The 57,671-nt window shown below is 52.8% G+C and carries 49 protein-coding genes, 1 pseudogene and 1 CRISPR repeat array (2 of these 51 only partly in view); of the genes and pseudogenes, 22 read left to right on the forward strand and 28 right to left on the reverse strand.

All coding sequences use genetic code 11. The features are described 5' to 3' along the window. Together X474_RS11210 and X474_RS11215 are read right to left on the reverse strand one after the other, a co-directional pair. On the reverse strand, window positions 1–948 hold the 5' portion of the coding sequence (locus tag X474_RS11210) for an ABC transporter substrate-binding protein (protein ID WP_044349101.1). 213 nt of this gene lie to the left of the window's left edge; the window shows 948 of its 1,161 coding nt (coding positions 1–948); the start codon lies at window positions 946–948; the stop codon falls past the left edge of the window. Window positions 949–1,912: 964 nt separating this feature from the next. Further along, entirely contained in the window at window positions 1,913–2,449 is a 537-nt protein-coding gene (locus tag X474_RS11215; RefSeq protein WP_044348867.1) for a carboxymuconolactone decarboxylase family protein, read from the reverse strand. 766 nt (window positions 2,450–3,215) lie between these two features. On the opposite strand from X474_RS11215, the gene X474_RS11220 reads away from it, so the two are divergent. After that, window positions 3,216–5,261 (forward strand): hypothetical protein, encoded by a 2,046-nt coding sequence (locus tag X474_RS11220; protein ID WP_156360728.1) that lies wholly within the window; start codon window positions 3,216–3,218, stop codon window positions 5,259–5,261. A gap of 115 nt (window positions 5,262–5,376) precedes the next feature. Here the strand turns inward: X474_RS11220 and X474_RS11225 are convergent, their stop codons facing one another. The 4 genes and pseudogenes from X474_RS11225 to X474_RS11240 form a co-directional block, all read right to left on the reverse strand. Beyond that, a complete protein-coding gene (locus X474_RS11225; RefSeq protein WP_044348870.1) occupies window positions 5,377–5,562 on the reverse strand; it encodes a hypothetical protein in 186 nt (61 codons plus the stop codon). Window positions 5,563–5,580: 18 nt separating this feature from the next. Then, window positions 5,581–5,898: pseudogene (locus X474_RS26795) on the reverse strand (methyl-accepting chemotaxis protein); the annotation flags it as partial. A gap of 5 nt (window positions 5,899–5,903) precedes the next feature. Beyond that, the gene (locus X474_RS26800) at window positions 5,904–6,212 is read right to left on the reverse strand and encodes a hypothetical protein (RefSeq protein ID WP_044348873.1); all 309 of its coding nucleotides are present in this window, start codon (window positions 6,210–6,212) and stop codon (window positions 5,904–5,906) included. Between the two features lie 171 nt (window positions 6,213–6,383). Continuing rightward, window positions 6,384–6,635, reverse strand: coding sequence for a hypothetical protein (locus X474_RS11240; protein ID WP_044348875.1), 252 nt, complete (start codon window positions 6,633–6,635; stop codon window positions 6,384–6,386). 335 nt (window positions 6,636–6,970) lie between these two features. Here X474_RS11240 and X474_RS11245 point away from each other — a divergent pair, with 335 nt between their 5' ends. After that, window positions 6,971–8,719 carry a GNAT family N-acetyltransferase gene (locus tag X474_RS11245; protein WP_044348876.1) on the forward strand — a complete coding sequence of 583 codons (1,749 nt, stop codon included), beginning with the start codon at window positions 6,971–6,973 and terminating at the stop codon, window positions 8,717–8,719. Window positions 8,720–8,786: 67 nt separating this feature from the next. Next, window positions 8,787–9,677, forward strand: coding sequence for an ATP-grasp domain-containing protein (locus X474_RS11250; RefSeq protein ID WP_044348877.1), 891 nt, complete (start codon window positions 8,787–8,789; stop codon window positions 9,675–9,677). Window positions 9,678–9,744: 67 nt separating this feature from the next. Here the strand turns inward: X474_RS11250 and X474_RS11255 are convergent, their stop codons facing one another. The 7 genes from X474_RS11255 to X474_RS11285 form a co-directional block, all read right to left on the reverse strand. After that, the gene (locus X474_RS11255) at window positions 9,745–10,515 is read right to left on the reverse strand and encodes an N-formylglutamate amidohydrolase (protein ID WP_044348878.1); all 771 of its coding nucleotides are present in this window, start codon (window positions 10,513–10,515) and stop codon (window positions 9,745–9,747) included. 2 nt (window positions 10,516–10,517) lie between these two features. Next, on the reverse strand, window positions 10,518–11,522 hold the full coding sequence (locus tag X474_RS11260; protein ID WP_044348879.1) for an ATP-grasp domain-containing protein: 1,005 nt from the start codon (window positions 11,520–11,522) through the stop codon (window positions 10,518–10,520). Between the two features lie 122 nt (window positions 11,523–11,644). After that, window positions 11,645–13,219 carry an adenylate/guanylate cyclase domain-containing protein gene (locus X474_RS11265; protein WP_052515107.1) on the reverse strand — a complete coding sequence of 525 codons (1,575 nt, stop codon included), beginning with the start codon at window positions 13,217–13,219 and terminating at the stop codon, window positions 11,645–11,647. Window positions 13,220–13,314: 95 nt separating this feature from the next. After that, window positions 13,315–14,865 (reverse strand): adenylate/guanylate cyclase domain-containing protein, encoded by a 1,551-nt coding sequence (locus X474_RS11270; RefSeq protein ID WP_052515108.1) that lies wholly within the window; start codon window positions 14,863–14,865, stop codon window positions 13,315–13,317. Window positions 14,866–14,939: 74 nt separating this feature from the next. Continuing rightward, complete coding sequence (locus X474_RS11275) at window positions 14,940–15,722, reverse strand: enoyl-CoA hydratase/isomerase family protein (protein ID WP_044349107.1); 783 nt, start codon at window positions 15,720–15,722, stop codon at window positions 14,940–14,942. Window positions 15,723–15,954: 232 nt separating this feature from the next. Then, window positions 15,955–16,773 (reverse strand): sirohydrochlorin cobaltochelatase, encoded by an 819-nt coding sequence (locus tag X474_RS11280; protein ID WP_052515109.1) that lies wholly within the window; start codon window positions 16,771–16,773, stop codon window positions 15,955–15,957. 282 nt (window positions 16,774–17,055) lie between these two features. Beyond that, window positions 17,056–18,870 carry an asparagine synthase-related protein gene (locus tag X474_RS11285; protein WP_044348881.1) on the reverse strand — a complete coding sequence of 605 codons (1,815 nt, stop codon included), beginning with the start codon at window positions 18,868–18,870 and terminating at the stop codon, window positions 17,056–17,058. A 611-nt stretch (window positions 18,871–19,481) separates the two neighbouring features. Here X474_RS11285 and X474_RS11295 point away from each other — a divergent pair. The 5 genes from X474_RS11295 to X474_RS11315 all read left to right on the forward strand — a co-directional run bounded on the left by X474_RS11295 (window position 19,482) and on the right by X474_RS11315 (window position 23,749). Next, window positions 19,482–20,240 (forward strand): ABC transporter substrate-binding protein, encoded by a 759-nt coding sequence (locus X474_RS11295; protein WP_044348883.1) that lies wholly within the window; start codon window positions 19,482–19,484, stop codon window positions 20,238–20,240. Window positions 20,241–20,354: 114 nt separating this feature from the next. Continuing rightward, complete coding sequence (locus tag X474_RS11300; RefSeq protein WP_044348884.1) at window positions 20,355–21,023, forward strand: amino acid ABC transporter permease; 669 nt, start codon at window positions 20,355–20,357, stop codon at window positions 21,021–21,023. 10 nt (window positions 21,024–21,033) lie between these two features. Continuing rightward, window positions 21,034–21,798, forward strand: a complete 765-nt coding sequence (locus X474_RS11305; protein ID WP_044348885.1) for an amino acid ABC transporter ATP-binding protein — start codon at window positions 21,034–21,036, stop codon at window positions 21,796–21,798. Between the two features lie 2 nt (window positions 21,799–21,800). Further along, window positions 21,801–22,469, forward strand: coding sequence for an amino acid ABC transporter permease (locus X474_RS11310; RefSeq protein ID WP_044348886.1), 669 nt, complete (start codon window positions 21,801–21,803; stop codon window positions 22,467–22,469). A gap of 95 nt (window positions 22,470–22,564) precedes the next feature. Continuing rightward, entirely contained in the window at window positions 22,565–23,749 is a 1,185-nt protein-coding gene (locus X474_RS11315) for a pyridoxal phosphate-dependent aminotransferase (RefSeq protein ID WP_044348887.1), read from the forward strand. 71 nt (window positions 23,750–23,820) lie between these two features. Here X474_RS11315 and X474_RS11320 read toward each other — a convergent pair whose 3' ends face one another. Further along, complete coding sequence (locus X474_RS11320; protein WP_044348889.1) at window positions 23,821–25,020, reverse strand: metal-dependent hydrolase family protein; 1,200 nt, start codon at window positions 25,018–25,020, stop codon at window positions 23,821–23,823. A gap of 275 nt (window positions 25,021–25,295) precedes the next feature. Between X474_RS11320 and X474_RS11325 the strand changes: the two genes are divergently transcribed. The 5 genes from X474_RS11325 (at window position 25,296) to X474_RS11345 (ending at window position 30,477) form a co-directional block, all read left to right on the forward strand. Beyond that, window positions 25,296–26,024 (forward strand): Crp/Fnr family transcriptional regulator, encoded by a 729-nt coding sequence (locus X474_RS11325; protein ID WP_056009616.1) that lies wholly within the window; start codon window positions 25,296–25,298, stop codon window positions 26,022–26,024. A gap of 297 nt (window positions 26,025–26,321) precedes the next feature. After that, window positions 26,322–27,356 carry a TRAP transporter substrate-binding protein DctP gene (gene dctP, locus X474_RS11330; RefSeq protein ID WP_044348893.1) on the forward strand — a complete coding sequence of 345 codons (1,035 nt, stop codon included), beginning with the start codon at window positions 26,322–26,324 and terminating at the stop codon, window positions 27,354–27,356. Between the two features lie 61 nt (window positions 27,357–27,417). Further along, window positions 27,418–27,942 carry a TRAP transporter small permease gene (locus tag X474_RS11335; RefSeq protein ID WP_052515110.1) on the forward strand — a complete coding sequence of 175 codons (525 nt, stop codon included), beginning with the start codon at window positions 27,418–27,420 and terminating at the stop codon, window positions 27,940–27,942. A 49-nt stretch (window positions 27,943–27,991) separates the two neighbouring features. Next, a complete protein-coding gene (locus tag X474_RS11340; protein WP_044348894.1) occupies window positions 27,992–29,281 on the forward strand; it encodes a TRAP transporter large permease in 1,290 nt (429 codons plus the stop codon). A gap of 89 nt (window positions 29,282–29,370) precedes the next feature. After that, window positions 29,371–30,477: a mandelate racemase/muconate lactonizing enzyme family protein gene (locus X474_RS11345; RefSeq protein ID WP_044348895.1), complete on the forward strand. Its 1,107-nt coding sequence runs from the start codon at window positions 29,371–29,373 to the stop codon at window positions 30,475–30,477. A gap of 38 nt (window positions 30,478–30,515) precedes the next feature. Here the strand turns inward: X474_RS11345 and X474_RS11350 are convergent, their stop codons facing one another. Continuing rightward, on the reverse strand, window positions 30,516–30,800 hold the full coding sequence (locus tag X474_RS11350) for a hypothetical protein (protein WP_044348896.1): 285 nt from the start codon (window positions 30,798–30,800) through the stop codon (window positions 30,516–30,518). Window positions 30,801–31,064: 264 nt separating this feature from the next. On the opposite strand from X474_RS11350, the gene X474_RS11355 reads away from it, so the two are divergent. Together X474_RS11355 and X474_RS11360 are read left to right on the forward strand one after the other, a co-directional pair. Next, window positions 31,065–32,336: a glycosyltransferase family protein gene (locus tag X474_RS11355; protein WP_156360730.1), complete on the forward strand. Its 1,272-nt coding sequence runs from the start codon at window positions 31,065–31,067 to the stop codon at window positions 32,334–32,336. A 168-nt stretch (window positions 32,337–32,504) separates the two neighbouring features. Further along, complete coding sequence (locus X474_RS11360; RefSeq protein ID WP_044348899.1) at window positions 32,505–32,984, forward strand: L-2-amino-thiazoline-4-carboxylic acid hydrolase; 480 nt, start codon at window positions 32,505–32,507, stop codon at window positions 32,982–32,984. A 122-nt stretch (window positions 32,985–33,106) separates the two neighbouring features. After that, a CRISPR array of direct repeats spans window positions 33,107–35,324; the repeat unit is 32 nt; unit sequence GTTTCAATCCACGCGCCCGCGTGGGGCGCGAC. A 314-nt stretch (window positions 35,325–35,638) separates the two neighbouring features. Here the strand turns inward: X474_RS11360 and X474_RS11365 are convergent. The 4 genes from X474_RS11365 to X474_RS11385 all read right to left on the reverse strand — a co-directional run bounded on the left by X474_RS11365 (window position 35,639) and on the right by X474_RS11385 (window position 41,624). Then, complete coding sequence (locus X474_RS11365; RefSeq protein ID WP_044348900.1) at window positions 35,639–36,841, reverse strand: YcjF family protein; 1,203 nt, start codon at window positions 36,839–36,841, stop codon at window positions 35,639–35,641. Between the two features lie 27 nt (window positions 36,842–36,868). Then, complete coding sequence (locus X474_RS11370) at window positions 36,869–38,260, reverse strand: YcjX family protein (RefSeq protein WP_044348901.1); 1,392 nt, start codon at window positions 38,258–38,260, stop codon at window positions 36,869–36,871. A 336-nt stretch (window positions 38,261–38,596) separates the two neighbouring features. Then, window positions 38,597–39,475, reverse strand: coding sequence for an aminoglycoside adenylyltransferase family protein (locus X474_RS11375; RefSeq protein WP_197282058.1), 879 nt, complete (start codon window positions 39,473–39,475; stop codon window positions 38,597–38,599). A 391-nt stretch (window positions 39,476–39,866) separates the two neighbouring features. Then, window positions 39,867–41,624, reverse strand: coding sequence for a sigma-54 interaction domain-containing protein (locus X474_RS11385; protein WP_044348903.1), 1,758 nt, complete (start codon window positions 41,622–41,624; stop codon window positions 39,867–39,869). A gap of 679 nt (window positions 41,625–42,303) precedes the next feature. On the opposite strand from X474_RS11385, the gene glyA reads away from it, so the two are divergent. The 6 genes from glyA to ald all read left to right on the forward strand — a co-directional run bounded on the left by glyA (window position 42,304) and on the right by ald (window position 48,747). Next, window positions 42,304–43,539, forward strand: a complete 1,236-nt coding sequence (glyA, locus tag X474_RS11390) for a serine hydroxymethyltransferase (RefSeq protein WP_044348904.1) — start codon at window positions 42,304–42,306, stop codon at window positions 43,537–43,539. A gap of 169 nt (window positions 43,540–43,708) precedes the next feature. After that, window positions 43,709–44,734, forward strand: coding sequence for a TRAP transporter substrate-binding protein DctP (dctP, locus tag X474_RS11395; protein WP_044348906.1), 1,026 nt, complete (start codon window positions 43,709–43,711; stop codon window positions 44,732–44,734). A gap of 111 nt (window positions 44,735–44,845) precedes the next feature. After that, the gene (locus X474_RS11400; protein WP_044348908.1) at window positions 44,846–45,373 is read left to right on the forward strand and encodes a TRAP transporter small permease; all 528 of its coding nucleotides are present in this window, start codon (window positions 44,846–44,848) and stop codon (window positions 45,371–45,373) included. A gap of 1 nt (window position 45,374) precedes the next feature. Further along, complete coding sequence (locus X474_RS11405) at window positions 45,375–46,676, forward strand: TRAP transporter large permease (RefSeq protein WP_044348909.1); 1,302 nt, start codon at window positions 45,375–45,377, stop codon at window positions 46,674–46,676. Window positions 46,677–46,706: 30 nt separating this feature from the next. Next, window positions 46,707–47,624 (forward strand): alpha/beta fold hydrolase, encoded by a 918-nt coding sequence (locus X474_RS11410; RefSeq protein WP_044348911.1) that lies wholly within the window; start codon window positions 46,707–46,709, stop codon window positions 47,622–47,624. A gap of 10 nt (window positions 47,625–47,634) precedes the next feature. Continuing rightward, complete coding sequence (gene ald, locus X474_RS11415) at window positions 47,635–48,747, forward strand: alanine dehydrogenase (RefSeq protein ID WP_044348912.1); 1,113 nt, start codon at window positions 47,635–47,637, stop codon at window positions 48,745–48,747. A gap of 173 nt (window positions 48,748–48,920) precedes the next feature. On the opposite strand, the gene X474_RS11420 is transcribed toward ald, so the two are convergent. The 8 genes from X474_RS11420 to X474_RS11450 all read right to left on the reverse strand — a co-directional run bounded on the left by X474_RS11420 (window position 48,921) and on the right by X474_RS11450 (window position 54,410). Beyond that, complete coding sequence (locus tag X474_RS11420) at window positions 48,921–50,006, reverse strand: NADH:flavin oxidoreductase (RefSeq protein ID WP_044348913.1); 1,086 nt, start codon at window positions 50,004–50,006, stop codon at window positions 48,921–48,923. A gap of 134 nt (window positions 50,007–50,140) precedes the next feature. Continuing rightward, the gene (locus X474_RS11425) at window positions 50,141–50,824 is read right to left on the reverse strand and encodes a DVU0298 family protein (RefSeq protein WP_052515111.1); all 684 of its coding nucleotides are present in this window, start codon (window positions 50,822–50,824) and stop codon (window positions 50,141–50,143) included. 14 nt (window positions 50,825–50,838) lie between these two features. Then, the gene (locus tag X474_RS11430) at window positions 50,839–52,068 is read right to left on the reverse strand and encodes an FprA family A-type flavoprotein (protein WP_044348915.1); all 1,230 of its coding nucleotides are present in this window, start codon (window positions 52,066–52,068) and stop codon (window positions 50,839–50,841) included. Window positions 52,069–52,375: 307 nt separating this feature from the next. Beyond that, on the reverse strand, window positions 52,376–52,537 hold the full coding sequence (rd, locus tag X474_RS25620; protein WP_082464309.1) for a rubredoxin: 162 nt from the start codon (window positions 52,535–52,537) through the stop codon (window positions 52,376–52,378). A 114-nt stretch (window positions 52,538–52,651) separates the two neighbouring features. Then, window positions 52,652–53,032 (reverse strand): desulfoferrodoxin, encoded by a 381-nt coding sequence (locus X474_RS11435; protein WP_044348916.1) that lies wholly within the window; start codon window positions 53,030–53,032, stop codon window positions 52,652–52,654. 62 nt (window positions 53,033–53,094) lie between these two features. Further along, window positions 53,095–53,670 (reverse strand): rubrerythrin, encoded by a 576-nt coding sequence (rbr, locus tag X474_RS11440; RefSeq protein WP_044348917.1) that lies wholly within the window; start codon window positions 53,668–53,670, stop codon window positions 53,095–53,097. 72 nt (window positions 53,671–53,742) lie between these two features. Continuing rightward, entirely contained in the window at window positions 53,743–53,973 is a 231-nt protein-coding gene (locus tag X474_RS11445) for a MarR family transcriptional regulator (protein WP_044348919.1), read from the reverse strand. Window positions 53,974–53,984: 11 nt separating this feature from the next. Beyond that, entirely contained in the window at window positions 53,985–54,410 is a 426-nt protein-coding gene (locus X474_RS11450) for a Fur family transcriptional regulator (protein WP_044348921.1), read from the reverse strand. Window positions 54,411–54,894: 484 nt separating this feature from the next. On the opposite strand from X474_RS11450, the gene queC reads away from it, so the two are divergent. Further along, entirely contained in the window at window positions 54,895–55,599 is a 705-nt protein-coding gene (gene queC, locus X474_RS11455) for a 7-cyano-7-deazaguanine synthase QueC (RefSeq protein WP_044348922.1), read from the forward strand. 107 nt (window positions 55,600–55,706) lie between these two features. Here queC and X474_RS11460 read toward each other — a convergent pair whose 3' ends face one another. Next, window positions 55,707–57,671 carry the 3' portion of an ABC transporter substrate-binding protein gene (locus X474_RS11460; protein ID WP_044348923.1) on the reverse strand. The gene runs 102 nt beyond the window's last position, so the window shows 1,965 of its 2,067 coding nt (coding positions 103–2,067); the start codon falls outside the window, past its right edge — the gene reads right to left on this strand; the stop codon is at window positions 55,707–55,709.

Consider the following 57,671-nt stretch of genomic DNA (forward strand, 5'->3'; position numbering starts at 1 on the left):
TATGCGCAGTGCGTCCCAGGTAAGGGCGGCCACATCGTCGGGTACATAGCCGTGTTTTTTGTCGTAGCGTTCAATAAAGGCCTTGGTCGCGCCCTTGGCCCCGGCCGCGGCGTAGTGGGTGCTGAAGAACAGGCCATAGCACTCCTTGCCGCAGAGTTCCACTGTCTCGGCCGAGCCCCAGGAGTCGCTGCCCACAATGGGCTTGTTCCAGCCCAGTTCATGGGCCTGCTGCACGATCAGGGCGACTTCGTTGTAATATTGGGGAGTAAAGAGGACTTCTGCGCCGGAGTTCAGTATCTTGGCCAGCTGAGAGCTGAAGTCTGCGTCCTTGGTGGTGAAGCTCTCAAAAGCCACCACCGAACCAGGCCCGTGCAGCTTTTCCCAGGCCTGCTTGAAATATTCGGCCAATCCCTTGGGATAGTCGCTGGCCACGTCATAGAGCACCGCCGCTTTTTTAAAGCCAAATTCCTTAGTTATGAAGTTGGCCAGCACCGGTCCCTGGAAGGGGTCCAAAAAGCAGCCCCGGAAAACAAAGGGACGGTCCTTGGTGGTGTCCGGGTTGGTGGACCAGGGGCTGATCATCGGGGTTTGATAGTTGTTGGCCACCTCGCCGGCGGGCACGGCCTGCTTGGATGATTGCGGCCCCACGATCACCAGCACCTCATCTTCGGTGATCATCTTGGTGTTTGCCTTGACCGCGCTCTCGGCCTTGGCCTCGTTATCTTCTATGACAAGCTCCACCGGAAAGACCTTGTCTCCCACCTTGATGCCTCCGGCCGCCTTAATGTCGGCAAGCCACATCTGGGCTGCATACTTGGTTCCCTCGCCCACCTTGGGAATATCGCCGGTTATGGGGGCGTTGATCCCGATTTTGATGGCGTCCGCAGCCAAGGCAGCGGCAGGCAGCATGATAACGAGCGCCAAAAGGCACACCAGTAGCTTTTTCATGGCACAACCTCCTGCAAAGTTAAGGGCAGCAATTAATGGTTTTTTGGGGAAAGGAACCGCCGCCTTGGCGGTGCTCAGACGGTTATCGGGGTATATACGGTCAAGACCCACCAAAATATCCGGCTCCCTTATGCCTGCGCGTAGTAAGCGGTAAAAAAGGAACTTGAACCTAATTCAGATTAAGCCTTGTAATATACAATGACTTAGTGGAGAAAATGGTATTCTGCCAAATTTTCACTTCTGCGTCAAATGCATTTAGATGAGTTGCGCCTGGTCGCGCGAAGTTAATGGCCTGCAACAGTTCCGGGCTGCTGAAGATGCCAACTGTTCGATCTTGCATGACCTGTAGCTCGGAAAGGCGGCTCAGGCTGTAAGCTGCGGCCACACCCGGTTGATCGGATGTAAAGGCTGCTCATGGTATTTTAAATTGTAAAATCATCCGGATAATATGCATGTTCCAGGCAGCGGACCTTATGTAAAAGATAAATAAATAATTGGGGAATCGAGCACTTTCCACTGGGAACTTGGCTTAAGCGAGATCTCACTTCGAGTGGACCGCACCTAATATTTCCTTGGTAGTGCTTGTTAGGTTTTCCATGTGACGGGTATTTTTCAGCCGGTGTCAAGGCTATGATCCTATGGGTGCTGAGCGACCTTGACGCGGGCTGAAAAACAGCTAAAAACGTTTTTTGAAAAATAAAATATTATTAATCTGTTAACCTGTGACAAGGCCTCCGGTGATAGGCAAAAGGCGGGCCTCCGCCCATTTGGTATTTTCCCCGGCAAAGACTAAAAGCAAGCCCGCACAATAAAACCTCACACTCTCTCTTGTTCGGGCAAAAGGCTTAGTTAACGCACCTCCGCCGATTTTTTGTCCGCACTGTTAAGTGGGTTATTTCTTAAACCATTAAGTCCGAAATAGTCGCTGATCCGCTGCCGGGGCTTTTCCCCCCGCTTAAAACGATCAGCAGGCCATTCCTTCCTTCATTTTAAAAGCCTTGAACAAAATACCGTCGCTCACCATGCCTGCCCCATGGGCCGTGGCCTCGAAGATATCCTGGTCGCTCCAGCCCAGCCGGCGTAGATGGTCAACATCTTCTTGTTGTACTTCGTCCGGGGTTCTTACGGCTTTTAAGACAAACAAGAGCATTGCCTTATCCTTTTCATTCAAGGGAGCGCTGGCCGGATCCGCCACTGCCTTGGCCGCCTCGTCTTCGTCGGCGAATCCGAACATGGACAGAATCTGTTTGTTCGCGGAAATGCAGTAGTAATAGTCCTGGTCATCGGCGATCAACAACCTGATCAATGCAGTCAGGCCTGCGCTGAGTGTGGGATGATCCATGCCGTAGATAATGCCTTGTTTGCGCAGATCCAGTAGAAATGGGCTGGCGCTGAACAGCTGAAACGGAGCAGGCACGAAGCCCAATGGCTCGAAGATAGAGTATTGTTCTTTGATTTCGTCACTGGCGTTTTCAGGCGTTGCGGTTTTAATGAGGGCCATGGTCGTTCTCCTTTATTAAATCGCTTGTAATGTCGCGAAAAGACGCCACACACTTGTTTGTCCGTTTTTGAAGAAACACGGGAACCCACCGGTTGTGTCCAGTCCCTTTGACTTGAGGCGCTCAAACAAAGATGCTTTAAACAAGATTATGCGGTGATTGCCGGGTTTTCTAATTGCCTCGGCTAGGTGCGGCCTTTGGAAGCACAGAAGTGAAGAATCTTGATGCCCCAAGGCCGCGATCTCATCTTATCGGCTCTTGATTGCCCAGAAGATTGGAAATGGTGTTTTGAACCCCCCGATTTAAAACATAGTATCTCAATATAAATACTTAAGTCAAGCTCGGGGCGGTGTTGGTTAATTCAGGGGGCATTCTCATTCAAGGCGATGATTAGACTGGCCATGTCTGCTTGGGTAATGGGATGGGCCTTTAATCCGATTGAAAAAGGTGCCGGCTGGTATTGCTGGAAACCCGGATTTGGAAAAAATCTAGGTTTCGTGCATTCTAAGTAATAAGTACTGCATTTCTTTGCGCCTTGATGTTGTATTTATATGTAATTAATTGTTTTTAGAGTATTTTGCTGGTGAAAATAGTGACTTTTTATGTATTTCTTTTAATGTTCCCGCGCATCCTTTAATGCTTTTGTAAGCGCGTTTGAGGATTAACTTTGTTTTTTGTTAATTGTTTGTTTTGTTTATTCTTGTGCTTGGTTTTATGCTATCTTGGCTTTGGGAGTTCGGCTTAAAAGAAATAGTCAGGGGAGAAAAGATGTTTTTTAGAGGTTTCACCAGTTGCATTTCCATAGCTTTGCTTTTGCTGTTTACAGGATTGTCCCCCATTCCGGCTCAGGCTGATTTGTTTGATAAAGTGGGCAATGCCCTGGGCAGTGCGGCGGACAAGTTTGGCAAGGATGTCAAAGAAGCCGGTCAGGAATTGGGCATAGTGGATAAGGATAAAAAGTCCACTGCCAAACCAAAGTCCCAAAAAGCTTCCCAGCCCGGGGCCAAGGCCAAGACCGAAAAAGTTGATAAACTGCCAAGCGGAGTTGTTTATCGTTTAAAGAAAATAAACAAGGAGCTAGACAGAGCTGACAAGGCCATGGTCAAGGGCGTCGGCTCAGACGTGGACAAGGCGGCCAGGGCTGAGCGTTATCTCAAGTCGGCCAACCGCTATCGCTCGGAGATAGATAAAAATTATAAGGGGAAGTTTTCTGTTGATCATCCGGATATGAAGGCCTGCGACAACAGGATTCTCAAGCTGGAACAAAAGATAGCCCAGGTAAAGGGGAGCGAATCCGCTCCTGCGGTTGCTGAGAAACCGGCTCGGGAAAAATCCGCGGCAAAAGCTTCGGCTGAGCCCGCCGCAAAAAAAGAAGAATCAAAAGCTTCGGCCAAACTTCCATCAGCAGTCAGCCATCGGCTTAAAAAGGCAGAGAAAGAGCTGGACCGGGCGGAGGCGGCCATTAACTCCGAGGGAGGGGGCCCGGCCAGTGCGGCTCAGCGTTACTTTGAAAAGGCCCAATACTTGCGCAAAGAGATCGACGACCGCTATGCAGGGCAGTTCTCACTTGAAAATCCTCAGGTTAAAAGCGTTGATCAGAGACTGGCGGCCCTTAAGGCCCAACTGGACCAGGCAGACCAGGCCAAAGCCGCTGAAAAGGCGGCCCAGGATGAGGCCCAGGCTAAAGAAAAGGCCGGTATTGCCTTGTGCAATGAATGGAACGATAAGCTGAAACCCTTTATCTCTTCGGCCAGCGGGAAAGAATTGCTGGCCTATCACACGGAAGACGCTGCTTTGATCAAGGAATGGAAAGGGATCTACGATCAGGTTGAGCCTTTGTGGAATGAATATAAAGGAGCTTCCCTTCCCCAGGACAAGACCCCGGATCTCAAATACACGGAAAAGGAACTGGGGCGCAGGATAGGCGAATTCAAGTCGGTTTATGCCAAATGGGAGGAAAAAGCAAAACAGACCAAGGCGGATATGGGCGGATTTCTTTTTTCCGCTTCACCCATAGATCCTGCCGCGCCGGGCGGGTTTACAGACAACTTTAAGGCGGGCGACAATATTTATGCCCTGGTGAAGGTTAAAAAGCCCTGGGCCAAGATTTACAAAAACCAGAACAAAGCCAGCCTGCGCATTAATGTAAAGCTGGATAATAAAAAGATCCACGCCCAGTTTGTAACCCTTAAAACCCCGGCCGAGTTGAACAAGGATCATATTTTGTTTGAAATCGCTCCCGCGCCGGACAAGACCAAGGCCTATGCCAACCCCAACATTGAGTATGGCAAATCCACCCCCACCCTGCGCCAGGGACCCATGGAATTGACGCACCACCTCGGTAAGTTGGGACCCGGAAGCCACACCATGTCCTTTAATCTCTATTACTATGGCAAGACCTGGGCCAAGGGCAGCTTTAAAATATCCGGCGATGATTTCGGTTATTACGCCAAACTTAACCAGGATGTGGAAGGCGCTGTGGCCAAGGCCCGCACCTTGCCCAAGGCCAAGATGAAAAACGCCAAGTTTGAATCGCAGATGAAAAAAATCCTTGTAGACGCAGGCTGGCCCGAGGTGCACCGCCTGAACATAATTGATAAGGATTGGTGGCTGGACAGGGTCTCGGGTGGAGACAGCCCGATTAAATCCCGGCATATGGCCGCTGCCGCCCTGGCCAAGGGATCGGACGGCAAGTACTTCTATCGCGTATGCACTTTTCACCAGCACAAATTAATCACCGGTGGTTTCGGCAGCTTTGAGCTGAGCCACCAGGGGCCCAAAGTGCCGATCGCGGAAAACAACATAGATAAATAATCCCAAAGGTATAAAGCCCGGGAGGGCTTTGTCGGCAAACTAAGGCGGGCGTCCGAAGATTCGGGCGCCCGCCTTGATTTAAAGTGAGATCTCAAAAGGTATAATTCAGCTTACTTTAGCCTTGAGCTGTTGCTGAAGGAGCGGGTAAGCGGGGAGTTGTGATCCCTTGTTCCAAGGTGCGTTTCTTTTTGGAACCCCTTTGAGCCAGGGCCTTGAGTTGCTGTACAGCTTCCCGCATGTGTTCTGCCTGGGCGGCGAGTTCTTCTGAAGAGGCTGCGGTCTCCTCTGCTCCGGTGGCCACCTACTTCATGCCTTTTCCCATCTGCTTGGCCGCTTCGGCGGCGTTAAGGGCCAGGCTGCGCACTTCAGCGGCCACCACTGCAAAACCCGCCCCGGCCTCACCCGCTCTGGCTGCTTCCACTGCGGCGTTCAAGGCCGGGAGATTGGTGCGAAAGGCGATTTCATTGATGCATTTTACAATTACTGCTGTTTTTTTGCTTGTTTTTGATATGTCTTCTATTGATTGAGGCAGGTGCTTCATGGCTGAGGCGGCATTGGCGGCAACATTTTGGGTGTCTGCGATCTTGGCCGAGATATTTTCCGTGTCAGCCAGGCTTTTTGGGCTCATGCCGTTCATGTGCTCTAAGGAAGCTGACGTCTCTTCCACCTTGGCGGCCCCTGGGCAAGTTGCTGAGAGGCCACTGAAGCATGGTTGGAAGCCTTGGCCACCATTTCCGCACCCTGGCCCAGATGGCCTGCCAGGCGGCGTAGATCCCGATCGGTCCAGAGTGGGGTCCAGACGCCTAAAAACAGGGACAAAACCAGACATACACCGGCCAATCCGAGCACTATTTGAATCATGGTCCGGCTTTGGGCCAGAGTTTGGCCCGAGGAGTCGGCCAGTTGTTTGTCACCCTCCTCAAAAACCAGGTTTATGTTTTTTAAAATCATGAATAACTTTTTTGTAGGTATTCATTAGGTTGTTTGTTTTTTGGGGGGTGATGGCCGGATCAGCCTGGATTTCTTTGGCCGCTTGAAAAAATCCTTTACGGTATTCATTGAACAGACCCCCCCCAGGCTGGAAATGGCTGCTTTTGTCTTTTAATCAAGGGCCGGGTCTTTTTAACTGAATTTTTTGAGATTATTAAGATCCGCGCCAAGTTCTTTGTTTTTGTTTTCATAACGCCTGTGTTGCAACATCTTTATCTCTATATCATCGGCCGGAATAAGGAAGCTGACTTTTTGATCAATGAGTTTGCTGAAGTCTTGAGTGGTATTTCTTTGCGCCATAAAGGCGATGAAACCTAAGGCTGCGGTAATGGTCATGCAAACCCCAAAAGCCAGCCTCAGCCTGTGGGCAAGGGTAAGCTTCATTTTATAAGCTCCCGTTGGTTTTTTAAAAGGCCATATTCAATGTGGCCTTTAGAATAAGTGCCTTAGGGATTGCCGGTGCCGGACCGGTTGGGCAGGCTTGTCAATGGTCCGGGGAGATATGAAAAAGTATATATTTCCAATATGTCGATCATAATAGGTATGTTGAGGCAAGGATAAAATAAAAACTATTAATTTGGTGTGAATTTTTGTGCTGCATGGACCGCCGGAGGCCCTGAACTTGATTTGCTTGTGGGAACCGGTCGGCCTGATAGGATAAATTATATTTTGTACAGAGCCGGACCGTGCTTTTGTAATTAATTCAAGAGAAAGAAGCTATGCCTGACATTTGCTCATCAAAAATGCTGTTGGTTAACCCTCCCATATCTCCTGTATTGGCTATGCCCGGCGAGACAACCGGACTGTTGAGGATGACCTGTGATTACGGTTTTAATGTGCTTTTAGCAGACGCCAATCTGGAGTTTCATAAGTGGATAAGTGCCGATCCGGCGACCAAAGAGCTTTTTGATTCCCTTAGTACTCAAGATTTTTTTGATCCTGTCTGGTATCTGCGCATAAAAGAAGAGCTGAAGAAAACAGGTGTCAGGTTCGATTCGGACATGTCAACTCCAGGATCAGGGCAAAGTCCTGAACCGGTTTTATTTAAGGCCGGGCAAACGGAAAAACAAATAGAAAGTTTTTGGCTTAACTGGTCTGACATGCATCTGGCCACAGACGTTTATGAAATATTGACGGTTTTATTGCATGATCCCGATCAAGTCAGACCTTGCCTTTTCCTGGCTGATATTTGCAGGCAAAAACACCCGCAGCTCAAGCTTTGCCTGGCCTTGGCTAAAGACTTTGACAAAAACGCGGCCCTGCCTTTGAAAGAGGTGTCTGATTTTTGCCTCAGCCTGGATTCCAAGAGTGCTGACTGGCCCTTTGACCGGGACCGGGAGCACGGTGGGGCAAATGAGCCGAAAGCAAAGCCAGGTGTACAGCCCGGGCCTTCACCGCAAAGGGTGTGGCGTTTAAAGACCCAAGACCTTTCCTTTATAAAAGACCTTCCCGGGCACTTTTGGATTTCAGCCTTGGAGATGACCCCCAAGCAGATAGCAGACCTTTTGCCGGTTTGGGAAAAAGGCATGGAAAGACCCGCTGTTGCCTTGGAGCTGCAATTGGATTTGGCCCTTGAGCAGCCGGATTTCAGCTCCTGGCGGGAAAAAGGCATTTGCCTGGTTCATTGGCTGGTTAAGGAAAAAATTCCGGGTGAGCTAAAGGATTGGGTAAAGGTGTTGCGTCAGGTGAGCAAGATGGGCATATGGAATCATCTGGTGCTTCCTTCCGGGGACGCCCTTTCCGGGCTGGCTGATTTCTGCACCGCAAACCCCAACATGGGGCACAGTTGGGAACGCGTCGGAAAGCCCTTGGAACCGGAGGATTATGCCTCCTATGGAAGGGCCAAGAGCCTGCCGGGCAGCCCTTTTTGGCTTAGCCTTTCCCGGCCCGGCCACACCTTGCTTTATCTGGCCGGACACGGCTTGACCAAACTCACGCGGCTAAGGGTAATTGGGGCTGAACAGGTTTACGAGGTGGGGCAGGGACTGGTCTATAATTATGCCAAACCAGAGGCCCTGCCCCCCGGATATCTGGACCAGATCTGCCATATGGTGGAAGACGGCGGGGCGGTTGGCAACACCTGGGTCAGGTATAACCTTGAGCGGGCCCATTTGATTGGTTTTGTGGAAGAAAAGGGCGTGATTGTGGCGTCGGGGTGCCTTAAGCACCCCAGGCCGGAATATATAGAAATGGTCAAAGAGCAAACCGGTCTTGATTTGACTGGACATGTGGAGAGGGGCTATACCACGGTAAGGCCCGAATACCGGGGCCTGGGCATAGGCACTGAACTCTTGGCCGGGGAAACCGCCCGGGCCGGGGATAAAAAGGTTTATTCCATTATCTCCAGCGACAACCTTGGGGCTCAGAAAATGGCCTTGCGTAACAAGACCAGGAAAATCGCCACCTATTTCAGCCCGCGCCTGCAAAAAGAGATCAGCGTTTGGATGCCTGAATCAATGCTGCCGTGACTGAAAACGCTTTTGGGGATTAGGTTGAATTTAAGATCTGTCTGTCTCCCTTAAAAGGACCAAGGCCATGAAAATAGGCGTTATCACCATAAATGACTTTGACTTTCACCCCAACGCCCGTCTGCGCGAGGCAGCCTTGGCCAAGGGGCATGAACTTTCTTTGATGAATCCCTATCGCACCACCTGCACCCTGGGCGTGAAAGGCCCCGGGGTCAAGGACTGGCCCGGCCTTTTTGATCTTGATCTGGTTCTCTCCAGGCAAGGGGCCTTGATCGGGGATTACTGCCTGGCCCTGGTGGACCAGATAACCGGCCAGGGCATACCGGTGGTGAACAGCCGTGAATCCATGCGGTTGACCAGGAACCAGTTTTTAACCCTGCAGGCTTTGTGTGCTCAAAAAATACCAGTGCCGGAGAGCTTTTTTATCACCACTGAAACAGGCTTCATGGATGCGGTCAACCTTTTGGGCGGCTTTCCGGTGGTGGCCAAAAAGGCCAACAGCTGGGGAGGCCGGGGCGTGGCCCTGGTGGAGAACAGCCCCATGGCCCAGGTGGTGGTGGATTCCTTTTTAGAGGAGCGTAAAGGGCTTTTGGTGCAGCGTTTTATTCCGCCAAAGGGCAGGGATGATCTTAGGGTTTTTGTCCTGAACCAAAAGGTTATAGGCGTCATGCGGCTCACCCCTCCACCCGGTGATTTCCGGGCCAATTTCCATGTGGGCGGCCATGCGGCTGGTTTTGACCTGCCAAAACACCTGGAGGTGCTAGCCCTTGAGGCCTCGGCCTGCATGGGACTTGAGATCTGCGGGGTGGATATAATTATGAATCAGGATAAAGAGCCCTACGTAATCGAGGTGAACCACTCCCCCGGCTTCCGCGGCCTGGAACAGGCCACAGGCCTTGATATCGCGAGTATGATCATAGATTATCTGGCGGATAGGTATGGGGAGAGGCCGCGGTGATCAAAACCGCCTGCGCGCTAAAAGTTTTTTTGATTCCGGCCCGGTTATATCCGGGCCGGGGTTTTTCTTATACGCCTTCTGAAATGGCAAAGAGCGCCTTTTTAACCTTGGCGGCAAAGCTGTTCAGCATATCCTGATCCAGGATGGTTTCGTTTTCCCGCGTATAGTTTATTTTGTTCACCTCGATCTGCACTGCCATGCGTCCCTGTTCCGCCAGGATCGCGCCATAGTGCCTGGTGATATAGCCGCCGGCGTAGGGCTGGTTTAACGAGACGCTAAGGCCCTGGTCTTCAAAACATTTGGCCATGAATTGGAAGGTCTCTGTGGGGCAGGTCAGAACGCCTCTTTCCGGATCAACGGCTCCTCCCGGGGCGCCGTTGTTGCCGAGCGTGATATCCGCCCTGGGCATGCCCCTGTCAGGGGCTTCCTTGGGGCCCTTGCCGCGCAGGGAGTGACAGTCAAAAAGCACTTTGATCGATTTATCCAAAAGGGCCTGGCTGAGCTTTTGGTGATAGGGCTCGTGATATTTCACCAACCGCTTTGCAAACTGGTTTGGGTCTGGATAATGACCCGGTAAAAAAATTTCTCTGCCCGCGTAATCCCTTTGAGCCACCACGCCTTTATCGGCGGTGTCTTCAGGGCTTCTGTTCAGGTCCACCACCAGGCGGTTCCACTCGGCCTGGATCATGGCTGCGGCGGGCAGGTCGGAGAATATTTCACTGGTGCCGTGGTCCATTGATTCCCAAATCAGGTCCGGGCCAAGGGCCATGCCGGAGCGGCATTCACCCGGTATTTCCAAGGATGAATGGGGCAGGGAGATTGCGAAAGGTAGGGTCATGGTTAATTGTTTCCCCTTTTTGCTTTGATTTCCAGGACTTTTTCTTCCACAAAGTCAATGACCTTGCTTTCCAACTTGTCGTTGTTGAGCTGGTTTATGCGGGGTATGCCGCCGGGGCTTACACAGTTGATCTCCACAAGCTTGTCTGCGATTATGTCAATGCCCACAAAAAACAGGCCGTCTTTGATAAGCCTGTCCTTGATGGCCGCGCATATGGCCCGGTCTGAATCGGTTATCTTGTGTTTGACCGGGGTGGCTCCGGCGTGGATATTGGTCCGGAAATCGTCTTCCGCGGGAATCCGTCCCATGGCGCCTATGATTTCGCCGTTTAAGAGCAGAATCCGCACATCACCGTTTTCCTTAACCTGCTCAAGGTATTCCTGCACCATGATGGATTCGCGCCTGGGGTAGGGCTCAAATGAATTTACATAGAAATGAATCAGGGAATTTAGGTTGTCCCTGTCGTGCATGCTGACCTTTATGACCCCTTCACCCCTGGAGCGCATCAGCGGCTTGACCACCATATTGCCCCCAAAGCTCTCTATCACCTTGCGCAGGCGGATGGGGTCGCGGGATATGTGGGTCTCCGGGGTGATCTCGGGAAAATTCAGCAGATAGAGCTTGCTGTTGCCCGCCATCTGCCCGGTGGTGCTGTTGATCAGAAAAACCTTGTCCTGCACAGGGGTGAGAAACTCCATGATCTGATGCTGCAACGGCGGGTCCTTGCGCAGAAACATGGCGTCCAGTTCGATCATTTCCTCAAAGATCAACTCTTCCCGGCCCAGACAGTCCAGACAGCATCGCCAGTATTGCTCAATGCCCAGATCGGGCGGCACGCTGACGTCACGCATTCTGGCCACCAATTGATTTTTGCGGACATATATGTCGTGGGGCTCGAGATAAAGGACCTTGTGCCCCCTTTGGTTGCATTCATACATCAACCAACTGGTTGTCTCCATGGCGGGCGAGATCGATTCAAGGGGGTCCATCAGAAAGGCGATATTCATGAGTAGAAAAACCTCCACCGGAGCAATTTGCAATTTACATATGTAGATTCTTTCGCCTACATATGATGCAGGAGAAATAATAACACAGGTAACCCTCCGGTAAAGGTTTGTTTGCTAAAAGCTTATGTTTCCACACTAAATACATGCACCATGCCTTTTTTGCCTTTTACCCGGTGCCTGCCTTTGTCTGTCAGTTTAATGGGCCCTTTTAACAGTTTTCCGGTCGATTCCGAGATCAGTATATCCGTGCCCAGTTCCTTGTTCAGGCTCTCTATTCTGGCGGTAAGGTTTACCGTATCCCCAACCACACGGTATTCCATGCGATTTTCACTGCCTATAATTCCGGCCACAACCTGGCCTGTGTTGATGCCGATACCCATGCTGAGGGGCGGCAGGCCCTCGCGATGGTGGGTGTTCAAGTCGGCAAGCGCCTTATTCATGGCAATGGCGCATTTTACCGCCAAAGTGGGATGGTCGGGCAGTTTGACCGGGGCATTGAATACCGCCATTATGGCATCGCCCACAAACTGGAAAACCTGGCCTTTGTTTTCTTCAATAGCCGTTACCATGTAGCTGAAATAGGAATTCAGCATTTCAATAACCTGTTCAGGGGTCATTTGTTCGCAAATGGAGGTGTAGTTCCTGATATCTGAAAAAAGGATCGTTACTTCGGTTTCCTCGCCCCCCAGGGCGGGGCGGTGCGACATAAGGGTTTGGGCAATGTCCGGGGAAACAAAGCGTCCAAAGGTTTCCTTAATCTGGTCCCTTTCCCTGAGCCCGTCGATCATGGCGTTAAAGCTTTCCGCCAGCATGCCGAGTTCATTTACATCTCTCACCTCCACCTGGGCCGAGAGGTCTCCTTGGGCTACTTTCTCCATGGCCTGTTCCATTTCGTCAACCGGGTCGGCTATGCTGGCCGCAGTGAAACGGGAAAGGAAAAAGGCCAAAAGCGCCTCGGCCAATATTACAAACGCCATGAGGTTTATAAGGTTCTGGTAAGCGCCTTGGGAAAGCAGATTAAGGCTGGTTAGCTTATGATGAACTAAAAATACCAATATCAAAGTCGGTATTATGCTCACCATGGCAAAGCTGAACAAAAGCCGCTCCCTCACCCGGAATTTCAAAGTCCCTTTAACCTGGCTCAACTTGATGTTTCTGAAAAAATAGGGGCGTGCTTTTCTGAACTGGGCTTCGGTAAGGAAAAAGACAATGCTGGTTGTGAGGATGCCTGAGACCATCACCCCGAAAAACAACCTGGCCGCCTGGCTCAGGACCGCTGAATCAATGGCCTCGTTTCCAAACAGCCCCCCATAGCCGGTCATGAAAAGGGCGGCCAGGGTCCAATTGTAAAGGGAGACAGCGGCCGAGGCATAGGGCCCCAGCAGAACTTTTTTTCTGGCCTTTGCCATGAGCTTGGGATCAAGAGGCCCGCCTTGGGCCAGGCCTTTTTCAGCAAGGGTTATCTCCTTGTCCCATCTGTGGAAAATAAAGCTTCCCATCAAGATCAGGCTTATGGTCATGACCCCGACCACGATCAGGTCCCTGTCCAGGCCCGGCCTTATGGAAACAGGGTCTAAAAAAAGAAAATAAAAGGCGCAGAAGCTGCCGCCCAAAAGGTTGGCCAGAACCTGGCCTGTGCCGGTGCGGCGGGGCGGAACGAGGTTTTTGTCCTTGGTCTGATCCCTGGAAACTTTCATTTTTTTATAACCAAAAGCGGAGGTTTATTTGGGGATTGGGCTTAAAAAGCCGGTTTGAGACCATTCTCCGTTTTTAAGGGGCGCTTGGCAAATAATTACTCCAGGGCAAAAACCTCCACGGCCTGGGATTTGCCTTTGACCTGCACTACCGGCAGGCTGCGCAGATTGGGTTTTTGGGAAAGCTCTCTTTGGGTGTCTGCGCTGATGAGTATATCGGTGCCGAATTTTTTAGTCAGGTCGCTTATGCGCGAGGCCAGGTTCACCGTATCCCCCACCAGGGCATATGAGAGCCGGTCCGGTGAGCCTATGTTGGCGGCCAGGGCCAGGCCCGTGTGAATCCCTATGCCGTGGCGCAAGGCGGGCAGCCCTTTGGCGATCAGGGTTTGATTGTATTGGGCCAGGCGTTTGCGCATGGAGAGGGCTGCGGCCACTGCCTGATCCGCATGATTGGCAAGGGGCAAAGGCGCTCCGAAGACAGCCTCTATTTCATCACCCACATATTGCAGAACCAGGCCTTTGTGCTCGGTTACGGCTTCTGCCATCTGATGAAAATAGCCGTTTATGATGCCCACAACCACTTCCGGGGAATGGGCCTCAACCATGGGGGTGAAATCCCTTAAGTCGCTGAACAGCAGGGTGACCTCTTTCAGCTCGCCGCCCAGTTTTATGCGGCCCGCTAAAATTTCATCCCTTATTTCATTGGTTACATACCTGCCGAAAAGCTCCTTAATGGCGTCTCTTTCCTGCAACCCCTTTATCATGCTGTTTATGGCGTCCCCGGTGTAGCCGATTTCATCGTTTGAGGTGACCTTCACCTGGCCGGAGAAATCCCCTTTGCGGACCCTTCGCAAAGTAACCAGGATATCTTGAATGGATTTGGTCAGGTTGGTGGCGAACAACACCGTGAAGCCCGTGGCCAGAAGGATGAAGATCAGGGTCTCCACAGCCAGGTAGGATTGCAGGCGCAGCAGCATCTCCTGGGGCGAGCGCAGGCCCTGTTCCACCACCTTGCTTGATCCTCTGATGGTGAGCAATATGGCCCCGAACGGCAGGATGCCGGAGCTTAGGACCAGGGCTATGAGCTTGACTCCTATGCGTCCTTTTATGGTTCCTTTTGTGGCCGCCAGTTGACCATGGGGAAAGAAGATCGGGGCCAGATGTTTCTGGATAACATGCTCTAAAAGATAAAAAACCATGGCCATGCTGAACAGGCCGGTGATAAAGGAGCGCGCGGATGTCATTTTTATGCGCATCTCCATGGCTCCGGCCTGCTTCAGGATAAAACCGAAAAAAATGCTGGCCATGGTCCAGACCACAAAGCAGATAAGCATCGCCACATAGGGTTCGTTTTGCAGCCTGCGCCTGGATTTACTTAAAAGGCTTTCAGGTGAAGACTCTCCCCGGTACCTGGCCTTAAGGATGGCGCGGATGGGTTTTTCATACCAAAGTATGAAAAGGGTGATTGTGAAATAGAGTAATACAGGGGCCAGGCGAAAGGCGCGTATCAGATATTCCAGGTTGATCGGTACGTCATCTGGGTCGGTCATGTGCAAAAGCACCCTGACCATGACCATGCCCATGAGGTTGGCCGCTATTATGGAGAGCAGCATGGCATTGGCCTCAAGAAAATATTTTATTTTTTTCATGGCCCTTGCTCTCCTGTTCGGCCCGTTGCCTTTTTAGAATGCCCTTTTGCCGGAAACGGCAAAAGGGCTTTTTTTTATTTTGCCTTGAATTCAGGGGGCCTTTTTTCCATAAAGGCGCGCACCCCTTCTTTCATGTCACTGGTGGCTGTGAGCCCGGCCCAAAGATCAATTACCGATTCAATCCCCTGGTCTCCCGCCGGGTCGCTGCTGATGTTCAGGGCCTTTTTGGCGGCTGTGACGCCCAAGGGGCCTTTGGCCGCTATCTCCCGGGCCAGTTCCAGGGCTTTTGCAAAAACCAGATGCGGCTCAAAAACCTCTTCCACCAGCCCCAGGCGGAAGGCTTCGTCAGCGTTTATCAACCTGCCGGTAAAGACCAACTCCTTAAGCTTCCCCAAAGGTATGTGCTGCAAGGCGCTTCGTGCGCCGCTGTGCCCCGGGAAAAGGGAATGGTTGACCTCTGGAAAACCCAGCCTTGCGTTGTTTGCCGCATAGCGGATATCGCAATGAAGGGCCAGTTCCAGTCCGCCGCCCAGGCAGTATCCCCGTATGGCCGCGATCACCGGGCAGGGAAAATCCCTTATGGCTGTATATATCTCCTGGCTGCGGCTCAAATAGACCTTGGCTGCCTTGGGATCAAACTCCAAAAATGATTTCAGGTCCGCACCGGCTGCAAAGGCCCTTTCTCCCGATCCGGTCAAAACCACCGCCCTGACCCCCGGCCTGAATCTGGCGACTTCCGTGAACGCCTGGCCAATGTCTTCCTTGGTTCCTGCATCCAGGCAGTTTAAGGGCGGATTTTTTATGGTGACAACAGCCACTTGGTCTTTAATTTCATAGTGTGCATTGTTTTGGGGCATGGTTACGTTTTTTCCTGTTTGACTTTTTCTGGTTTTTGTTTTTTTGTAAAAATATTTATCTTTGATTCTGCTATGCCCAACCCCTAGGCTGTAAGCTTCAAGCAAATGACAGCTTAGAGAAGATAACTTGACGACCAGGCAGTTGTTATGTGATGCGAAATTGATTTACCGCCTTTTTTGTCAGGCTGGTCATTTAGAGCCGAACATCCGTCGGGCTGTCCGGTGCGGCCTGTCAGAGATCAGTTATGGCGGTTTTCAGGTGATCCAGCCAGATATCCACGATTTTTTGGTTTTCGCTTATGGCTTTGAAAACCGGCGTGGTGGTCACCCCCAAATCGGTCAGCCTGCTTTGCCAGGTTTCGGGTCCGGGCCCTGCCATGTCCCTTTGGGCGTGACGCCCGGCCACAGTGAGAAAGGGAATCAAAAAGGCGCGGGTGATTTTTTGTTCTTTAACCTTTTGGGCAACCTGGCTGAAGTCCGGATAACCTTCCAAGGTGGAAAGAATAACCAGAGGGTCTGACTTCTCCAGCATGGCCGAGAGCGCGGGATAGACCGCGCCTGCCGGATGTTTGGTTCCGTGACCCATTAAGATGACCGCTTCGCCGGATTTTTTTTTGGGCGGCAGATCGGCCAAAAGGGCCCGGCAAACCCGTTTTAGGTCGTCTGTGCCGGAACAAAGGGGGGTTCCCAGGCTGAGCCTGAATTCAGGCCCCATCTGCTTGAAGCCGTTGACTTCCTTGACCAGGTCGTGGAATTCGCCTCCCGGTATGACATGCAGGGACTGAACCGCAGCTTTTTTAAATTGTCTGGCTCTTAAGGTGGCCAGCACCTCTGCCGGTGAGGGGATTGTCTCGCCTTTTTCCGCCAGTCTTTGCCTGATTATGCGGGAGGTGAATCCCCAATGAACCTCCCAGTCGGGCCAGGTTTTTTCCACTTGGGTTTGTATATCGTCAAAAACCTGCCTGGGCTTGGTCATGGTGGTGCCTGAGGTGACGAGCAAAATGGCTTTATCTCCGTTTTGTCGGCTGGTTTGTTGTGACTGTTTCGGCAAGGCCTGTCTCCTGTTGATATAGACGCATCTTTGGATAGTTGTTTTAAGGGCAAAGTTATAAAGGGGCTCGCTATGGACGGCAAGATGCAGGGTGTTTATTAAGGCGGCAAACCATTTGCCCGTCTGTTTTTAACCCTTTACCTGTCTTATGAAATTGTAGCCTTGCTTGAAGCTGAAGCCAAGGATTGCCGGGGATTTTAAGCAAACCGGCACAATTAACCGCCGCACCGGGTGGTTGTTTCCGTAAAAAAGTTCCTGGGTAAACTTGTCTGTAAACCGGTGTCAGGGCTTTATGGTATTTTCCCGTTCCAGGGTCTTTAAGAAAAGCCTTAGCATTAAAACTCGTTTTAAAAGCACCCTGGGGCCGACTGGCCTGGCTGAGGGGCTTTTCAGGGAACGATATTTCTTAGCCGGGCTTAGGTCCCATTTTTTAAGGCGGGTTCTAAAGCTCTTGCCGAAACCGCTTTTGGTGTTGCCATAGGCCGCCAAGGTGAGTTCGTAAAGCTTAAGGGGCAGGTCCTCGCCCAGGTATTGGTCCAACAGGGTGCCCCGGCTTTTTTGGCTGAGCCCTTCTATTTCTTCTCTACCCTTGGGAGAGGCAAGCGCTTCTTGCCAATAGTTCAAGGTGGTGCCGCCCAGGGCCCTGGGGCCCAGGAACAGGCTGGGAGCCAGGCTTTTGGCTGCGCGCTTGAAAAGTTCTTTTCCCCTGCGCAGGCCTGTGGGCACGTGGCTCATGAATTCCAGGATTTCATGGTCCAGAAGAGGGTGATCCACCTGCAGATAGGGCTCAATGAAAAATTGCCGCCAGGGCAGGATCACATGGGGAATGCGTTGCTTGAGATAAAGAAAGTCTTTACGGTCATGGGTGTTGATCATCGAGGAACACTCTCTGATCAGCTCAGCTCTTCTTTGCTCCAATAAGTCTTTGAGGCCTTCAAAAACATCCTCTTCCATGTGCTGCCGCATCCAGCCCAGGGTTTCCAGGCCGCATATGGGGAGGCTGTGCAGAACGTGCTTGTCGGTTATGAGTTTGCCGTCATTCCAGCCCATGTATTCATCGCCCACCATCATAACCGAGTCTTGGCTGTGACCGTTTTGGATTAGTGCCTTAAACACAGTGGGTTCATTGCAAAAACGGGTGATTCCCTGGCCTGAAAGGGCGCTCGCCTCGAAAATGTCTGTGAGATCACCTTCAAAACTGGGGCAGATTTCGTGTTCGTATCCCGCCCTGGAAGCCAGTCTGGCTGCTATTCTTTCATCGCTGCCGTGCTTGTGGGGAGGATAGCCATAGGAAAAACATTTCACCTTGTCAACCTTGAGCTGATAACGCAGGGCCGCAAGGATGGCCGTGGCGTCATATCCGCCGCTTAGGGAGAGCATGAGCGGCGATTTTTGGGGGATGCGCCTTTTGACCGCCTGGATGATCAGGTTTTTAAGCTCGTTTTTCAACTCCCCGGGATTTTCGTTTTCATAGGCATTGTCCAGGTCAAAACGCAGGTAGCGGCTGCGGGTAAGTCGATCCGGTTCAAAAGTATAGATAGAGGCCTTTTCCAGAAGCTTCACACCTGTAAGTAAAGTGCTCGTATCCAAGGGCGCGCCGTTGGCCAGCATGGAGGCCAGCACAGTTTCATTTATTTTGGTTTCCCAAAAGGGTAGAAGCCAGATGCTGGAGGCCAGGAAATGCAGGCTGCCGACTTTTTGGTGAAATACCTTGCGTGAATTGATGCGGTCAGTGGCCATGGTGACCGTTTCGGCCCTGTGATCCGCGAATAAAAGGGTGAAGGATCCATTCAGGGCCGCTGCCAGAGTTTTGCCCTTGGCCAGGCCCAGGTCCAGCAGTTCCTCGTGTTTGCCGGGCCTGTCCGGGGTGTAAAAACGGCCCGAAAAAAGCATGTGTACGTTTTGTCCGGGATCAGTAAGCAAGGGGCCTTTGTGAAAAATCAGAAGCTCCAACGGCCCCACAGTGAAGCGGGTTTGGGGTAGGTTGATTTTTTGGTCCAGCCAGGAAGCCAATGGGGTTTTTTGCTCGGGCAATGAGCCTTTGGCCCCGATCAGAATCAGAAACGGCTCCCGCCCCCAGTGCCTTGGTTGATTCATGGAAAAAGACTCCTGCCGTTTAATACCGAAAAAAGCAAGGGAAAAATTTTTTCTCACCCCACGAAAAAGTGACTGAAGTCTGCTCAAGCGGTCGATCAGCGATGAACAGATCTTAATAATAAACAGCTTTAAATCCGCCGCTTAAAAAAAAGCCACCCGGGCTTTTACTTTTTTACTCCTGCCGACCGTTTGGGCAAGGGGTGTTTCAGGGGATGGCCCCGAAAACTATAACGGCGTTTTGGGGGGTAAAACAAGCTCATGCCTATCACAGTGCCGGGGCCATGGCAAGCTTGCCGAATATGATTTTCGCCTTTTCCCTCAAAAGTTAACTTTAAGGGGACTGCGGGTTTTTGTTTTTGAGAATTGTTAACAGGTATCAGGTTGGGGATTATTTGAGTTTTAAGGTTTATGGCTTGCCGCAAAAATTGCTCTCTGTTATATGTGGTAAGGCGTTTGTCCTGGCAGTGGAAAAAGAAAAAGTTGGTTGTATATACAATTAATCGCAAATATTGGTTAATTGTATAGACAATAAACAATATAAGTTTTGATGTTTGATGTATAGACAACCATCAACAAAAAACAAATAAGCACGGTAGAGAGGGAGTTCACTAATGGCTAAAAGAATCGCGAAGTTGTTGGTTCTGGCATGTCTTGCCATGGGCCTGGCCCTGCCCACCACGGCCTTTTCCGCGGAAAAGACCTATGTAAACGGCATAGATGCCAATTTCCCGCCTTTTGCCTTTGTTGACAAAACCGGTAAACCCAATGGTTTTGATGTTGAGGCAGTGGATTGGATTGCGGCCAAGTTGGGCTTTAAGGTTGTGCATAAGCCCATGGACTGGGATGGTATTATCCCCAGCTTGAACGCCAAGAAAATTGACTTCATCGCTTCCGGTATGAGCATCACCAAGGCCAGGGCCAAAGTGGTGAACTTCTCCATCCCTTACTGGACCATCAAGCAGGTCATGGTTGTGCCCAAGGACTCCAAGCTCACCCCCAAGGACATCTTGAAAAGCGGTAAGGGCGTGGGCGTGCAGAGGGGCACCAGCGAGGCCAAGTGGTTGAAAACCAACATGGACAAGATGGGTTGGAAATTTGACCGTGTGCTCTATGACAGCGCTCCCTTGAGTGTGGAAGACATGTTGAACGGTCGCATTGTGGCCGCGATTATGGACGATGCCCCGGCCAAGGACATGGCCGCCAAAAAACCCATCAAGATTTTGGGCGAGTTCGGCATGCCCACCGAGGATTTCGGCTACGCGGTGCGCAAGGCGGACAAAGACTTGCTGGAAATGCTGAACAAAGGTATCAAAATGCTGAAGGCTTCTCCCAAATGGGCGGAGTTGGAGAAAAAATACGAGCTTAAATAGCGCTGTTTTCCTTTAGGCCGTTTTTTTGTTAGACTTACGCGGGCGCCTGGACTGCCAGGCGCCCCCTCGTTTTGAACGGGGATATGCCATATCACCCACCGGAGTTTTGTTTGAATGCTTGAAAGCTTAAATGTTGTAATCGATGCAATGCCTTATATCCTGGTGGGGTTTCTGGAGACTGCGGGACTGGTTTTTGGGGCCATGGGGCTGGGCCTTTTGATGGGAGTGCCCCTGGCTGTGGGCCAGGTTTACGGTAACCGCGTGGTGCGCTTTTTAGTGGGAATCTATGTATGGTTCTTCAGGGGCGTGCCGGTGGTGGTTTTACTTCTTTTGTTCTATTTTGGCCTCTTTTCCCTAATCGGCCTTAACTTGAGCGCCTTTGCCTCTGCCGCCATGGTGCTGGGTCTCACCAGCGCGGCCTATCAATCCCAGATCTTCAGGGGCTCCATACAGTCTCTGCCTCAGGGCCAGTTCAAGGCGGCTCAAGCCCTGGGCATGTCCAACCGGGTGGCGATCACCTCCATCATTCTTCCCCAGGCCTTGCGGTTCTCCATACCTGGCTGGTCGAATGAATATTCGATTATATTGAAGGATTCCGCCGTGGCCTTTGTCATCGGCGTCACAGAAATCATGGCCCGCACCCACTTTGTGGCTTCGCGCACCTTTGAGCACCTGCCGCTTTTTATAGCAGCAGGCCTGCTTTACTATGTCCTCACCTATTTGGGTGTGACCGGACTGCGCAAGCTGGAGAAAAAAGTGCGTATTGCAGGCTACTCCCACTAGGATGTAGACAGTGCCCCAAACCAACCCCATATTTCGGGTAGAGAATGTCTCCAAGATTCTTGGAGGAAACAAGATTATCGATAAGGTCTCCCTTGAGCTTAACAAGGGCGACTTAAAGGTTCTCATTGGCCCTTCCGGCGGGGGCAAGAGCACTCTTTTGCAGTGCATGAACCTGCTTTACTTGCCTGATGAAGGTGATATCTACCTGGAGGGCGACAAGGTAAACCCCTCCAAAAAAGCCGCTTTGTACGGATTTCGTCAACAGGTGGGCATGATTTTTCAGGACTTCAACCTGTTCGACCACCTGAGCGCTTTGGAAAACGTGGCCATAGCCCTGATTAAGGTGAAAAAGCAAAGCAAGGCCAAAGCCGGGGAAAGGGCCATGCAGGAGCTTGACCGGGTCGGCCTTTCCGACAAGGCGGATCTTTATCCCGCCCAGCTTTCAGGCGGGCAGAAGCAAAGGGTTTCCGTGGCCCGCGCCTTGGCCATGGACCCCAAGATAATGCTCTTGGACGAACCCACCAGCGCCCTTGACCCCGAGCTGATCGGGGAGGTGCTGGCGGTTATCAGGGATCTGGCCGCCAGCGGCATGACCATGGTCATGGCCACTCACCAGATCGCTTTTGCCGCTTCCCTGGCCGATGAGTTTGTGTTCATGCAAGACGGCCGCATTGTGGAACAGGGATCGCCCCAGGCGCTTATGGATTGCACCCCTGTCAGCCGCACCAAGGATTTCTGTTCCAAGCTGGCTGAACTTTACGGCGAGGAAGCCTGACCATGGAGACCTGGGCTTTTATCATCGATGAGGTTGTCCCTTATCTCAACCAGGGCTTATGGGTGAGCATCCAGCTTATAATCCCCTCTGCCTTGGGCGGCATCCTTTTGGGAGTGGTTGTCGGCGCGTTAAGGGTTTATGGCAATCCCTTTCTAAAGGTTCCGGCCAATATCTACGCCAACCTTTTCAGGGGCACCCCGCTTCTGGTTCAGCTCTTTATTATTTATTTCGGGCTGGCCAAGCTGGGGCTCAAGTTCCCGCCCTTTACCGCGGCAGTGCTGGGTTTTGTACTCTGCAGCGGGGCTTATCACTCCGAATATATAAGGGGAGGGCTCCAGGCCATTAAGGAAGGGCAGCTAAAGGCGGCCAAGGCCCTGGGCTTCACCACATTTCAGAGTGTAGTCTCGATCATAATGCCCCAGGCCTTTAGAAGGGCCTTGCCCGGCTGTGGTAATGAGGTCGTATACCTGATCAAATACACCTCCCTGGCTTATATCATCACCTGTGTGGAACTTACCGGCGAGGGCAAGATCCTGGCGGCCGAGTCTTTCCGCTACACCGAGGTATTTTTAGTGGTAGGCTTGTATTACCTGGTCCTGGTGACCCTGGCCACCTGGGGCTTGCGCAGGCTGGAAAACCGCCTGCGCATTCCCGGCTTTGAACAGTCTTAGATAATTATAAGGGTGAACTTTTCCGGAGGACCACGACGGTTGGGGCCGAAGCCCATAAACCGCCAGTCCTCCGGCCTTTTTTTAGGAGTATGAAAATGAGCCTTTCCATACCCATTAGTCAGAGGGTGCAGCAGATTTCCATGTCAGCCACCAAGGAGATGCCGATTCTGGCGGCCAAGGTGGGCGATTGTGTCTCCCTGGGGCAGGGGGTTCCTTCTTTTGCCACGCCGGAGCATGTGGTAAAGGCCACCAGTCAGGCCCTTTTCTCAGACACCCTGGCCGGGAAATACTCCTTGCAGCCCGGTCTGTCGGCCTTGCGTCGAGCGGTGGCTGATTATCTCAAGGCCGAAAAACAGGTGGAGTATGATCCGGACGGAGAGGTCTCCATCACCGTAGGAGCCATGGAAGGCCTGTTGACCGCCTTCCTCACCCTGGTGGACAAGGGGGACGAGGTGATCCTGCCGGAGCCCGCCTATGCCTCTTATATTGAGCAGGTGCTTTTAGCCGAGGGAAAACCGGTCTTTGTTCCCCTTAACAAAAAAGACTGGAGCCTGGATATCGAGGCGGTGAAAAGTGCAGTTACCGAGCGCACCAGGGCCATTGTAGTCTGCAACCCGGGCAACCCCACCGGCGGGGTCTATGATCCCGGGCAGGTCAGGGCCCTGGCTGAACTGGCCAGGGAAAAGGGGATTGTGCTTATCTCAGACGAGACCTATGACTATCTTATCTATGACAACACCCCCCACTTAAGCCCGGCTTCTTTGCCTGACATGGGCGAGCATGTGATAACCATAAATTCGTTTTCCAAAAAGTACGCCATGACCGGTTGGCGGGTGGGCTATGTGGCCGCGGCCAGGCCCTTGATGGAGCAGATGATGAAGGTCCATGACTCGGCCGCCATCTGTGCGCCCACACCTTCCCAGTACGCCGCCCTGGCCGCGATCACCGGGCCGCAGGATGTGGTGGCCCATATGCGGTCCAAGCTTTTTGAAAGAAAGGAGCTGGCCGTAAGGCGCATGCGCGCCATGGAAGGTGTTTTTGATTTTGTGGAGCCCAGGGGCGCTTTTTATCTTTTGGCCAGATATCTGTTCAGCTCAGAGGATTCCCGCACAGTGGCTATCCAGATACTTGAACAGGCCAAGGTGATCACCGTGCCGGGAGGCTCGTTCGGCCCCAGCGGAGAAGGGCATTTGAGGCTTTCTTTTGGCGCCACCCAAGCGGACTTGAACCAGGCCTTTGACCGCCTGGAACAATGGGCCGCCAAAAAGAAACTTGCCTGATTTAAAAAGCAGTCCCGGCCCCTGACAGGGGGCCGGGACTGTAAGCTCTCTTGGCCCGGCGAGAGATTTTTCTACAACAAGTCTTTGACCACCTGACCCTGTTTCATGATCAAAAGCAGGTTTTCCTTTTGAATCAGGATCTCAGGGTAGGTCACGGGGTCACCTTCCACCACCAGCAGGTCGGCTTCCTTATCCTTTTCGATGCTTCCGGTTTTGTTATCTATGCCAAGCACCTGGGCGGCGCTTAGGGTGGCGGCTGTCAGGGCCTCGGACGGAGTCATGCCGATGGTGGTGAGCAGCTTGATTTCCTTTGCGTTTTCCCCGTGCAGGTTAAACGGCGTTCCCGCATCTGTGCCCATGGCCATCTTAACCCCTGATTTATAGGCCATGGCCGCGCTGGCCAGATGGGATTCATAGGATTTTTCAGTCTTGGTGACCACCTCCAGGGGCATGCCCGCTCCGGTCCCTTTGTTCATGATATTGACCGGGGCGGAGAGGGTGGGTATCAAGGCTGTTTTGCGGCTGATCATCTCATTTATGATCTCTTCTGAGAGATAAATACCGTGCTCAACCGTATCCACGCCGGCCAAGACCGCGTTTTTTATGCCCTGCATGCCTTGGGCGTGGGTGCCGACCCTGCGTCCGGCCTTATGGGCCTCTTCGATACAGGCCTTTAGCTCTTCATAACTCAGTTGGGGGCAGCCCGGCTCCACGCCCAGGGTGAGCACGCCGCCGGTGGCCATCACCTTGACCAGATCCACCCCTTGTTTCAACTGCTCCCTGGTGGCCTTGCGCACCTCGTCCGGCCCGTCGGCTTCCCTGCCTCCGATCTGCCAGCCGTGGCCGCCGGTCATGGTGATCACCCGGCCGCTGGCCAGGATGCGCGGGCCGGGCACCAGGCCCTGGTTCACCGCGTCACGCAGATAAAGCGCCACATAGTCCTTGCAACCCATGTCCCTGACCGTGGTGAATCCGGCCATAAGGGTGTTTTGGGCACGCACGGCCGCCTGGAGGATAAGCATGGGGGCTTTTCCCTGGTAAACCTCGGCCATGGGATCGGGCTCGCCTGACATGACAAGATGGACATGGGAATCGATCAGGCCCGGCAATAGGGTGCGCCCCTTCAGGTCCACCCTGCGGCAATCCGGCAAGGGGGCTGAACCGGTTTTTTGAACCGATTTTATAATGCCGTCTTCAACCAGAACAGAGGTGTTGTGCAAGGTGGTTCCGCCACCTACAAAAATAGGGCCGTTTTCAAATACTACAGGCATTTTTCCTCCTCAATGCCAAAGTTTGGTTGTATCCGGATTTGTAATCGCATTTTATCCGGCCGGGACTTTCAGGGATGTCAAGCAGCTTGGGCCCGGCATGGTTCTTTTCCCTTAGTTGATTCTATTTGACTGGTGCTTCCGCTCAGGTCAACCGATCATCGCCCAAAGACTTTTTAAGCTGATTGGCTTTTGGGCGTCCTTAAACAGTGTGCTAAGATATCACGGTTTAGACAGCCTTGTGCATCCTTTGGGTAGAGATGATTCAGCGCCCTTGGATGCCCGGCCAAATTTTTCTCCTGTTGATCAAAGGCGGATCCAACAACGTGGAACTTAACCAGAAAATAGCTATCCTCAATAAGACTCTGGGCTTTGAAGAGCTTGATCCCGACCAGCTCGCCAATCTGGCCGAGTTGTCCTCCATACGGTTTTATAAAAAGGGTGAATATATTTTTCATGAAGGCGATACACCCCGTTATTTCAAGGTGGTGGTTGAGGGCCTGGTGAAACTCTCCAAAAGCACCGAGAGCGGTAAAGCCTACACCGCTGTGATGGGCTGGCCCGGAGACACCCTGAATGCAGTAACCCTTTTTGAAGATCTGCCCAGATTCCTTTCCGCCCAGGCCATCCGCACTTCAACCATTTTGTGTCTTAAAAAAACGGATTTCGTTGATTTTGTCTTTCAGCATCCCACTGTGGCCTTGAGGATTATCAAAATCCTGGGGCATCTGGTGCAAACCAGTTATGAGCGAATATTGGACATGGTGGCTGAAAAGGCCGAGCAAAGAATAATAAATATGCTTTTTATGCTCTATAAAAAATTCGGCCACACCCTCAATTTCACCAACCAGGAACTGGCCGACCTGGTCGGAGCCACTACGGAAACCACCATACGCATAATGGGCCAGTTGCGCAAACAGGGCATTGTGCAGTCTGCCAGGGGCAGAATACAAATCGCAGATCCGGTTGCCCTGGAGAAACTCGGCCGCGGCCCTTTTTGGGCCTGACCTGTTTTTATATATAAAAAACAGAGCTTTTCTCCCAGCCTGCCCAAAAAACTATTTAAAATGAGAGGGTGTCCCCTTTTACGGAGATCTTTATCCTTTTTTTACTTCTCCCTTTTGAAGTTTTTTTCAATTTAATTTGAAAAATAATTTCAAACTATGATCCAGATCATAGAGCAGCTTATGGTTCTGGGAAAAAATGCTTGAAAAACAGGTGGCCTGACTTTGAACAAGCGGCAGGCTCTTTTTTAAAAACACCATTTACTTGAAGACTCAAGGATCAGGGGAGGGCTAAAGGTAATGAAAAAGCTCGTAGTGGTTTGTTTGACATTGGTGGCGGTTTTAGCCATGACGGCCGGTCCGGCCATATCCGGCGATGATCCCGTTAGGGTGAAGTTCGCCCATTTGGGCAAGGCCGACCCTTTTAAAGCCGCGGCCCATGCCGGTGTGCTCGCCTTTGGCCATGTGTGGAACAAAAGCACGGCCGGTAAATACAAGATCGAGGTCTATCCCCGGGGCACCCTGGGCAAGGAAACAGACCTTTTGCAGGCGGTGAAGGCCAATGCGGTTCAAATGATAGTCGCCTCCATGGTTTCCCTGCACCGCATATTCCCTCCCTCCCAGGTGATGATGGCGCCCTATATCTTTAAAAACGACGCCATTGCCTGGGAAGTTTTCGACGGCCCCTACGGGCAAAAGTTGTTGGATGCCATGACCGAGAAAACCGGCCTCAAGGCCTTGGCTATCCAGGATCTCGGCTTCCTGGCCATTACCAACAACAAACGTCCTCTGGTTACTTCCGAAGATTTCAAGGGAATTAAATTCAGAGCCATGGGTCCTCTACAGGCTGCCATGTTCAAGTCCCTCGGCGGCAGCGCAGTGCCCATCCCCTGGCCCGAGGTCTACACCTCCCTGCAGACCGGCGTGGTCGGTGGCCAGACCAACGCCGCCTTTGTGGTCGATGCGTTTAAGCTTTACGAGGTTCAGAAGTATCTATCCCTGGCCAACTCCCAGATGGGTTATCAGATCTGGCTCTGTAATAAATCCTGGTATGACTCACTGCCTGAGCAGGACAAGGTTGCCTTCAGAGACGCAGTCAAGGCCGGGCGTCTGACCGCCCGCAACATGAGCCTTTTGCTCGAGTCCCAGGCTGCCCAAAGCCTGGCCAAGAAAGGCATGACCGTCACCTCCTTGAACGGCGAGCAGGTCTCCAAACTGCAAAAGCTGGCCGGGCCTGCCTGCCTTGAATGGCTCAAGACCCAAATGGACCCCAAATGGGTTGATGAGCTGGTTCAAGCCGTGGATGCGGCGGAGAAGAAGTTGGGTTACAAGTAATTGGCAAGAGGCTGGAATTTTGCTAAATTCCAGCCTCTTAACTCTTCAAAGGACTCTTTAAATGCAGACAGACAACCCGTCCGGTATCACCGGTTTTGCTGAAAATTTGGGTCGTTTTATCGAAATGGCGGCAGGCGCCTGGTGTGTGATTTGTTTTGTGGCCATGACCCTGGTCGCGCTTATGGGGGTGTTTTTTCGTTATGTCATGCAAAACCCCTTTATGTGGACCGAGGAAGTGGCCAGGTATCTGCTGGTTTGGATGGGATTCACCGCCATTTCCATAGCCTTGCGCCAGGGGCGGCACATAAAGATTGAAATCGCGGAAAAGGTCGCCCCTAAACCGGTGGCTAAGTTTCTGAACTACCTGGTTGACGCTTTGATTGCGCTTTTTATGGGGGTGCTCTTTTATCAGGGTGTGCTCATGACCGCGAACAACATGCTTAGCGCCTCCACTCTTCCCCTTTCCATGGAGTGGATTGTGGTGGCTGTTCCGGTTGGCGCAGGGCTGACCCTGTTGCAGCTGTTTCTCGGTGTGGTCAAGAAAATCGCGGCTGATTTGACAAAGGAAGGCGCGAAGGCCGAGTAAACCGTTTTACCTTGGCGATTTTCACCAAGGCATAGACTAAGGAAGGCACATGCCGGTTTTTATTCTGATTTCGTTTTTTATCCTGGCCCTGATCGGTTTGCCGGTGGGAATTGTGGTGGGGCTTACCACTGTGCTCGGGTTTCTTTACCTGGGCAATGATATGTTTTTATCAATGCTTTCCCAGCGCATGTTTTCAGCCATGGACAGCTTTACCTTTCTGGCCTTGCCCTTTTTCCTGCTGGCCGGGGAGATAATGAACAAGGTGGGGCTCACCACCAGACTGGTGGATTTTTCAAATCTGTTTTTTGGCCGCCTGAAAGGCGGGCTGGCTCAGGTGAATATAGTCACCAGCATTATTTTTGGCGGCATATCCGGCGCGGCAGTGGCCGACACCGCGGCTTTGGGCAGCATCTTTATCCCGGCCATGACCAAGCAGGGCTATGACAAGCCCTTCAGCACGGCCGTGACGGTGGCCAGTTCCATTATCGCTCCCATTATTCCGCCCTCTATCATCATGGTGCTCTACGGGGCCATTATGGAGGTCTCCATAGCCGGTTTGTTTGCGGCAGGCATTGTTCCGGGACTGATGATCGGCGTAGCTTTGATGATTCTCACCCGCTATATGGCCGTAAAGCGGAATTACCCCACCAACCCGGAGAAGATGACCGTAAAAAATATCACCCGGCGAACCAAGGGCGCCATCTGGGCCCTGCTTATGCCCATAGTGATTCTGGGCGGTATTTTGGGCGGGCTGGTAACTCCCACCGAGGCGGCGGCCGTGGCTGTGGGGCTGGCCTTGTTCGTGGGGCTGGTGGTCTACAGAAACATCAGTTTCAAAGAACTTTACAATGTCTTTTTGAGAAGCGCCGTCACCATCGGGGTGATCACCCTGCTGCTCTCCTGCGCCAGTGTTTTGGCCTGGTTCCTGGCTATTGAGCAGATACCGGAGTTGGTGGCCAAGGGCTTCATGGCTTTAAGCGATAACAGATACGTAATTTTACTTTTGATCAACCTGTTTCTCATCCTGGTGGGCATGTTCATGGATATCGGGCCGTCGCTTTTGATTCTGGGCCCCATTCTGGCTCCGTTAGCCATCAACCTGGGCGTGCATCCCCTGCATTTCGGGATCATGATGTGTGTGAATTTGAATATTGCCCTGATGACCCCACCCATGGGTGGTTGCCTTTTCATGGGAATGGTTGTCTCGGACCTGAAACTGGGGACCCTGGTCAAGGCTCTTTGGCCCTTTATTCTGGTTGAGTTCGCGGTTTTGGCCCTGGTGGTTTATGTGCCTGCCATCACCATGACCGTGCCGAGATGGCTGGGGTTTGTGCATTAACTGCCCGCTGTTAATCAATTTGCCTGCTTTTTGAATAAAAACAGAAAGATGGCTCTTTTGTTCAAAGAGCCTTACAGGACGGATGCGTCATGAAAATAACAAAAGCCGAGGCGATAGCTGTCTCCATTCCCTTGCTTAAACCCTTTACCATTGCAGTGGGGGTGCTGAAAGCCAGCACCCAGGTGCTGGTTAAGCTTACGGATGATCAGGGGCGAATCGGTTGGGGAGAGGGCAGCACTTTTTTGGAGGTCTACGGTTATGACCAGGCCTCTTTGTATCGCGCTTTAAGCGATTATCTGTTGCCGGGTATTATCGGATTGGACCCCAGGCAGGCCGAAAATATCCATTTTGTTATGGATAAAATCATGCCCCACAACCTTATGGCCAAGGCGGCGGTGGACCTGGCCTGCCTGGATTTATGCGGTCAGGCCTCTGGCCAGCCCTTGCATGTGTTGATCGGCGGCAAACGCATGGATCGGGTCCCCATGACCGGGGCCGTGGATATGGTGGACCCTGACCAGGCCGGGGATTTTGCCCGGGAGCTTTTGGAACAGGGCTTTAAGCATATAAAGGTGAAGATCGGCCAGGATGCTCGCCAGGACGTGGCCAGGGTGAGAAACGTGCATGCCGTGCTTGGCGAAGGAGTTGAACTAAGGGTGGACGGCAATGCCGGTTACAGCCGCTCCCAGGCCAGGGATGTGTTTTCCCGCCTGGATGACCTTGGCATGGAGTGGATTGAGCAACCCCTGCCTGCCTGGGATCTTAAGGGACATGCCGAGCTGGCCCGGAACCTGAAAACCCCCATTGCCCTGGATGAAAGCGTCTACACCCCTCAGGAGGCGAGAAGCTGCCTGGAGCAGGGGGCGGGTAGTGTGGTGAATGTCAAGGTTGTCAAATGCGGCGGCATACGCCGTTCCCAAAAGATCGTTTCCTTGTGCCATGCCTCGGGCGCTCCCTGCTTTTTAGGCGGCAACCTGGATTTTTCCCTTTCCATGGCTGGCGCCGCCCATTTTTACAGCTCTACGCCAGGGGTGGTCTCAGGTGCGGAGATGTTGGGTTCGGTGATGGTTTATGAAGATGACGTGGTCACAGAACCGCTTTTGGTAAAAAACGGTTTTCTGGAAGTGCCGGATAAACCCGGTCTGGGCGTTACCATAGACGAGAAAAAACTGGCCAAATATCGTATTGATCAATAAACGACTTGGGTTAAGGCCCTTTTTAGCCGCGCCTTTGTTTAAAGGCGCGGCGTTTTTTTATTGTTGGTCTCACCGGGGGGGCTTTTGCGCCGGTTTTGAGCCATGCCTGTGAGAAGCAGGATAAAGCCGACCCCAAAGGTAAGCAGGAGCACCCAGAGAAAACGCGCCAGCCAGATTACGTATTCTTCCCGGCTGAGGGAAGACGGGTAAAAAGGCAGGGGGATAAGCACCGCCAATACGGAACCGGCCACAAAGGATTTGGCAACAAGACCCGGCAGTTTTTTGGTAAGAGGGGCTGTTTTGCCTGGGTTTTGTCTGGTCATGACCATGGACCCCTCATCAAAAGCCGATAAAGCACCATTTTTCCCGGTAAAGGGAAGTGGCCTTCTTTAACTTAGTTTTTTTCTGCCTGTAAGGTCAATTAATCTTTCATGACATGGCCGGATTTTAGCATTCGACTATTGAATCCGGTTGCGGCATTATGATGGCTGTTGTTTGCTGCGCCCTTACATCGAATACACCTGACAGGGATAAATGAAAGTTTGATTGAGTTTTTTAAGCAGCATAAATGGCTGTGGGCGATTTTAATGGCTTATGCGGCCCTGGCCGCTATCTTCTGCGAGGCCACGCCTGCCCTGGAGGCCTCGGACGAGGCCAGGCATTTTGGATATGTAATAGAGCTGGTCAGGCAGGGCGAGCTTCCCCGGGCGCGCATAGACGCACCTGGCCTGGCCCGCCAGGAGGCAACCCAACCCCCTCTTTATTATGCCCTGGCCGCCTTGTTCACCCGGGGCGTTTCCCTGGCCGGGGCCGAAAAGATGTATCGCTGGCGACCGGACAACCCGGTGGGACGGGCCGATCTTCCCGGCCATAAACATATGTGGCTTTCTTCAGAGAATAAGGCCGAGCCCAGTGCCGCTATAAAGGCTTTATATAGAATACGCTGGTTTTCCATTTTTCTAGGTGGGATCGCAGTTTTCGCCACCTGGTTTTTGTGCCTTGAATTCAAACCCTGGTTTATCCATACACCTGTCTTGGCATCAGGCCTGGTGGCCTTTAACCCCATGTTTTTGTTTATCACCAGTTCGGTGAACAATGACGCCCTTATCATGCCGCTTTCCTGCCTTGCGCTTCTGGCCCTGGTCAAATCGCTCAAGCGTCCGGCCTGGCTTTGGGGCGCGGGAATAATAACGGCTTTGGCCGTTATGACCAAGTTATCCGCCCTGACGCTTTTTTTGCCCGGCATGATAGTTGTTTGGCATAAAAAAGCCGACCTGTTTTCGGTTGTCCGCCGGGGGCTTGGCCTGCTGGTTCCGGCGGCTCTTATCTGCGGCTGGTGGTTTGTGCGCAACTGGCTTTTATATGGCGAGGTGCTGGCCAATGAAATCCACCGGAAAATCGCAGGAAACGCACGCTCCGCCCTTGAGCCTTTGGCCTTGCTTAAGGAATGGGATGGTTTTGTCAAATCCTTTTGGGGTGTGTTTGGCGGGTTTAATATCGTTTTTCCCGACTGGGTCTATTATGTGTTTTTCGGGTTAAGCGCTTTTTCCCTGGCTGCCGTGTTCATACTCCGGGCCAGGCGGGATGCAGACAGAATTTATTACTGGATTTTAACCAGCCAGGTGGGGGCCAACCTGGGGGCGGTGGCTGTCTGGACCTCTGTTTTATGGGGCTCCCAGGGCAGGCTGGTCTTCCCCAGCCTTGGGGCCATAGCCTGTTTATTTGCCTGGGAGCAGGATCACTGGTCCGGGCCAAAGGGGCCGGCTTTTTCTGGTGCGGTCCTTTTATTTTTGCTTGGAGTTTCACTTTGGGCCGGACTTTCGATTATTCCCGGATCGTATCCTTGGGTTGTTTTATAGCTTTTCCTATAAGTGAAAAAGCCTGATCAGTAAACCCGCACCTCCCCAAAATATTTTCGGTTAAATATCAGATAAATTATGCGAGTTTTAAACAGTGGCTTGAGGAATGGAAGCCTGGTTGTATTCTTTTTTGGAAAATCGGTGAATAAACATATTTGGGAGGGAAATATGAGCGCTGAAACGGTTGAAAAAAAAGAGGCCAAACACCAGGTGATATTGGCCTTGCGCCGCCTGGCAATTTATCACGCCACCATGGTGGATGTATTGAAAAAAGAGTTGGGCCCGGAAAAAGGCGAGGCCCTGGCTGAAAAGGTTGCCGACGCCTATGGCAAAAGTATAGGCCTGTCCGCCAGGCAGGACACCTTGGACCAGGGGCTGGACCTGACGCCTGAGAACTATTCCGAAGACCTGCCCATGCTTGGTTTTGAGGCGGAGTCGGTGAGCGCTGAGCCGCCGGTTGCAAGGGTCTACAACTGTCCCCTGGCCGAAACCTGGAAGGAGATGGGAAAGGAAAAAGAAGGCATGATCTATTGCCGGGTGGATCAGGCCAAATATGAGGCCTACAGCAAGGACCTTTCCTGTGTTCATGTTACCCATTGCCTGCGGGATAATACCGACCACTGTGATATCAAGGTGATCCCCAGATAAAAAGAGCTTATCCGCCTGGAAGATGGGGACGGGAGGCCTGTTTTCTGGGAATCGGATAATTTTATGGTGTTTGTGTGGATCACGATTTAAAGGGAGACATGTTTTGTCTCCCTTTTTTGTGAGGTTAGATCCCCGCGCCCGCATGGGGCGCGACAAAGGGACAAGGTCATGAGCGAGACAAAAACACAGTTTCAATCCACGCGCCCGCATGGGGCGCGACCCAAGGCCAAGGTCGCACTTGAGGAGGGAGGGATTGTTTCAATCCACGCGCCCGCATGGGGCGCGACACCAAACACCCGTCATGCTTGCCGAGCACTCAAGTTTCAATCCACGCGCCCGCATGGGGCGCGACCGATTCGATTAAAATTGCATCCCCCCCCAGCTTGTTTCAATCCACGCGCCCGCATGGGGCGCGACATGGCCATTCCCTTTATTCTCTTGAGAGCAATCGTTTCAATCCACGCGCCCGCATGGGGCGCGACGACCACGTCCACCCCCTCCTCTTCGGCCATATCCAGTTTCAATCCACGCGCCCGCATGGGGCGCGACATCCACGGACCCGCCTAAGCCCGACAGTAACGAGTTTCAATCCACGCGCCCGCGTGGGGCGCGACCGCCAATATGATCGGTTCGGCGAGATCTCGGGCGGTTTCAATCCACGCGCCCGCGTGGGGCGCGACGGAGCAGACATTTAAACGCGCCGTGGAATTTGTTTTGGTTTCAATCCACGCGCCCGCGTGGGGCGCGACGTTTTAGACGGCCCGTCAGAACCGCCCAATCCAAGTTTCAATCCACGCGCCCGCGTGGGGCGCGACTGTTAAACCCCTGGCCAGCTGTGGCTAGGCTCTGGGAGTTTCAATCCACGCGCCCGCGTGGGGCGCGACCCCTTGGGCTGATGCGGGATATGAGGCGGTCTATGTTTCAATCCACGCGCCCGCGTGGGGCGCGACGACAAAAAGCCCATAAAGGCTATTGATATGCTCTTGTTTCAATCCACGCGCCCGCGTGGGGCGCGACGAGGTCAAGCCCTCCGCCTCCGGAGCACAGGCTAAGTTTCAATCCACGCGCCCGCGTGGGGCGCGACCGGCGGGGTCGTACGACTGGAACCACGCAGTTTTGTTTCAATCCACGCGCCCGCGTGGGGCGCGACGTCAACCCTGGGGCTATCCGGCTTGGAGGCAAAAGTTTCAATCCACGCGCCCGCGTGGGGCGCGACAGGCCCCGTCGCCCAAAGCCTGGGGCAGAGCCTGGTTTCAATCCACGCGCCCGCGTGGGGCGCGACTTGCGTTCTACCTGGGCCTTTTTGGATCGGTCGGAGTTTCAATCCACGCGCCCGCGTGGGGCGCGACGCATGCTCAACCCTCCAAAGACTTGTTAAAATTAGTTTCAATCCACGCGCCCGCGTGGGGCGCGACGCCAATAAACCAAGGCCAGAGCATCACCGTTTTGGTTTCAATCCACGCGCCCGCGTGGGGCGCGACTCGTTGCCCTGTTGGCCCCTGCGATCACGCCTGAGTTTCAATCCACGCGCCCGCGTGGGGCGCGACGCCGATCGACCTCGGCCTGGGCATCCTCCACCCTGTTTCAATCCACGCGCCCGCGTGGGGCGCGACTTGGAGTGATCACGGGGAGCCGCCGCCGCAGTGGGTTTCAATCCACGCGCCCGCGTGGGGCGCGACTTTTTGCTGGATTAATCAGGCAAAGGGGTCGTGGTTTCAATCCACGCGCCCGCGTGGGGCGCGACCGCCGGATGCTCCCGCCGACGCCAGGCGTGATACAGTTTCAATCCACGCGCCCGCGTGGGGCGCGACCGGATCAAACGGCGGGCACACTCCGGAGTCGGCCAGTTTCAATCCACGCGCCCGCGTGGGGCGCGACCGCTATCATCGGGAAAAACTCAACCCATCCCAAGAAGTTTCAATCCACGCGCCCGCGTGGGGCGCGACTGGCCGCCGTGGAAGTCAAGGGTAAGGCAGTCCACGTTTCAATCCACGCGCCCGCGTGGGGCGCGACAGGAGCCCCTCATGCCCGATACCTTTGATCTTGTGTTTCAATCCACGCGCCCGCGTGGGGCGCGACATCCAGGAACAACTAAAATCCGCGCACAAGATGTTTCAATCCACGCGCCCGCGTGGGGCGCGACCGCATCATAGAGACCACGGTGCAGCGCATGCGGTTTCAATCCACGCGCCCGCGTGGGGCGCGACCAGCGATTATGCGCAACAAGGGGGGGTCTATATCGTTTCAATCCACGCGCCCGCGTGGGGCGCGACCAGGGACGTAACCGGCTGGGGTGAGATTAAGTGGGGTTTCAATCCACGCGCCCGCGTGGGGCGCGACTGCGGGTATTTTAACAAATTGAAAATACAAAGAAAATAATAAGGTTTGCGCGAACCCCAAGTTTTTGCGCATTTCAGGAGGGGGTGAATATATCGCATTTTTAAATTTATCTTTATAATCAATGGTTTGATACGTGCGCGAACCTCCCGGGGTTTTTATGTGTGTTACAGGTTCGCGCAGAAGTTCAAGAGACTGGCAAGAGGCGGGACTCGGCTTGTTTTTAATGCCAAAATGAGCAGTCGCCCCGCGTTGTTTAAATCCTCTTTTTCAGCACCGGCCATGGAACAGGTTTGATCTGAAGAGTCCCGCCTGCTTCAGGCCGTTTTTTCCGTAAGGGGTCTTAGATAATGCATGCCCGCCGCGCCGAGGCGGATGAGTAAAAAGGCGTTGGCTCCGCCCTCGGCCGCCCGGCTCATGATGCCTCCGGCCAGCACCTTGAAAAAGGCCGCGGCTGCGTCGGTGCCGGTGGCGGCTGTGCCGATTATGCCCTGGGTGGCTTGGTCCATCCATTCTTCCATCTGGCTGGCTGCAAAGGCGTTGACAAAGATACGCAGCAAAATGGAGACGGTTCCCATGCCGCCGGTGCGCAGCTGGTATATGGCGCACAATTCGTTCATAAGCTGATAGGCGTTAATAACCACAATCGCCGCGCTTAAAAAGCCGGAAGGCGCGGCCGCGGTTTTAAGGCTCACCAGCCAGGCCCTGCGGGTGATTCTTTTCTTGGCGGCCTGGTCCAGGGGTTCCAAAAAGGTTTTTTCAAACTGCATGAGCCAGGCCTCGGTGCTCTCTTCAGAGGCCAGCTCCAAGAGGTGTTTGCGCACCTTGGCCATTTGCTCAATCTCTTCATCGGAAAAGCCCAGGGCCTGGGTCTTTTTCTTTTTCCGTCCCTTTAACGGGTAATCAGTCAAAAGTCCGCAGAGCTGTTCCTGGGCGTCCTTTAAAAGGTCATGGGCCTTTTGACGCAGATTTGCCCTTTGCTCCAGGCTGCGCAAGGCGGTCAGGGATATCCTGGGCGACTGCCGCAAGAGCATGTAAGAAATCAGAAAACGCCCCAAAGACCAGAGCACCAAAAGGCAGAGCAGGCCCATGAGCCCGTAGCCGCCATATCTGGCCCAGTCGGGCAGGCCCTGCAAAAGTGAGATAAAGCTCAGGGCCTGGGTTGCCAGTACCACCAGGCTCAGGCCGCAGAGCCCCAGAACCAGGTGTTTCAGCCAGGAAAAGTTGAGCCAGCCTGGCGCGCGGCCGGTTTGTTTTTGCAGGTTGGCCAGGACCTTTTCTTCCATTTCAGCGTTTTGCCTGGCGCGGGTGTCCAGTAAAAGGCTTTTGCCGTTCGGCACCTGCTCCGCCTGGCCCAGGGGCTGGTTGGGCATGCCCAGCTCCGGTTCCGGGGCAGGGGCGGGCCGGGATGTTTGTTTATCGGTTAGAGCCGGGCCCGCCTGATTGGGATCGGCCACCCATTCTTCAGGGGCTGCTCGGTTTTCCTGTTCTGAAGGAGGCCGTGGGGTTTTTACGGTCATATCTAAAACCCTCTTGTTTCTGAGCGGTTATTCGGTCAAATGGTCTGAGGATAACAGAAAATCCGCCACCAGGTTAAGTCCCAGGTGGGGTGGGGCCAGGTCTTTTCTGGCCGGCATCTGGGGTAGTATGTCGGGAAAACGGTATTCATGGCTGCCCCAGTTTTCCGGCCAGGAACCAGGCACTTTTGAGGGGGTGAAACGCACCACCGGCGGCCTTTTTTGAGAATTTGCCTGCAACAACTCCACCGGCTGCCCCTCCAGTTTACCGTTATTCAGGCTTACTGTGGACTTGACCGCCGCACAGGCGAAATACTCCACCCTGAGCTTATATTCTTCGCTCAAGTCGTTCATGCGGCTCTGCACCATGGCCCGCAAAAGGCTGAGCAGTTTTTGCCTGTCGCTTGCATGCACCTTGTCCGCCTTTGAGGCCACAAAGGCTATGCGGGTTATGCCCGGCAAAGTGAGGTGTCCTGCGCTCAAGGGCTTCAACAGTCCGGAGGCGAATTGCCCCAGCACTCCCCGGCCCGGGTCCACATAGGTGATCAGGTCTTCTATCAGGGCCAAGGCCCCGTGATACATGCCCAGGCCGCCCGCCAAAATGGTGGTTATATCCAACAGCACCACCAGCTCATTACACTGAGCCAGCCAATGGGCGGTCGGCGCAACCACCGAGCGGCGGTAATGCTCGTATCGCCTTTTGAACAGGCCAGCCAGGCCGGGGTGTTTTTTGCGAACCTCTTTGGAGAGCGGGGCAAACTGGTTGTCTTTATCCACTCCCACATAGCGGGTTTGGGCCATGCCTTTTTCATCCCTTTGGCCGCAATAATCCCCCTGGGGCCCCAAAAGAAAAGATGACGGTGTTATTACGGGGAGATAGGAAAGGCACGCCCTGGCTAAAGCCAGGCGGTAGGCATGCAGGATTTCATCTTGATCCGGATTCGAGTCTTGGTTGGCCGCCTTGGCCAGAGTCTTGATATAGCCTTGGGCGTGGGCCAGGTATTCCGGTTCCGTGCTGAAAAGCCCGCATATTTCATCAGACCAGGATTCATAGCTGTTCTTGGCTATGCGGATATCAGCCAGACGTTCGCCGGGCAGATCGGTGAGGGTAAGGTCCATGAGGGTGTAACGCCAGTCGCTTCTGGTCAGGTTAAAGCGAAACTGCCTGGCCATGCGGGTCTTGGTGGGCCATCTCTGCAGGCTCACCAGGCTGTGGCGATGACTTTCATAGTCAAATGCCCTGAAACCGTCTTCAACAGGCAGGGGGTTGAAGTTACCCAACCTTATTCTTTTTTTGCCCAGGGGAAAGCGGTCCGGGTCATGGCGCTCCAGATGGTTTATCAAAGAGGTCATGAATACGGTCTTGCCCGACCGATACATGCCGACCACACCAATGCGTTTGTTGAACCCGAAAAATCGCAACTCTAATTTTCCCCCTGATCATGGCCGGTTCAGTGTTTATAGGCAAAAGGATTAGTGATGTCTTAAAAACCTACTATACACCACTTGAACTGTCAGGCCCTCCAAGTACTCCCGCCTGGATTTAAAGATTTTTCGGAATTCCTTGGTTATGTTAAAAAACGCATTGGTGTCCGGAGGTTCAGGGCGTGTAAGGGGAGACATCAAGCTTTTCCGTTTAAATGGTTTGTTTTTTAGTCTTTCTTAAAATAAAAAACCAGGGTTTGCAGGATGCTGTCGGGCATTTTGTTCATGCGAGGCTTGTGTTATGAACACACATCTTGGCACACGATGAAAGAGTCATAGATTCGTTAAGATACAATCGTGCAATGAGCTAACCGTGAGTTGAAGTTCTTGACGACGATTTTGCCAATCATTTTCACATCCGCTCAAATAGGCCTCTCGCGCATCAACTAAAACTGCCGCCTGTTCGGCCGCTAGGCGAGTCGCCGCCCAATTCGCTGCAACATCCTTAGAAACAAACTCACCGGTAACTGATGTCCGCCACATACGCGTCAGAGTTAACAGAACGTTGAGTTCATCTCCCTGTAATGTCTCGATTAAAGCTGGAAGGATATCTTTGATTGCACGGCGTATGTCAGGTTTTGGAATAGCTGGTAGAAGCTCGTTTGCGTTTGGTCCGACCAGAGGTTTCGCTTCTTGTCGCGACTGGGCCAGCACCAAGGTAAGCTCTGGATCACAGACAGACTTGGAACTTTCGCCCGCCTCGTATTCGTGACGCAACCACTCCCCGTAAATGAATTCGCTCCTTGCAGGATAGAACGACCCAGCAAGATCGGAGCGCAAAAATACAATCACCTCAAGAGGATGGCGTCCATACGGATCAAAAGGATATCGCCCGGATATGTCCATTAACTCGGATGTAAGACCTCTTCGAACCTTAGAAGTCATCGGTTGGTCAATGACCACTAGCAGATCTACATCGCTGCGGGGGCGGAGTTCACCAGCCACAGCCGAGCCATGAAGATAGACAGCCACCAGCGATTTCGCAAACCGCTTCTGGATAATCAACAACGCCTTATCTGCTTCGGTGGGAACGATCACTAAACAGCCCATCTGAAATATCAAGAGAATGATGCTTTTGAAGAAATTATCATCCTCAGGCAACACTGTCACCATATTATCCGTTGCTCGCATGGGAGGCAAAACCTTTGCCATGGAACGCATTACCCATCGCAGCCATGAGGCGTATGCGCAGGACTTGACCGGACATCGGCTCAAGCGTCAGAGATGCGTCGGTTGGGAACACCTGTTCCTCGTTACCTGGGAGTTAAGCGCCCAAGAAGACAAAATTCTGCATGCCGCGAACCAACGGCAAAACAGAGAGCTTCATTCAGCCCAGCATCAAGGAGTGAGCCTACAGCCAAGCCTATGAGTCATCGAGAGTGTCTAATTAATTTTTCGTGTGTGTAAGGTGTTTTTCAGCCCGTGTTAAGGACGTAACCCTATGAGCCTTGACGTAGGTTCTAATAATGCTTTACACACAGAAAGCCACACGCCTCTGCAAGGGCGCTGCAATACACACCATAAACCACGACAAAAACTGTTTTCAGATGCCGAGTTCCTTTATGCGGCGGTAAAGGGTGGGCAGGCTTATGCCCAGCTCCCTGGCCACCTCTTTTTTGCCGGGGACTGAGCTGCCGTGAAGCTCCAGGCTCTGGACAATGATAAGCCTTTCATATTCCTTGATCCTGGCCATAAGTCCTTGCTCCTTGGGCGGAAGCTGGATTGACTGACACACATTGGCCGGAAGGCAGGCCTTGGTGATTTTCTCGGACCGTTCCATGTTAACCGCGTATTCAATTGCGTTTTCCAGTTCACGCACATTGCCCGGCCAAGGGTGAATCAAAAGCTGTTCCCTGGCCTTTTGATCCAGACCCTTGACCTGGCTGTGAAAACGGGCCGCGTATTTTTTCATGAAATATTCCGCCAAAACCAGGATATCTGATTTTCTTTCCCTTAAAGGCGGTATGGTGAGCGGCATGACACTGAGCCTGAAGAAGAGATCTCTTCTGAATTTATGCAGGTATTCCCTGCTCTCCAGGTTTTGGTTGGTGGCGGCTATGACCCTGGCCTTTACCGGTATGGGGTTGACGCTTCCCACCCTTTCTACGATTTTTTCCTGTAGAACCCTTAACAGCTTGGCCTGCATATGCAGGGGCATGTCTCCGATTTCATCTAAAAAAATGGTGCCCTTGCCCGCCATTTCGAATTTTCCGGGTTTGCCTCCCTTTTTGGCGCCGGTGAAGGCTCCGTCTGTGTAGCCAAAGAGTTCACTCTCCAAAAGCGCTTCCGGTATGGCTGCGCAGTTGATGGGGATAAAGGGTGCGTTCCTCCTGGGCGAGTGATTGTGTATGGCCCTGGCAAAAAGCTCTTTTCCAGTGCCGCTTTCCCCCTGGATCAGGATGGTGGAGTCGTTGGCCGATATCTGGCTGGCATAGTTCACCACTGCCCTTATCTCCGGGCTGTCGCCTTTTATGTCGTCAAAGGAATACCTTATCTGGGTTTGGGAATATTCATAGACCTGGTTGTGAACCTGGTCCATATCCTCAATGTGCATGACGGCTCCGGCCACCTTTTCCTTGACTATTATGGGGTCGGCCGAGACCAGGAATTTGCCCTTTTCCGGATTTTGAGCCGAGACCTCCAGGCGTTTCAGGCTTCTGCCCTGGTTGATGAGAAAGTCATAGACCTGAAAGGGTAGAAATTCCCGGATGGAGTGGTTGATCCAGTCTTTTTGGTTGATGTCCGCCATTTTTTGGGCGGTTTTGTTGCTTTGAGTTATGGTGCCGTAGCGGTCCACCATGATTATGCCGTCATCCAGGAAATCCATGGTGGTCTGCAACTGCTTGGTGACCAGTTTTTCGTTGGCCATGGCCTCGCCGAGTTTTATGTCCTTGCAGATCAGGTCTGCCATTTCGCCGATAAACTCAAGCAATACTTCGGTATTGGCCAGGATTCTTTCCTTTTGGGCCTGGGTGTAGGTAACCATGAGGATAACGCCTATTATCTCGCCGTCATATTTCATGGTGCGGATCACCTCCGCGGTTTCAGGGCAGTTGTTCTCGTATTTACAGCCTTTACAGAACTCATGGTGCCCCGGATTCGGTATAACCGAGGAGCCTGTCTCGTTGACTTTTTGTACAAAGCTTTTGTTTATATCGGTTCCCCTTTTATTTAAAAAGGTTTTGCTGGTGGCCACCAACTGGAACTGATCATCTATCATGGCCACATCCACTCCCAGGGCGGCGGCAATGGCCTGGGTGGCGTGTTGCGCCGTATCAGCCACAAATTGAAGCCTGGTCACTGGTAAAATCCTTTCCCAAGGGGGCGTTTTCAAAAATCCTTTTGGTTTTTTGACCCGGTTTATTTAAAAAATAAATTATTCTCGTTTCCTGTTAGTTCTAACCCCTCTTGATTAGGGGACAGGTTTATTCAGCTTCAACCTTGTCTTATCTAAGGGGTCGCAATCTAAAGCTCTGGCCTGTATTCTCAAAAATCTGATTTGGAAAAATTGTTTCTTAGCCTTGATTTAGCTAACAAAGCATACTGTATGATTAATTGTCAATAGTGATATTTTGCACCAAGGCGCCCGTAGCGTGGTTTTTCAAGATTGATAAATTAGGTTTTCGCAAATGATAATTTATGCTAAGTAGCTGACATTCGTGTTCCCTTTGTAAATAAATTGTCATCTGAACGCCCGATTATAATAGGCTGATTTTAAAATTTATCAGATTTGAAAAGGAAGCTGTTGAAATGGGCTTTTTGTGAAACCTTACACAATCTCCGAGTAAAAAAATATCAATAATGATTAAGAGGTGTTATTGCGTGGTTCCCCGGTTTTTTTAAGGGGAATACAAATCATGGCATCTATTTTGCTCCGGCTGTTCCTGAAAGAAATATAAGCGTCGCGCTTTTTTATTGGCCTGAAACAGGAATCCGGATTCCATTTGCTTCCCTCAAGGGATTCAAAAGGAGCACCTTAGATGCAGTATTTGCCCCAGGATGATCCGGTTGTCGCCGAGTTGATCCAACGGGAAGAAACACGCATAGAGAACACCTTGGACCTGATAGCCGCGGAGAACCATTCGCCTTTGTCAGTGGCCGAGGCTTTGGGGTCCATATTTAACACCAAAACCATAGAAGGCTATCCCGGCAAACGGTTTCACGCCGGTTGCGAAAATGCTGACGAGGTCGAAAACCTGGCTATTGAGCGCGCCAAAGAGCTCTTCGGAGCGGAATATGTGAATGTGCAGCCGCACAGTGGGACCTCTTCGAACCTGGCGGTGTACTTTTCCGTGCTTAAACCTGGCGACCGGATCCTGGCCATGAGCCTCCCCCATGGCGGCCACCTCTCCCATGGGCACCAGGCTTCCATCACCAGCAAGTGTTTCAATTTTAAGCATTACACAGTCAACACCGAGACCGAACTTCTGGATTACGACCAGATCAGGGAAATGGCGCTTGAATTCAAGCCCAATATGATCGTGGCCGGAGCTTCCGCCTATCCGCGTTTGATTGATTATCAGGCCATGAGCGAGGTGGCGAAAGAAGTGGGGGCCTATCTGTTGGCCGATGTGGCTCACTTGGGCGGTCTGGTGGCGGCGGGGGTTATACCAAGCCCGGTGCCTCATTGCGATTTTGTGACCTTCACCTGCTACAAGACCATGATGGGCGGCCGGGGAGGCGTGATCCTAAGCAGGGAAAAGTATGGCGCTAAATTGAATCGGGCCATATTCCCCGGTTGTCAGGGAACCAGCGCGGTCAACATGATCGCCGCCAAGGCGGTTATCTTCAAGCTGGCCTTGGAACCTGAATTCAAGGCTATCCAGCAAAAAACCATAGAAAACGCCCACTCTTTGGCCTCTGAGCTGGAAAAGAGGGGCTTCCGCCTGGTAACCGGCGGCACAGACAACCATCAGGTGATTATCGATGTAACCCAGAAAGGCGTTAGCGGGGCCAAGGCCGAGAAGGTCATGGAATCCGTGGGCCTCATAGCAAACCGCAACATGATACCCGCTGATGCCGACAAAAAAGGCTCGATCAGCGGGATACGCCTCGGCACAGCGGGGATTACGGTTCGTAAAATGGCCGAACCAGAGATGGCCGGGATCGCGGCCTTGATTGACGACACCCTCAAGGCTGACGGCAATAGGGAGGAATTGGACAAAGTGGCTGAAAGGGTGCTTGATCTGGCCGGGCGTTTCCCGGTTTACAAATAGGCTTTTGCCCAGGTCTTTATCACCTGAGCCGAGGAAAAAATAAGCAGGTGCAACCGGCGTTTCTAAAGCCGGATGAAGAACAGTTTTTCAGGACATGAAGACAACTTGTGCCTTTAAGGGATCCTGAAACAATTACACGCCCAAAAACGATGAAGGAGAGTTTTATAAAATGCGTATCTCTAAGGTTTTGTCAGCAGGCGTTTTTGTTCTGGCCATGATAACCGCCATCGGCCTGGCCGCACCAGGCCAGGCCCAGGCAGGCAAGGTGAAACTCAAGATTGCCCAGACTGTTTTCCCGGCTCCTTCAGCTCACATGGATTCGGTTAAGAGAATCGCGGACAAGGTCACCAAGGCCACAGACGGCCGCATCACCTTCAAGGTCTACGGTCCCGAGCTGGCCGATTGGGCCGAGTTGAATGAAATGGTCATGCGCGGGGACATCGATATCATGCTGAGCCCCCTTTCCCCCAGCTACGACCCCCGCTGGAACGCGCTTTACGCACCTTACATCGTTACCACTTACAAAGAGGCCAAGGACGCCTTTGGGCCGGACGGATTCATGAATCCCATGCTGAAAGAGTGGGCGGACGACACCAATATGATCTGGCTCGGCGCCTGGTTGCAGGGCTTTACCGGCGTCTCCTTGAGTGAACGCCCCGCCGCCACCGTGGAAGAGGCCAAGGGCATCAAGATTCGCACCACCCCCATCGCGGCTTATGAATGTTGCTGGAGCAAGCTTGGATTCACCCCCAGCCTGATCCCCTACAGCGAGGTTCCCACCGCCATTTCCACCGGCGTGGTCGACGGCCAGGCAGGCGGTGGCCCCTTCCAGACCTACAGCTGCTGCCGCGATCTGAACAAATACTTCATGTTCTACAGGGACAGTGTCGAAGTCTGGGCCTATGCCATGAACAAAGACGCCTGGAACAAGCTTGACGCCAAAGACCGGGAGCTGATCGCCAAGGTGGTGGCCGAAGAAGCCCAGGCCAGGATCGCCGGCGCTGAAAAAGAAGACATGGAATACATGAAAAAGCTCACCGACTACGGCCTCACCGTGGTGGACTTGGCCGATCATCCCAAAAAATTGGCCATGGCCAAGCAGAGGGGCCGCTCCTGCTGGAAAAAGCTGGACGAGATCGTGGGTAAGGTGTGGATGGACAAGATCCGCAAATCCGTGAATATGCCTATCGAATAGGGCTTGTCGCCAAATAAAGCCTTGGCAAGACACCAGGAGCGGGCCGCTTAACCGGCGGCCCGCCCAAAACGCCCTTTAAAGGGATGTTTAAACCCCAAGGAGACAAGCCCCATGTCTGCGAGCGTAAATATCTTAAACAAAGTGGATCGCTTTTTGGCCGGGTCCATGAAAACCATAATCATAGCGGTTATTGTCATGGCCACCTTTACCATGTTTTTGCAGGTAATCTCCCGCTATGTTTTTCAGGTGGCCATCTCGGGCTTAGACGAACTGGCCGGGCACACCGCTGTTTGGCTTTATCTTATGGGCGCAGCCTACGGGACCTACGAACGGACTCATATCAAGGCTGACATGATGCATTTATTTGTCAAAAGCCCCAGGGTGTTGCAGGTTATCAGGGCCGCCGCCGCAGCTGTTTCGGTGGTTATCTCCTGCTACATGACCACCTGGGCCTTTGGTTATATCAAGTGGAGCATCCTTAAACACGAAGTCACCCCCACCTTGCGCCTGCCCACTGTGATTTTTCAGCTTCCCATTCTGATCGGCGCATTTTTAATGGTGGTTTATTTTTTGCGCGAGTTCATAGACATCCTGAGGCGCGGCCCTCAAGTCTCGCCGGTATCGGAACAGGAGGGCTAAGGTGACGGATCTGGCTATTGGACTGGGACTATTGGTTATTCTCATGGTCAACGGCGTGCCCGTGGCCATGGCCTTCGGGGCCATGGCGCTTTATCTGGCCACCGCCTTTGACATGGGCTCAGCCGTCTTGATTCCCACTGCTTTTTACCAGTTAAAATCAGTGGTTCTTTTGACTATCCCCTTTTTCATTCTCATAGGCACCTTGATGAGTTCAGGCGGATTGGCTGTTCGCCTGATCGATTTTGTAAACTCCATGGTCGGCAGGATCAGGGGCGGCCTGGGAGCCGTGGCTGTGGTGGCCTGCGCCATGTTCGGCTCCATTGGCGGATCATGCTCTTCGGCAGTGGCCGCCATCGGCACCATCATGATTCCCCGCATGGAGGAAAACGGCTATGACAGGGGATATGCAACCGCCCTGGTGGCCTGCGCCTCTATTTTAGGCCAGCTCATCCCGCCGAGCGTCTCGATGATTCTCTTTGCCCTGATCACCTATCAATCCATACCCGGCTGTTGGCTGGCTACGGTGGGCCCGGCCTTTTTGACCATAATTATATTCTGTATTTTCAATTACTTCATGACCAGAAAAATGCCCTTGAAACTGTTACCCAAGGCAAGCCTGAGCGAGCAGCTGAAGGGTGTGGCCACCTCTACGGTCAAGGCTTCCTGGGCCCTGGCTCTGCCGATGATCATATTGGGCGGCATCTACGGGGGCATTGCCACTCCCACGGAATCGGCCTGTGTTTCGGTTCTCTATGTCATCCCGGTAAGCATGTTTGTTTATAAATCCCTTACCATGAAGGGGCTTGGCAAGGCCTTTGTCTCGGCTGCCACCACTACCGGTGTCTTGGTGATCATGCTCTTTTTCGTGATGATCAACACCAGGATCATGACCATGGAGCAGCTTCCCCAGGAGATGGCCGCCTGGATTTTAAGCATAAGCGACGACAAGATGGTCATTCTTTTGATGGTCAATGTCTTTCTCTTGGGAATCGGCATGATCATGGATGACATCTCAGGCACCATCCTGGCCGCTTCCCTGCTTTTCCCGGTCATGAAAAAGTTGGGCATCCATCCCCTTCATTTCGCGGCCATGCTGGGCGTGAACCTTGGGCTTGGAAACGTCACCCCGCCAACTGCGCCGATTTTATATCTGGCCGGAAGGATAGGGGGTGTGCGCATTGAGAGCTATTTGAAACCCGCCTTGATTCTCATGGTAGGCGGTCTTTTGCCTGTGGTCCTGGCCACCACCTATTGGGCGGACCTTTCCCTGTTCCTGCCCAGGCTCTTTGGTTTTGCCCATTAAGCGGGATAAGCGGGGACAAGGTTTTTAACCATGGCGGCAAAAGACAACATTAAGCATATTTCGGCCAGAAAACCGGCCGGTTGCGAGATTGAGACCTCTTTTCTTGATCTGGAAAATGGCCGGGTCTTTGTGCAGAGATGTGGACCGCAAAATGCAAGGCCCGTGGTTTTGGTTCACGGTTTTGCGGTTTGGTCCTATATCTGGGAGCCCACCATGCAGGCCCTGGCCAAAGCCGGGTATCAGGCCGTGAGTTTTGACCTTTACGGCAGGGGATACTCGGACAAGCCGCAACTGGCCTATGATCGGGGTCTTTTTGAAAGACAGCTGCATGAGTTGATCACCATGCTTGATTTTGAAAACCGGCCCGTATTGGCGGGCCTTTCCATGGGAGGTGGAATAGCCGCGGGATTCGCAGCCAGGCACGAAAAAATGCTAGCGGGACTTGTCCTTATTGCTCCGGCAGGGGCGGGGGAAAGCCCCGGAATGGAACAAAGGTTGATTCAATTACCTTTGGTGGGGGAGTTGTTGAGCCTTTTAAAGGGGGAGACGTATCTGATTAAAGGGCTTGAGATGGATATGCATGAGCCTGTGCGGTTTGAGTTTTATAAAAGCCGCTTCAAGGAACAGCTTGGATGCAAAGGATATAAGCGTTCCTTGTTATCAAGCCTGAGAAACGGGCTTTTAAATGGCAGGCTGCCGGAATACCGATTGGCCGGGGAGCTGGATCTACCTCAGCTCATTATCTGGGGCAACCGGGATCAGGTGGTGCCCCATAGGCAGATAAAGGCCATACGCCAGGCCATGCCCCGGGCGGAATACCGGGAAATCAAGGCTTGCGGACATATCCCGCATTTTGAAAAACCAGAGATAACCAACACGATTTTGCTGGACTTTTTAGGCCGAATTCGGCCTTTGAAAGACCTTTTTGAAGAACCAGGTAAAAAATAGAGGAGCAATTATGCTGGTAGGCATTCTTAAGGAAATCAAGACAGCGGAAAACCGTGTATCCATGACTCCGGCCGGTGTCGAGGTCATGGTCCAGAACGGACACGGTGTATTGGTGGAAAAACAGGCCGGCGCGGGCAGCGGTTTTGATGATGAGGCCTATGTCAAGGCCGGAGCTGAAATAGCCGAAACCCCGGCCGAGGTTTTTGGACGGGCCGATATGGTTATGCATGTCAAGGAGCCGCTTCCCAGTGAGTACGACCTGATCCGTCCGGGCCAGATAGTCTTCACCTATCTGCATCTGGCCGCGGCGGAGGAGTTGACCCAAGCCCTGATCAAAAGCGATTCCATCTGCATTGCCTATGAAACCATTCAAAAGGCAGATGGATCGTTGCCCCTTTTGACTCCCATGAGCGAGGTGGCGGGGCGCATGGCTATCCAGCAGGGGGCCAAGTATCTGGAGATGGCCCAGGGTGGCCAGGGTGTGCTTTTGGGTGGCGTGCCTGGAGTGGACCCCGGAACCGTGGTGGTTATCGGCGGCGGCGTGGTCGGCACAAACGCGGCCAAAATGGCCTGCGGCCTGGGAGCCAAAGTCTATATCCTGGATATGAACCTGGATCGCCTGCGTTACCTAAACGATGTCATGCCCGCCAACTGCGTTACCATGATGTCCAGTCCCCAGACTTTGCGCAAGCTGGTCAAGGAAGCCGATGTGGTGGTGGGAGCGGTGCTGTTGCCCGGAGCCAAGGCGCCTAAGCTGGTGACCAAGGAAATGCTCAAGACCATGAAACCCGGCTCGGTTTTGGTGGATGTGGCCATTGACCAGGGCGGCTGCTTTGAGACCTCCCAAGCCACCACCCACTCGGAGCCGATATTCAATGTGGACGGGGTGGTGCATTACTGCGTGGCCAACATGCCCGGCGCCGTGGCCAAGACTTCCACCCTGGCCCTTACCAACGCCACCTTGCCCTATGCCTTGGAGATAGCCAATCTGGGTTGGGAAAGGGCTCTCAAGGAAAACCAGGAGATAAGGTTGGGGGCCAATGTGATTAAAGGCAAGGTTACCTATAACGGCGTGGCCCAGGCCTTTGATCTGGATTACACCCCTGTGGAAGAAGCTTGGTAAGCCTTTGATTACGCCTTAAATGAAGCGGCTTGCCGGTAAAAAAACCGGGCGGGTCTAAAGACCCGCCCGGAATCCGGTAACGCCGCTTTTTTGGCGTGTGGCATTTACAAAGTCCGGGAGGGCTTTGAAAAAAAACTGTACGGCGTTATTTAAACAAATCTCCAGGTTGTTTTTCAGGCCTGGTTTTTAACGCAGGCAACCTGATCCTTAAGGCCCAGGACCAGGCAGCGGCCGCAGGAATCGCATAGCGGGTCCTGGGTTTTGCCTTGCCGCCAGATTTGGGCGAGATCCGGTTGGCAAATAAAAGGTCTGCTCATGGCCACTGCGTCTACGCCTTTAAGGGCCTTTTCCACGGTTTTGCGTTTTCTGAAACCACCCACCGCAATAACCGGGCAATTCACCTTATCTTTAATTCTTAAGGCGTTATCCAGGAAATAGGCTTCATCCTCCTGGTTTTTAACCGGCCTGATGGTGGATTTGCGCCCCGCGGCCGGTGAGCCTCCGCTTATCTCAAAGGCATGGCAGCCTGCCTGCTCTAGGAGCCGGGCGCTTTCTATTGCCATTTCCAGGGTTTGTCCGCCCGTTACCCCGTCTTCGGAGTTCAGCTTGGCGATAACCGGGAATCCGGGGCCCACAGCCTCACGCACAGCTTTCAGAACTTCAATGCAAAAGCGGGTTCGATTTTCCACGCTGCCGCCGTGTTCATCCCGGCGGGTGTTGTAAAGGGGGCTTAGAAACTGGCTCAAAAGATAGCCATGGGCCATATGGAGTTCAACGGCATCAAATTCCGCGGCCTTGGCCCTGGCTGCGGCCAGGAAAAAGGCCTCTTTGATGCGGGCCAGGTCCTGGTGATCCAGTTCCCTGACCTCCAGGTCTGCCACAGCGGGGGCTTCGGCGCTAACCGCCTTAGGTATCATGCCGGTTAACTTCTGGCGGGCCAAGGCTCCGCCGTGGGCCAGTTGCAGGGCCACCTTGCCCCCTGACTTATGTACAGCATCTGCTATGCGGGCAAGGGGCCCTATCATGGCGTCAATATGTGCTCCCAACTGCCTTTTCAGGCAGCGGCCGGGCTCCTCCACAAAGGCAAAGCCGGTAATAATCAGGCCCACTCCACCCTCGGCCGGAGCGGCATTGAAAAGCGCGGTATCATGACTGGCCGAGCCGTCGGGCAGGGCGTTGCCCTCCCAGGTGGCGCTTCTGACCAATCTGTTTTTTAGCTCCAGGCGGTTTATACGCCACGGAGTGAAAATATCCGTCATATTCAGTCTCTTGTTACAGGTTCACAGGGCCGGGCGCCTGAAGGCAACAAACCCAGCCCAGGCCAAAATTCATTTTTTCCTCGGGAAATTTATCCCCAAGCCCGCTTGTGAGCAAGTTACACAAATATGAAAAATCAGGAATTGATGCGGTCCAGGGCATTTTGGGTCAGGGAGGAGAGCGACTTTTCCTCTAATCTGTCCTGCTCCCAGATTAATACCCTGGTTGAATCAGCCAAGAGGCCGGATAAGGGATTTATTGCCTTTTTATCTCCGAGCCAGCCCAGGGCCCAGGCCGCAGCTGCCTTCAATTGGGGGTCGCTGGAGGTTAAAAGCTCGCAAAGCCCCGTGGAAATGCCTTTTTCTTTCAGATGGGAAGGGTCCCTTTGGGCCCAGCGCCCCAAACCCCAGGCCACACCCTGGCGCAGAAGGGTGAATTCAAGATAGTTGTGAGTCCGGTCCAGGTAGGAGATCAAAAATTTGCCGAATTCATCGGCCAGCACAGGGGAGCTGAAAAAGGCCTCACCCATGGCCTCGCTGGTTCCCCAACCGATTCCACCGGATTCTTCATTCAGACTCCAGACTAGGCGCCGCATTATTTCCCTGGCCTCTGCAAGGTCCCGCCGGGCCAGTTCCGCGATCACAAGCCCAAAGGACCTGGCTGCCCTGTGCCTTAGCTCAAGGTCTCTGCGCCTTATTATTCCGCAGAGACAGCTGAGCACGGCTTTTGGGGGCTGGTCTTTAAAAAGAACCGGGAACTGCCCCCAGTTTTTAGAGGACAGTTCCCGGTATATTTCTTTTTTTAATTGCGTTTTTCGCAAGTTACCATTCCCGGTCAGCAGGAGCTTTCCAGGGGGGTGCAATCGGGCAGGCCGGATTCAATTGCCGCCTTGCCGAGTTTTTCGCCGAGTTCAACGCATTTGGCCAGGGAGTCGTGACCAGGCACATACTGCACCTTGACCCCGGGCTCGGGCATCTGAAGCTTCATGTCTTCCAGATAACCTGTGATCTGCTTCACCGCCTCACCACTCCAACCATAGGAGCCAAAGGCTCCGGCCAGGCGATCGGTGGGTTTGAGGCCTTTGGCATAGGTGAGGAAGTCCGCCACGGTCGGCAGAATGTTGTTGTTTAAGGTCGGGGAGCCAAAGACCAGCACCTTGGCATCCAAAAGCTCGGTCATGACGTCTGAGCGGTGGGTGTTTTTGAGGTTCATGAGCCGCACGGAAAGGCCCTGGTTAACCAGACCTTCGGCCACGGCCTTGGCCATTTTTTCGGTGCTGTGCCACATGGTGTCATAGATCACCAGCCCCTTGGCCCGGCATTCCTGCTTGCTCCAGCTGTCATAAGCCTTGATGATGCGGCCCGGGTCTCCCCGCCAGATCAGGCCATGGTCCGGGGCGATCATGTCGATCTCCAGGCCCAGCTCGTTGACCTTGGCCAGGACTTTCTGGACCAGGGGGGAATACAGCAAAAGGATGTTGGCGTAGTATTTGGCGGCATGCTCCATCAGGTGAGCTGTGTCCACCTGATCGTCAAAGCGTTCGCTGGTGGCCCAATGCAGGCCAAAGGCGTCGTTTGAGATCAAAAGCTTGGCTTCGGGAATATATGAGAACATGCTGTCAGGCCAGTGCAGCATGCGTGTTTCCACAAATTGCACGGTGTGACGCCCCAATTTGAGGCTTTCACCGGTTTTCACCACTTCCAGGGGCCAGTCTTTAGCCTCATTGTAGTGGGCCAAGAGGGCCTTTTTGCCCATGGGAGAGCAAAAAACCTTTTCCGGTTTGATGCGCGCGATAATCTCGGGCAGCCCGCCGGAATGGTCTGGTTCGACGTGGTTCACAACCAGGTAGTCTATTTTTTCCGGCTCCACGATTTTGTGGATTCTGTGAAACAGATCAGAGGTGAAACCCTTTTTAACACCGTCAAACAGGGTGATTTTTTCGTCCATTATAAGGTAGGAGTTATAGGTGGACCCTTCCTTGGTGGAATAACCGTGAAAATCACGAATGTTCCAGTCCACCGCACCCACCCAGTGGATATCTTTTTTAAGCTCAACAGGTTTCATTATAACCACCTATCAGGTCGGCTTAGGGCCTTATTCAGGGTCCGTCGCCATGTTTAAGGTTTTTAAAGATTGGTTGGCGGTCATGGCTTTTTCCTTTCCGTCTTTTTAGAACGAAATTCCCCTTTTACAATAACAAAAAGATATTGAAAAAGAGCTTTACCATGCATAAACCAAAGCCACTTGACGAAAAAAACCTGTCAAATGGCATCTGACAAGGGCCTGGCAGGGCGGTTTTCAACACCCTGCAGGAGGCCCTTGTCAGTAAATTTTGAAGGTTGGATAGTTATATATCCAGCCTTTTTTTAAATTAGTCTTCAGGCTCGAACTGGTCCTTGCTGGCTCCGCAGACCGGGCACACCCAATCGTCGGGCAGATCGTCAAAGCTGGTTCCTGCGGGGATATCGTTGTCGGGATCGCCTGTTTTGGGGTCATAGGTGTATCCACAGACAGTGCAAACGTATTTTTCCATTATGTTCTCCCAAAAGCCCTGGTGGCTTAAAAAAGTGTGTTTTTAAACAAACCCGTCACCGTTTGGTCAGCAATGACCGGGCATCATGTGTTAAGACACCCGGCCAATTTTGATTTAGCTTTGGGCTTTCCAGTGGCCGTGCAGGTTACAGTATTCCCTGGCTTCCACCTTGTCGGCATTGATCATGAAGACCGCTTCGGGCGCCTGCCCGGGTTTCAAGAACTGCATATAGGCCTTGCCGTCGGCAACCAGCTCGATCCACTGGATGTAGTGCTTTTCCTCCATGGGATGAGCCACGCTGCCCACCTTGACCTTAAAGCCACCTTCTATCTTTTCGATAACCGGCACATGCTTTTCCTTGGCAGCGTCTACGGTGTTCTCGTTCTGCAGCACCATGGGTTCGCCGCAACAGACCAGTTCTCCCGCCCCTCCGTTTACCACTTCAATGATATTTCCGCAGGCTTCGCACTTGTAAACTTCCAGCCTTTCAGCCATTTTAAATTCCTCCCCCTTAACGGGTATTGAAAGTCGATTAAATAGCTTCCTATTTGTAAAGGCTACCAGTTCCCATCCTTTAACTCAAAGTGAGCCTTGGGATGGGCACAAGCCGGGCAGACCTCGGGTGCGCCGACGCCAACATGATTATAACCACAGTTACGGCAGCGCCAGGTAACGGTTTCTTCACGTTTGAAGACCTTGTCGGCCTTGATGTTTTCGATAAAGGCGTTATAGCGTTCCTCGTGATAGCGCTCGGCCACGGCAATGCTCTCCATGCAGGCGGCTATCTCGGGGAAGCCTTCCTCCAGCGCAACCTTGGCAAAGGAGGGGTACATAACGGTGTGCTCGTAGTTCTCTCCGCCTGCGGCCTCGGCCAGGTTATCCAAGGTGGTGCCGATCACTCCGGCGGGGAAAGAAGCCTGGATCTCGACTTCACCGCCCTCCAGGAACTTGAAAAGCCTTTTAGCGTGTTCTTTTTCCTGATTGGCTGTCTCCAGGAAGATGGCTTCAATCTGCTTGTAGCCGTCTTTTTTGGCCTGGGATGCAAAATAGGTGTAACGGTTTCTGGCCTGGGATTCACCGGCAAAAGCGGTAAGGATGTTCTTTTCGGTCTGAGTGCCTTTGAGGGATGGCATATTATCTACTCCTGATTAAAAAAATTAGTTCAACCGGCGGTAAGTTCCGCCTCACCAGACTCTATTTCCAATTCAGCCAGGCAAATTGTCTTTGCCTTCTTGAGTGATGCCGTATTTGCAGCGGGCCGGGCTGTCAACCAGCCCCTGGGTTTTCAGCTTTTTCACGGTCGCTGTGACCTGTTTGCCGTCCAACCCCGATATGGTGGCGATCTGTTTGTTGGCCAGCGGTGCATCCGACTCGGCCAAGGTTTTTAAAACCGCCTTTGCGTCTTCAGAAAGGGTTGCCTTGGTGTCTGCGCACATTTTTGTCTCCTTCAGTTCAAAGAAGCGTCTCTTTGTCTTTTCCTGTCAGCCTGGCATTTTGGGCAGATCCCCAAAAATTCCAGATTGTGGGAAATAATTTGAAAGTTGGTTTTTTCTGCCATGGAATCTTCCAGCCCCTGGATCAGCGGTAGGTCCGCATCCGCCACTCTTCCGCAGATAACGCAACGCAAGTGGTAGTGGTTATGCGGATTGCCGTCAAAGCACATCTCTGCGCCACTGACCTCCAGCTTGCGTATAATGCCCTGCTTACTCATCAACTCCAGGTTGCGGTAGACGGTTCCCAAACTTATCTTGGGAAGCCTTTCTCTTACGATTCCGCACAATTCCCTGGCTGTGGGATGAGTATCAAGCTTTTTCAGTTCCTCCAGAATGACTTTCTTCTGTTTGGTCATTCGTGGTTTTGGGGTGGGCTCCATGGCCGCTCCAATCGATAATAATTACCATTACTGATAAGACTATAAAGGTAACCCCACTCTCTGTCAAGGCGTTGGGCTTAAAAATGGCTCCTAAATTTTCAGGTAGCGAAATCAGCTTTTAGCTTGACTAATTCTGCGAAATACCTTTTATCCGCAAAGGTGGACTTTACACGGGAACATCGGGAACAGAGTTATACCCTATCCTATTAAAGTAAAACCATCGGGTTGTTTATGCAAGGGTGCAGTTTGGGATAAAAGTAACTATTTGCAAGTGCCTTCGTCTTGGCCCGTCTCTCCGGGGAAGGGAAGGGTCTTTTAAAAGGGAGATAATCATATCCTGGTGGTAGATTGGAATTGCTGTGATAATTATATGATACAGATTCGGTTGGATAAGGGAATTTTTCCAGCTTTTTAAACCCCGTGAGGGGGGCAAGGCCTGTCAAGGTCTGTTTTTTGACACATTTGTTTTTTTAAGGAGATACCTTTGACTGCCAAGAACAATAAGCGTCAGGCGGTTGTTCTACTGTCCGGCGGGCTTGATTCCACCACCTGTCTGGCTATTGCCAATGATATGGGATTCACCTGCCACGCTTTAAGTTTTCGTTACGGTCAGCGCAACTTTGTGGAATTGAAATCCGCTGCAAGGGTGGCCAAGATCCTGGGTGCGGAGACTCACAGAATATTGGATTTGGATCTGCGCATTATCGGTGGATCAGCCCTTACAGATGAACTTGAAGTTCCCAAGGACAGGACTGAGGCCGAGATGGAGTCTCAAGTGCCTGTAACCTATGTGCCTGCCAGAAACACCCTTTTTTTAAGCTTGGCCCTGGGGTTGGCCGAGGTGGTGGGGGCTCTTGATATTTTCATTGGGGTCAATGCCTTGGACTATTCCGGATATCCGGATTGCAGGCCGGAATTTATCAAAGCCTTTGAGGAAGTCGCTCGCCTGGGCACCTGCGTTGGCGCTGAAAAAGGACAAAAGATAAACATCCAAACTCCCTTGATCGACCTGACCAAGGCCCAGATTATTAAAAAGGGCCTGAGCTTGGGTGTCGACTATGGCCTGACCCACACCTGCTATGATCCGGACGAGCAGGGCAGGGCTTGCGGCAGGTGTGACTCCTGCCAGTTGAGGCTCAAGGGATTTGCCCAGGCGGGTATTGAGGACCCGGTCATTTATTCCTCTTGAAAAAAACGTACGGTTAATTAAGCAGGCAAGTTTACAGCCGTTTATAAGTATAAATCCCCGGCAGCATCTGCTGTCGGGGATTTATTAGCTCACAACTTAGGGCGTCATCAATATAGAACCGAGCCTGCCGGTGGATCTTTCTTACCAGCCAAGTCCTCTGTCTCGCCACCCTCGGACTGTGCGGGTTGGTCCTCATGCAGGTTTTGCTCCTTTAAATTTTTTTCTTGATTCAAAGGCTCGTCAAAACCGGGTACTGGGGGTTCGTATAGTTTGAAGCTGTTGTTCTTAACTGTATAAAGCGTCAGTTCCTTGCGTAGTCTACGGTCCGGGCCCATGCTGAGTTCACCGCACACACCGGGGGCCAGGCGCAGCTCGTTCAGAGCGTTTTTCATCTGGATTCTGGTCCTGGGCGGATTGGGACCGTTTAAAAGACTCTTGACCACATGGGCTGCGTCATAGGCATGGGCGTCGAGTACATTGGGGGGACGGTCCAAAGTGGACTCAAACTGAGTCACAAAATCACGCACCAGGGGTTGCCCTGAATCCGCTGCAAAGGCGTCCGGAAAGAGGCTTCCCTCCACATAGTGCCCGGCCAGATTCAGTAAACGGGGATTGTGCCACAGGTTGGTTCCCATAAGGGTCACACCCACGATATCGAAATAGGTGAGTTGCGGCGCGATCATCCCCACCCTGCTGGGGCTGTCAGGTACAAAAAGGGCCTCGAAATCTATCCTGGGCTTGGGAGACTCGGGATGTCCCGGCCGATAATTTCCCGGCGGCAGATGGACCAGCCTTTTGATCTCATCGGTGTAATCAGTGAGTTTGGGGTTGTAGTAGATGGTCCTCACCAGAACTCCGCCCCTTTGTTCCAGCCCTTTGGCCATAAGAGAGGCAAAGCCTTTGCCATAGGCGCTGTCCGGAGCTAAAACCGCTACTTTTGTCAGACCTCTTTCGCTCATGATTTCCTTGAGCAGGGCGTCGACCTGTTCTTCAGGCGTGAAAAAGTTCTGGAAAATATAGTCTCCCGCCCTGGTGGCGCCTTCCAGCTGGGTTATGGTGATCAAAGGGGTCTTAAGCTCTTGCGCCCGCCTGGCCGAGGCTAAGGATGTGGCCGCTCCCATGGGGCCGATAATGGCCATTACCCGGTGCTTTGTAACCAGTCTTGAGACTGCTTCCGCCGCTTCCATGGGGTTGTTTTTACTGTCTTCGATGAAAAGTTTCACCTGGCCGGCGCCTTGGGTGCTGAATAGTCCCAGGCCGAGTTCCACCGCGGCCAGCACCTCCCGGCCATGGGCCGAGTAGCGTCCGCTCAAGGGCAGGATCACCCCCACTGACGAGGGCCTGACCATTCTGGCCTGGGCGATCTGGCCTTCCATCTCCCTTATCTGGTTCATGAACGGCTCGGCATAGGCCATGCCGCGCAGTTCACTCAAGGTGCTTTCGGCCTGGGCGGTGTTGCCTTCTCTGAGGTTTGCCCGGGCCAGGCCGACCAAAAGGGCCGTGCGAATCTGGGGCGGGTTGGATGCGCTCAAAAGAGGCTTTATTTCATAGGGGGCCAGTCTGCCTGCGGTTTGGGCCAGTTTATCGGCCACGGTTTCCAAAGTTTCGGGACCGCCCTGCTTGGCCAGCTCCACATAGGTGTTTAAGGCTTCTTTTATCCGGCCCAGGGAAATTAGGGCCTCGGCCAGCATGCGGTGGGCCTTTAAGCGTTGTTCCCAATTCAGAGCCCTGGCCGGATGACTTATGATTCTTTTGAGGCGGGAGGCGGACCTTTGGTTCTGGCCTAGTTTCTGTTCCTGTTCGGCTGCCAGAAGTTCGGCATCCGACGCTTGCCTGGCAAAGGGGTCAAAGGCCAAAAGGCGCAGGGACCAATCAAGGGATGCCTGGTGGCGGCCGTCTTGGCCCAGAGCCTTGGCCAACCCGTACATGGCCCGGCTGGCCAGCTCCCTTTCGGGCTTTTGCTTCAAGGCGGCCCTGTAGGCGTCCACCGCCAGAGCGGCGCGGCCTTGGGCCAGGCGGCTGTCCCCCAGGTTGATCAAGGCCACCACCTCGGTGGTGCTTGGCTTGACCGG

Origin of the sequence: Dethiosulfatarculus sandiegensis, assembly GCF_000931935.2 — a bacterium.
Lineage (GTDB): Bacteria > Desulfobacterota > Desulfarculia > Desulfarculales > Desulfarculaceae > Dethiosulfatarculus > Dethiosulfatarculus sandiegensis.

Excerpts from the sequence above, each read along its gene's own strand:
- ald (WP_044348912.1), top strand. The coding sequence starts at position 47,635 with ATGCTGGTAGGCATTCTTAAGGAAATCAAGACAGCGGAAAACCGTGTA.
- X474_RS11445 (WP_044348919.1), bottom strand. The coding sequence starts at position 53,973 with ATGTGCGCAGACACCAAGGCAACCCTTTCTGAAGACGCAAAGGCGGTT.
- X474_RS11275 (WP_044349107.1), bottom strand. The coding sequence starts at position 15,722 with ATGCCCCAAAACAATGCACACTATGAAATTAAAGACCAAGTGGCTGTT.
- X474_RS11400 (WP_044348908.1), top strand. The coding sequence starts at position 44,846 with ATGTCTGCGAGCGTAAATATCTTAAACAAAGTGGATCGCTTTTTGGCC.
- X474_RS11245 (WP_044348876.1), top strand. The coding sequence starts at position 6,971 with ATGCCTGACATTTGCTCATCAAAAATGCTGTTGGTTAACCCTCCCATA.
- X474_RS11250 (WP_044348877.1), top strand. The coding sequence starts at position 8,787 with ATGAAAATAGGCGTTATCACCATAAATGACTTTGACTTTCACCCCAAC.
- X474_RS11320 (WP_044348889.1), bottom strand. The coding sequence starts at position 25,020 with ATGCCTGTAGTATTTGAAAACGGCCCTATTTTTGTAGGTGGCGGAACC.
- glyA (WP_044348904.1), top strand. The coding sequence starts at position 42,304 with ATGCAGTATTTGCCCCAGGATGATCCGGTTGTCGCCGAGTTGATCCAA.
- dctP (WP_044348906.1), top strand. The coding sequence starts at position 43,709 with ATGCGTATCTCTAAGGTTTTGTCAGCAGGCGTTTTTGTTCTGGCCATG.
- X474_RS11260 (WP_044348879.1), bottom strand. The coding sequence starts at position 11,522 with ATGAATATCGCCTTTCTGATGGACCCCCTTGAATCGATCTCGCCCGCC.
- X474_RS11450 (WP_044348921.1), bottom strand. The coding sequence starts at position 54,410 with ATGGAGCCCACCCCAAAACCACGAATGACCAAACAGAAGAAAGTCATT.
- rbr (WP_044348917.1), bottom strand. The coding sequence starts at position 53,670 with ATGCCATCCCTCAAAGGCACTCAGACCGAAAAGAACATCCTTACCGCT.
- X474_RS11265 (WP_052515107.1), bottom strand. The coding sequence starts at position 13,219 with ATGAAAGTTTCCAGGGATCAGACCAAGGACAAAAACCTCGTTCCGCCC.
- X474_RS11435 (WP_044348916.1), bottom strand. The coding sequence starts at position 53,032 with ATGGCTGAAAGGCTGGAAGTTTACAAGTGCGAAGCCTGCGGAAATATC.
- rd (WP_082464309.1), bottom strand. The coding sequence starts at position 52,537 with ATGGAAAAATACGTTTGCACTGTCTGTGGATACACCTATGACCCCAAA.
- X474_RS11295 (WP_044348883.1), top strand. The coding sequence starts at position 19,482 with ATGGCTAAAAGAATCGCGAAGTTGTTGGTTCTGGCATGTCTTGCCATG.
- X474_RS26800 (WP_044348873.1), bottom strand. The coding sequence starts at position 6,212 with ATGATTTTAAAAAACATAAACCTGGTTTTTGAGGAGGGTGACAAACAA.
- X474_RS11365 (WP_044348900.1), bottom strand. The coding sequence starts at position 36,841 with ATGACCGTAAAAACCCCACGGCCTCCTTCAGAACAGGAAAACCGAGCA.
- X474_RS11255 (WP_044348878.1), bottom strand. The coding sequence starts at position 10,515 with ATGACCCTACCTTTCGCAATCTCCCTGCCCCATTCATCCTTGGAAATA.
- X474_RS11375 (WP_197282058.1), bottom strand. The coding sequence starts at position 39,475 with ATGGCAAAGGTTTTGCCTCCCATGCGAGCAACGGATAATATGGTGACA.
- X474_RS11215 (WP_044348867.1), bottom strand. The coding sequence starts at position 2,449 with ATGGCCCTCATTAAAACCGCAACGCCTGAAAACGCCAGTGACGAAATC.
- X474_RS11355 (WP_156360730.1), top strand. The coding sequence starts at position 31,065 with ATGGCTTATGCGGCCCTGGCCGCTATCTTCTGCGAGGCCACGCCTGCC.
- X474_RS11350 (WP_044348896.1), bottom strand. The coding sequence starts at position 30,800 with ATGACCAGACAAAACCCAGGCAAAACAGCCCCTCTTACCAAAAAACTG.
- X474_RS11220 (WP_156360728.1), top strand. The coding sequence starts at position 3,216 with ATGTTTTTTAGAGGTTTCACCAGTTGCATTTCCATAGCTTTGCTTTTG.
- X474_RS11345 (WP_044348895.1), top strand. The coding sequence starts at position 29,371 with ATGAAAATAACAAAAGCCGAGGCGATAGCTGTCTCCATTCCCTTGCTT.
- X474_RS11430 (WP_044348915.1), bottom strand. The coding sequence starts at position 52,068 with ATGAAACCTGTTGAGCTTAAAAAAGATATCCACTGGGTGGGTGCGGTG.
- X474_RS11270 (WP_052515108.1), bottom strand. The coding sequence starts at position 14,865 with ATGAAAAAAATAAAATATTTTCTTGAGGCCAATGCCATGCTGCTCTCC.
- X474_RS11420 (WP_044348913.1), bottom strand. The coding sequence starts at position 50,006 with ATGACGGATATTTTCACTCCGTGGCGTATAAACCGCCTGGAGCTAAAA.
- X474_RS11360 (WP_044348899.1), top strand. The coding sequence starts at position 32,505 with ATGAGCGCTGAAACGGTTGAAAAAAAAGAGGCCAAACACCAGGTGATA.
- X474_RS11315 (WP_044348887.1), top strand. The coding sequence starts at position 22,565 with ATGAGCCTTTCCATACCCATTAGTCAGAGGGTGCAGCAGATTTCCATG.
- X474_RS11410 (WP_044348911.1), top strand. The coding sequence starts at position 46,707 with ATGGCGGCAAAAGACAACATTAAGCATATTTCGGCCAGAAAACCGGCC.
- X474_RS11335 (WP_052515110.1), top strand. The coding sequence starts at position 27,418 with ATGCAGACAGACAACCCGTCCGGTATCACCGGTTTTGCTGAAAATTTG.
- X474_RS11325 (WP_056009616.1), top strand. The coding sequence starts at position 25,296 with ATGCCCGGCCAAATTTTTCTCCTGTTGATCAAAGGCGGATCCAACAAC.
- X474_RS11310 (WP_044348886.1), top strand. The coding sequence starts at position 21,801 with ATGGAGACCTGGGCTTTTATCATCGATGAGGTTGTCCCTTATCTCAAC.
- X474_RS11285 (WP_044348881.1), bottom strand. The coding sequence starts at position 18,870 with ATGAATCAACCAAGGCACTGGGGGCGGGAGCCGTTTCTGATTCTGATC.
- X474_RS11340 (WP_044348894.1), top strand. The coding sequence starts at position 27,992 with ATGCCGGTTTTTATTCTGATTTCGTTTTTTATCCTGGCCCTGATCGGT.
- X474_RS11300 (WP_044348884.1), top strand. The coding sequence starts at position 20,355 with ATGCTTGAAAGCTTAAATGTTGTAATCGATGCAATGCCTTATATCCTG.
- dctP (WP_044348893.1), top strand. The coding sequence starts at position 26,322 with ATGAAAAAGCTCGTAGTGGTTTGTTTGACATTGGTGGCGGTTTTAGCC.
- X474_RS11240 (WP_044348875.1), bottom strand. The coding sequence starts at position 6,635 with ATGAAGCTTACCCTTGCCCACAGGCTGAGGCTGGCTTTTGGGGTTTGC.